The following is a 48,622-nucleotide window of genomic DNA, read 5'->3' as shown; positions in this document are numbered from 1 at the left end:
GCCAGCTTGACGGTCATGAACTTGAACACGCCGTCGGTGATGCGGATGATGCGTTCCAGTTCAGCCACGAGCTGAGAAGGAGCGGCGTATTCGAGGCGGACATAGAAGCCGCGCATCTGCTTACGGACAGGATAGGCCAGGTCGCGCATACCCCACTGATCCACGAGAAGCATTTTGCCGCCTTCGCGGGCAACCACTTCATCCATGGTCTTCAGGATGGTTTCGCGCTCTTCCACAGACAGCTCCGGAGAAAGGAGCAGCAGGGTTTCCATTTTGCGCATGTAAGATCTCCTTACGGTCAGAGGTCCGCCGCTTCCGGCTTCCTGCCGGAAAAACCATACGGCGAACAAGGTGAATCGTTGTACTTACTCGGGGAGGCCCTTTCTGTCAAGCCCCCATGCGGCGGGTTCCGGCGGAAAACATACGCCTTTCTGCGGGCGCGCTGCGGCATTCTCCCGCCCGGGTCTTTCTGAACAGACAAAAAGCGCCCGACGGATCTTTCCGCCGGGCGCAGCATACATTTTCACAAAATCTTACGGCAGATTACAGTTCCGTGAAGATCTGATTGGTGCTCAGCACGCCGAGCACGGGGGCAAGGAGCCTGTCGGGCACGTTCACGGTCTCACGAGGACGGGGATTGACGGGAGAGGTCACGCCTTCCAGCGTGAAGGCCTTCTGGGAACGCCCGATGAAGGCCGTCAGATCCTCCACGTTCATGGCAAGACCGGGGAGTACCTCGGGCGCAGGTTCACGGTATTCCACGATGAGCTTGCTGATGTCGGCTCCGCCCGTCCACTCATAGCGCGCCACAAGGGTGTCGCCCTGCCAGGCGGCCTTTCCGGCCTGAGCAAACAGAGGCGTCCACGGATCCATGGACGCGGGGCGCACATATACATGCACCGTGGCGTCGTTGGGCGACATGCCGTTGTGCTCATAGAACACCTTCAGCGTCTGAAAATCCACACCTACCGGGCGGACTTCCCATATATACTCATTGGGGCATTCCGCGAGCACGCTCACAAGCTGCGAACCTTCTCCGGCCTGGAGGGAGAACCAGGTATCGGCGGAAAGCGTGCGCAGCATGCTGTTTTCAAAGGGAACGCGGCAGAGCGTATAGCCGGAGAGCACCTGCTCATAGCCCTGAGCGGCCTTCACACTCACCACAGGGGAATAGGTGGAGACAAAGGCGCCGCTGGAAGCATCGACGCCGCGATAGAGGGACGTTCCGGCGCAGCCGCCGAGAAGCACCGCAGAAACCAGAAGTGCACAGGCAAGGATATGTTTCATGGAGAACACCTCGTTTTCAGCAATCATGCCAGTTTCTCCCGCTTTTTCAGGAGAATTTCATCATAAGACTATCAGGGCGCCTTGGCAACGGTACCTGAAGTGCGGAAAAACGGCCTTGCCCTCCGCACGGGCTGATGGCACACTCGGAGCATGAATATTACCGTAGCCATCAGCGGCGGCGCCGACAGCCTCTTCGCCCTGCTTTTCCTCAAGGAACAGGGCCACACGGTCACGGCCCTGCATGCCCGTTTTCTGCCCGCAACGCACGGTGAAGACCCCGTGCCCGCGCTGGAAGCCCTGTGCCGGGACATCGGTGTTCCCCTGCATGTGGCCGATCTTACCGAACCGTTCCGCCGCTTCGTGCAGGAACCCTTCGCTCTCGCCCATGCCGAGGCCCGCACGCCCAACCCCTGCGCGCTCTGCAACCGCGCCATGAAGTTCGGCCTGCTGCTCGATGAGGCCATGACATACGCAGATGTCTTCGCCACCGGGCACTATGCCTCCATGGAGGAACACCCCGTATACGGCCCCGCCCTCCGCGCAGGGCAGGACGGCGCAAAGGATCAGAGCTACTTTCTCGCCCTCGTTCCCGTCGCGCGCCTTCGCCGCTGCATCTTCCCCCTCGCAACGTGGAAAAAGCCCGACATCCGCGCCTGGCTTGCGGAGCACGGCCGGAAACCGCCCCTGCCTTCCGAAAGTCAGGAAATATGCTTCATTCCCGGCGACGATCACTACGCATGGCTGGAAGAGCGGAAAGCCGGAGGACTGAAGCTTCCCGGCCCCGGACCGGTGCTGCTTGCCGGAGAAAACAGGATCATTGCCGAGCACCGGGGGCTGTGGCAGTACACCGAAGGACAGAGAAAGGGGCTTCGCATCGCGTGGAAGGAACCTCTCTATGTGCTGAAGCGCCTGCGTGAGGAAAACACCCTTGTGGTGGGGCCGAAAAACCTTCTGCCCGTCACCTCCTGTTCCGCCGGGGAACTCAACCTCATGGTGGAGCCCCGTCTGTGGCCGGAGGAACTTTTCGTGCGCGTGCGCTACCATCAGGCTCCGGTACCGGCCCGCGTCACCGTCTCCGAAGGACGCCTGAACATGGTCTTCGCCTCGCCCCAGCAGCCTCCGGCTCCCGGTCAGGTGGCCGCCGTGTACGACGGCGACGGCTTCGTCCTTGCAGGCGGCATTCTGGACTAAGGGAAGAGCGCGTGTTAAGCTGCCTCCACCCTATCCGGAGGAGTGTTCCGGCAACAATCCGGCACCTGCATGGTTCCCTGCCGAAAAGGAGACCTCTTCCCGGCTCCTTTTTCCCGGTGCACGGTCATGCTCCTCTGCATCCGCCGGCCCTGTCCGGCGTGACCTTCGGCATCTCACAGAAAGATCATGCGAACAGAACAGCTCCATGCCCTGCTCAAAATCATCCAGTGCGGCTCCATCAACAAAGCCAGCGCGGAACTGTTCACTTCACGCCAGCAGCTGGCCGCAAGCGTGAAATCGCTGGAGCAGGAATTCGGCGTCGAAATTTTTTCAAGGAAAAACAAAGGGGTGGAACTTACACCGGAAGGTGAGAAAATCGTTCACGAACTTGCCCCCTTTCTGCACAGGATCGAAGGCCTGAAACAGGACTTCCGTACCCGCGGAGCTTCGAAGGAACCGGCCGGCACACTGCACATCTACCGTGAAGGAGAACTTTTTCTCGACAAGTGGCCTCAGTTCATCCCTTTCTTCAAGAAGAAGTTCCCGAATCTGCAGATCAGGGCCATGGAGCTGGACGCTCAGGACATCTATCCGCTGCTCCATCAGCCGGAGTGCCAGATAGGCATCAATTTCTTCTTTGAAGAGGCGCTGCCCCTCATCCCCGACTCACTGGAGTTCATTCCCACCTATACCCGGATCCCCGTGGTCTACGCCGCCAGACATTCCCCCTTTGCAAGGACCCACAAAACCACGTCCCTGGCCGCCATTTTGAAGGAACCTCTCATCGAGTTCACCCATTCCGGTTCGGACGATGTGTTTCTCACCACGCTCTTTCTGGGGACGGGCCGTCCGAACATCCAGATTTCCGTCAACAATTTCCAGATGTTTTACCAGCTGCTGCTGGAAGGCCGGTACCTTTGCGTCACTTCCAAGCCCGCCCGGTATGATGTCTCGCCTCCCGACATAAGCGCCATCCCCATACGCGACAAGCGCATCATCCATGCGGGCTTTCTCATCAACAAGGCCTTCCGGCACAATCCCATCATTCAGCTTTTCATTAAGGAATACATGGAGTTCTACAAACAGGCGCTTTAGTATGCTCCCCGTGTTCCGAAAAACGGACAGGACAGGAAGAAGGAAGGGCCGTTTTCCGCGGCCCTTCCGGTCATTCATGCCGGGGACGGATTCCGCCCCGCAATCATCCTCTGTCCGTCGCAGAGCGGCATCAGAAAAGCATGCCTCCCAGAGGATAGCCCACCAGCATGGTGCTTGCCCACACAAGAACCATGCTCACCGCCCCGTAGCCTATGGCCTCACGGGAGGAAATCCAGTCTTTGTTGCCGTGCAGGATGGCCGCCGTGGCACTGCCTGCCGGAGTCATCAGCGAACAGGTGGTGACCATGCACAGTATGGCGGTGAGCGTACCGCCGTTCAGCCCCGCCTTGACGGCAAAGGTATAGGCGATGGGCACGAACACCACGGCCATGACCGTATTGCTGGAGAAGTTGGTGAAAAAGGCGGGAAGCAGCGTTACGATGACAAGGAACATCATGGTGTTCTTCCCGCTGAGCAGAGGATCCATGATGGCGGTGATGAGCCCGGGAATGCCTGTGGAAGGATTGCCCAGAGGGTTCAGAATGGTCATGACGGACATGACCAGGAACACCACTCCCCAGTTGATGCCTTTGGTGAACATTTCCTGAATGGCAATGCCTTCTCTGAAGTTCAGAATGGCCAGCACCACGATGAGGACGGCGGGCGTGGCGGTGGTGCCCAGTGTACGGAACAGACCCGTCACAGGCCATGCGGAAGGCATGACGCTGGGCCAGAACAGAATGGCAAGCAGCACCACAAGCAGCACCATGACGAACTTCTGATAGCCCGTCACCTTTTCCACGCCTTCAATGCCGCCGAGTTTTGTTTCCGAAAGGTCGATGCGCAGCACATACTTGCCGAGCACAAGGTAAAGGACGAGGTAGACGATGTTCATGATGACGGCAAACGCCGTGTAGGCGCCGCTGTTCAGCTCCACCCCCGAAACGCTCTGATACGCGCCGAGAGGCATGGCCACAAAGGGGAGGAAAGGCAGAATCATGCAGCCCATATTGGCCGCGAAGGTGATGCCGAATATCATATACGTCGTGTATCTGCCCTTTTCGATATGGTAGGTCTCGCACATGTTGTAAAAAACGGACCATACAAAGAAAATGGCGACGAACACGTTGACGACCGCCCCGATGACCACGGCCGAAAGCATGAGCATGAAGGAAATAAGCCACGGCTTGCCCTGCGCGAATTTCATATTCACCATGCTGCAGGTGATGATCTTGATGATCCCGCCATGCTCAAGCGTGTACATGAAGGGAAAAATGAACAGCAGCGTAAGCACCACGTTATTGGAAAAACCGAACTGAAGCGCCTGCGTCACCGTCTGGAAGCCCGTAAAGCCGAGGGCAATGATCCCCAGTATGCTGGCCCATGTGGCACACCATGTCGACCAGCCCCACACCACGCCGAAAAATACACCGAGCACGGCCACTCCCACGGGAGTGACGGTACTGAACGGAGGACATACATGTTTGAACCCGAACATGAAAAACAAGACAACAGCCACATGAATGAAGCTTTTCGCACTGTTCTTCGTCCAGCCGATTTCCGTATCCATCATCTTTTCTGCTCCATGATCCGTTGAACGTGCGCTCTTCCGGCGGAAGGAGCCGTCGGCCCCTTCCGCCCGGGAAAACGCGGGCGGCAAGGCCCGCTCTCCGGTGTTCCGGCCCCTCCCCGGAAAAGGACCTCAGACTCTGCGGCCCGCCGGCAGGGGCTTCGGCCTCACGACATTGATGTGACATGCCCCGGAAGGACAGACCATGGCGCAGAGCGCGCAGCTCTGACAGCCCATGGGATCGCGCACATACACCTTGCCGCAGAACATTCCGAAAACATCGTCCGGGCAGATGTCGTAACACTTGCCGCAGTCCACGCACTTTTCATAATCAATTCCCTGAACCGCCATCTTCATTCTCCTTGAAACACCGTTCGCCTGTTGCCGAAGGCCGGAACGGCTCCGGCAAAAAGGCATGTTCACACGCGCGGCCTCGTCTGCAGCGTTATGGTTTTCGGAACATCGAAATAGGGAGTGGCTATATCTTCCGTGAAAAATTCCGGCCTGCCGTCCTTTTTGACAAAGCCTATCCACTTCAGCCAGTTCACGTTGTCCATCATGGGGTAATCCCTGCGATGGACGCCCACGCGGCTTTCCTTGCGGCGTATCTCGCTCTGCACGATCATGAGCGCCACCCACAGCATGCTCTTCGCCTCCACATACTCGCGCAGCTCGTGAAAATCGCGAACGCCGAGTTCGGGAAGCATCTCTTCCGCCACCTTTTCCAGCTTTGCGATACAGGCCTTCATGGCCTCTTCATCGCAGTGGTTCACGTTGTAGGGAATGAGCGTTTCCATGACCTTTTCCTTCAGTTCGTCAGGCGTGACCGGGCCGTGGGCATTCAGGGCCTGAATCAGTTCAAAAACCGCAGGTTCGGCCAGTTTCCGGCAGAGCTTCACATCGGAGGCCCCGTAGCGATCACAGGCCTGCACGGCATAACCACCGATACGGCCGCCGCTGAACATGGCCCAGCCTATTTCCACACCGGGGAAGGGATGCTGGGCGCAGGCCTTGGGCGCGGAGGCGTCTCCTGCCACGAAAAGCCCCCTGATATTGCTTTCCCCGTGAATGTCGATATCGATCCCGCCCATGCGGTTGCACACGTCGGGAACATAGGTCTGCTCAGTCTGTTCCCTGCGCATGGGAATCTTCTCTTCCATGGGGTCAAGGCCGTATTCCACCTGCACGCGCCTGCAGTTGGCCTTCTTCAGGCGGAAAAGGAGCTTCTTGCTTTCCGGAGAAAGGCAGGTGCAGTCTTCGTAGATGGGGCCTCTTCCCGCTGCAACTTCCCTGGTGATGGCGGCATCCACCCCCAGGCGTCCGGAATTCAGCTCTTCGGGCGTCATGAGTTCGGAAAGCTCCGTACCTTCGGCATTGACAAAACGCGCGCCCAGCCACTGGGGCAGACCCGCAAGAGGAACATTGTCCAGAACGCCTGCGCGCATGGCGTTTCTCGGCCGGACCAGCGCTCCGCCCCGGTCAAACGCCATCATCTTCGCCCCTGCCTCGTAGGCCATGGCAAAAGGCTCCCCGCAGTTGTCATAGGTATCCACCTTGAATGTGCAGCCACCCGCCGCCATGACCACCACAGGCACACAGAACAGCCAGCTCTCCCCGGTTCTGTAGCTGAAGCCGAACGCCCCCTTCACCTGCCCTTCCTCGGTGAGAAGATGGGTGATCATGACGCGCTCACAGCATACGGCGCCCCTCTGCCTCAGTTCCTTCTCAAAGGCCTCCAGAATTTCATACGGGCTGCAGAGCTGTGTTTTTACCGGATACTTCGGGTTGGAAAAACGCCAGTAGCCACCGGAAGCATCACGGGGAAAGCCCTCCAGTCCGTGCCTGCGGGTGATCTCGCTGATTTTCTCCATCTGGGCATAGCCGTTCTCTATATAATCACGCACCCATTCCTGATCGGCCGTATAATCCGAAACCTCCACAATGGCCTTCATCCACACGGCCTTGTCGTCTTCAGGAAACGGAATAGCCGTCGCCGCTCCACCCACGACTGCGGATGCACCCGACCAGCAGAGCTTGCCCTTGGTTGCCACGATGACCTTTTTCCCGGCGTCCAGACCACGAATGGCCGCCAGACCTCCCGCGAGCCCCGATCCCACGACCAGCATATCGCCTTCCACCACATGATCGAATCGCATATACCCTCCTTGGTTGAGACGCCGTTGCATGCTCATGCGCCGCACCTTGCTCCGGCGTGCATCATCATGGACTTTTCCTTCGTTATACGATCAAAGCGCAATGAGCGGGAAGAAGGAAAAATTTTGCCGTCTTTCCACGCCCCGCAAAAATAACCGGCAGGTGAAAGGACATTTTCAGGAATTATTCCTGATTTATGACCGGAATCACTTGATTCCGGCGGCCAGTGCGTCTATGATGCCTCCCATTCGGCCCCCGGCTGCCTGCGGCCGAGGCGCGGACGCCTGTTTTCCGCTTCGAGCTTTCCGCACAGGCGCGGTTTTTCTGTTGAATCTCCGCACAGAGCAACGGGCAGACACTGCGGCCCGGAAGCGGAAAAGGAGCTTCAGAGGCTCCCGGGAACCCCGCGCCCGGACAAAGCGCTGTTCCGGCGCATGCCGGCCCTGCACGCCCGCGGGGCCATGCCGTATCCGCAAGGGGCGGCACAACGCAACAAGGCCATATTCTTCCGCCTTCCCCGCACGGGGAAAGGCCCGGAACCTGTTACGGCGCGGCGGGGAAGCGGCGTTTCCCCCGCCCGCTCTCCATGACAACGCGCACCAGTGAGGATCGTACATGATTGGCATTTCCAAGCTTTACTGCGGGCAGGTGGAACCGTCCGACGCTCTGCGTTACGGCCGCCATTCCGGCAAGCTGCCTTCCCACCTTCTCCAGTTCTCCGCCGACAAGAAGCCCGTGGTGGTCTGGAACATGACGCGCCGCTGCAACCTTAAATGCGTGCACTGCTACGCTCAGGCGGAAACGGACAAGGGGGTGGACCCCATCTCCACGCAGCAGGCCAAGGTCATGATCGACGATCTCGCCGCCTACGGCGCGCCGGTCATGCTCTTTTCCGGCGGCGAACCCACCATCCGCAAGGACATGCCCGAGCTGGCAAGCTACGCCACGTCCAAGGGCATGCGCGCCGTCATCTCCACCAACGGCACGCTCATCGACCGGGCCATGGCCAGGGAACTCAAGGCCGTGGGGCTTTCGTATGTGGGCGTTTCCCTCGACGGCGGGGAAGAGGTGCACGACCACTTCCGCGGCGTGAAGGGAGCCTTCCGCCGTGCCCTGGAAGGACTGGACTACTGCCGCGAAGAAGGCATCAAGGTGGGGCTGCGCTTCACCATCAACAAGCGCAACGCCGTGGAAATTCCCAAGATCTTCGACATTCTGCGCGAACGCGACATTCCCCGCGTCTGCTTCTATCACCTGGTGTACTCGGGCCGCGGCACGGAACTCATCAATGAGGACCTGAACCATCAGGAAACCCGCGCCGTCGTGGACCTCATCATGGACAAGACCCGCGAATGCTTCGATGCGGGCACGCCCAAGGAAGTGCTCACCGTGGACAACCACGCCGACGGCCCCTATGTGTGGATGCGTCTTCTCAAGGAAGACCCGAAACGCGCCGAGGAAGTGTTCCAGCTTCTTCAGTTCAACGAGGGCAACAGCTCCGGCAGGGGCATAGGCTGCATTTCCTGGAACGGCGATGTCTCCGCCGACCAGTTCTGGCGTCACCATGTGTTCGGCAACGTGCTCGAACGCCCCTTCTCCGAAATATGGGACGACCCGAACATCGAACTGCTGCACAAGCTCAAGGACAAGAAGCCCCATGTGAAGGGCCGCTGCGCCAAGTGCCGCTTCCTCAACATCTGCGGCGGCAACTTCCGCTCCCGCGCCGAAGCCTACTACGGCGACGAATGGGCGGAAGATCCGGCCTGCTACCTCACCGATGAGGAAATCGGCATCAAGTAACCCCGACTTCAGAACGGGGAGGCTCCCGGGAGCCTCCCCGTTTTTACTGCATGCCGCCCGTGACGCCCCCGCACGATGGCTGCGCCGCGCCGCATCCTGCGCATGCCGCATCTGAGACAGGGGGCAGGCTCCTTTTCCGCAAAAACGGCTTTTCCAGGGCCGCCTTCCTTCATGCTGCTTCGGAAAACTCCCAGGAAATTTCTTCCATGACCATTTCCCTTCTTCTCGGCGAACAGATCGCGGCCATGCTGCTCATGGTGCTCATGGGCTATGCCGTGGTGCGGCTCGGCCTGCTCAGGGCCGAACAGAGCGCGCCCCTTGCGGCCGTGGCTCTGTACATCGTGGGGCCCTGCATGATGCTCGACGCCTTTCAGGTGGAGTTTTCCCAGGACAAGCTGCACGGGCTCTTCCTTTCCCTTGCGGCGGCCGCCCTTGCCCAGGGCCTCGCCATCTTTCTGAACATGCTCATACGCCGCCCCCTCAGGCTCGACCCCGTGGAGCAGGCCTCGGCCATCTATTCCAACGGCGGCAACCTCATCATTCCCATCGTCATCCATGTGCTCGGCCCCCAGTGGGTGCTGTACACCAGCGGTTTTCTCATCGGGCAGACGGCTCTGTTCTGGACGCACTGCTATACGCTTCTGAAAAAGAACGGACAGGTTCACCTGAAGAACATTCTGCTCAACGTGAACATCCTCGCCATGGCGGCGGGCGCGCTGCTCTTCGTCACGGGGCTGCATTTTCCCGAAATTCCCAGACTCGCCGTGCACGCCACAGGCGCCATGATCGGGCCTCTGTGCATGATCGTCACGGGCATGCTCATCGGATCCGTGAGCTTCCGCCGCATTCTGGCCTATAAGAAACTCCCGCTCATCGTGGTGCTGCGCCTTGTGGTCTTCCCCCTGGCCACGCTTCTTCTCTTCCGCATCAGCGGCCTTGCCGCATGGGTGAAGGACGGCAGCACCATACTGCTCATCAGCTTTCTTGCGGCCGCCGCGCCCTGCGCCTCCACCGTGACGCAGATGTCGCATCTCTACGGCCACAACGGCGAATACGCGAGCCTCATCAACGTGGTCTCCACCCTGCTTTGCGTGATCACCATGCCCTTCATGGTCTATCTCTTCCAGCTCTGAACCATGCGGCCCGGAAGAGGCTGTCCGGCCGCGGGTGACTGCGGCCCTTTTCAAAGCCGGGGGCCGGTGTTATCTTCTTTCACGTTTTCATTGACCGCCAACGCGCCGTACGGCGCAAAGGATACCTGTATGACCAATCTTTCCTTCCATCGCGGCCGCCGTCTGCGCCGCACTCCCGCACTCCGCGACATGGTGCGCGAGACCGCCCTTTCCGCCAATGACCTCATCATGCCCTATTTCGTGGTGGACACGCCCGACGAAAACTTCCGTCAGCCCATCGCCTCCATGCCCGGCCAGTACCAGCTTTCCCTTGCGGAACTGGAAAAGGAAATCGGAAAGGCCGTGGAAACGGGACTTCGCTCCGTACTGCTTTTCGGCATTCCCGCCGAAAAGGACCCCGTGGGCTCCGGCGCCTATGCCAAGGACGGCATCGTCCAGCGCGCCACGCGCATGATCAAGAAGAACTGGCCCGACCTTGTGGTGGTTACCGACCTGTGCCTTTGCGAATACACCTCCCACGGGCACTGCGGCATCATTGCCGACGGCGACAAGACGGGTCATGTGCTCAACGATCCCACCCTTGATCTGCTGGCCAGAACCGCCGTTTCCCAGGCCGAAGCCGGCGCCGACGTCATCGCTCCTTCCGACATGATGGACGGCCGCGTTCTCGCCATCCGCACCGCGCTGGATAAGGCAGGCTTTGAGGAAATCCCCGTCATGTCCTATGCGGTGAAGTACGCCTCCGCCTACTACGGCCCCTTCCGCGACGCGGCCGAATCCGCCCCTCATTTCGGCGACCGCCGCACCTATCAGATGGATCCGGGCAACGTGCAGGAAGCCGTGCGCGAAATGCAGGCCGACATTGAGGAAGGCGCGGACATGTTCATCGTCAAGCCCGCCGGCCCCTATCAGGACGTGATCCGTCTCATGCACGACAGCTTCGACGTGCCGCTCGTGTCCTATCAGGTGAGCGGTGAATACTCCCTCATCTGCGCCGCCGCCCAGAACGGCTGGATCGACCGCAAGGCCGTCATCATGGAATCGCTCATCGGGCTCAAGCGCGCCGGTTCCAAGATGATCATCACCTACTTCGCTGCGGAAGCCCTCCGCGAAGGCTGGATCCGCTGATGGCCGGTCACGACGCCGCCATGGGTTCCCTGGGCGCCTGCCATCCCGGCGGGCACCCCATGGGAGGCAAAGGACACGGCCCTTCGCGCCTGCTGCCCGACGGCTCTCCCAAGTGCCGCCTCATCGCATGGGAAGTGACGCGCTCCTGCAACCTGGCCTGCAAGCACTGCCGGGCAGAGGCTCATCCCGAACCCTATGAGGGGGAACTTTCCACCGCCGAGGCCAAGGCGCTCATCGACACCTTCCCGGAAGTGGGCGAACCCATCATCATCTTCACCGGGGGCGACCCCATGATGCGGCCCGACGTGTATGAGCTTGCCGCCTATGCCCGCGACAAGGGGCTCCGCTGCGTCATGTCGCCGAACGGCACGCTCATCACCAGAGAAAACGCCCGCAGAATAAAGGAAGCAGGCTTCCAGCGCTGCTCCATCTCCATCGACGGAGCGGACGCCGCAAGCCACGACGCCTTCCGGGGCGTGCCCGGCGCGTTCGACGCATCCATGCGCGGCATCGAATACCTCAAGGCCGAAGGCGTGGAGTTTCAGATCAACACCACGGTGACCAAGAGCAATCTCCATTCCTTCAAGGACATCTTCCACCTGTGCGAACGCATAGGGGCCGTGGCCTGGCACATCTTCCTGCTCGTGCCCATGGGCCGCGCGGCGGAAATTCAGGAAGAAGTCATCACCGCCGAGGAATATGAGGAAGTGCTGCACTGGTTCTACGATTTCCGCAAAACCACCTCCATGCACCTCAAGGCCACCTGCGCGCCGCACTACTACCGTATCATGCGTCAGCGCGCCCATGAGGAAGGCGTGAGCGTGACCATGGAAAACTTCGGCATGGACGCCATGACGCGCGGCTGTCTCGGCGGCACGGGCTTCTGCTTCATCAGCCATACCGGCCAGCTCCAGCCCTGCGGCTATCTCACCCTCGACTGCGGCAACGTGCGCGACACCCCCTTCCCCGAACTCTGGAAAAACACGCCGTGGTTCCTCAAATTCCGCGACCAGAGCGCCTACAAGGGCAAATGCGGGGTATGCGAATACCACAAGGTATGCGGCGGCTGCCGCGCCCGCGCCTACAGCATGACCGACGACCCCATGGCGCAGGAACCGCTGTGCCTGTATCAGCCCAGGGCCGCGAAATAACCCGGGGCCTTCCCTGCACGCCATCCCCGCCCGCCTCTTCCCTCAGGACAGAAGCGGGCGGCATTTTCCCAAGGCATCAAGGAGCCAAGCGATGACGCAAACCGAATCCATGGACATCATCGACAAAAAACTGCTGGACATCATCCAGACGGCCTTCCCGCTGGTGCCCCGCCCCTATGAGGAGCTGGGCAGACAACTCGGCATTTCCGAAGAGGAAGCGCTTGCCCGCGTGAAGTCCATGAAGGAACGAAAGATCATCCGCCGCCTGGGGGCCAACTTCCAGTCCGCGAAACTGGGCTTCCGCTCCACGCTCTGCGGCGCGCATGTGCCGGAAGACAGGCTCGACGCCTTCATCGCCGATGTGAACGCCCTGCCCGGCGTGACGCACAATTACCTGCGCAACCATCACTTCAACGTGTGGTTCACCCTCATCGGCCCTTCCTGGGACGATGTGTGCGCCACCATTGCGGGCATCGAGGAACGCACCGGAGTGCCGGTCATGAACCTGCCTGCCGAAAAGCTCTTCAAGATCCGGGTGGACTTCCAGATGGAGGAATAACCCGCCAGAGACTCCCTTCCGGGAGTCTTTTTTTTATCCGCACGGCGCTTCCCGCCTCTGCCGCCGGGAAAGGCGGCGCATCCCCGCTCTGTTGACAGGCACAGCCCGCACCGCTACGCTGAAAGAACGTACGCGGCACCCCGCGCTCATGCCCGCCGATACAGAAAAGGTCTGCCGAAGGCCGGAGTGTTCAGGCAACGCTCCGTACGGCGCGGGAGTCTTCTTCACCCGCACGTTCAGGAGGTCCCATGCTCAATAAGGCCTTTCAGGACATGTTCGACCTTCTCGGCTGCGAAGAGCCGCTGGGCATAGCCTATGCGGAACACGCGCCGGAACGCTCCCTCACCCCCGCTTCGGGGACGGGGCATGCCTGCCTCATCAACTATCTGCGCCTTGCACGGACGAAAAGAACCTGCGTCCATGTTTCCGCCTCCGTCACGGGCTGCATGGGCGGCTGGGTGTACCTCGGCTACACGCTCCCTGCGCCGGAGCGCATCGTGCATTTCGTTACCACGGGCTGGCAGGGTGGCGAAGGGGAACATTATCTGCCCTCCCCCGATTCCATGCGCCGCTTTCTGAAGGACATCGACATACAGCCTGCGCCCGCCCCCTTCTGCAAGGCGATGCCCCTGTCGCTCTGTGAAGAGGAGCCGCTGCTCGTCTCCTTCTCCTGCCGGGGCGAGGTACTCGGCGGCCTTTTCACGCTGGCCTGCTTTGCTCTGGACGATCACAACGCCGTGGCCATGCCCTTCGGTTCCGGCTGCGCCAACATTTTCGCCTGGCCGCTGCATTACCAGAGAAAGGGACAGAAAAAAGCCGTCATCGGCGGAGCCGATCCCTCCTGCCGCCCCTTCATGGGCATGGACGAACTTTCCCTGACCATGACCTTCGACGTGTTCACGGCCATGGCCGGGGCCGTGCCCCGCTCCTTCCTCACGGGAAAGACCTGGGCGGCGGTGCGCAGAAAGATGGAAAGCGGCAGAAAGGACAAAAAGGCCTGAAGCCATGCCGGGCCCTTGAAACGGGGCTTTCCGGGCGGCCTCTGCGCGGCGCGGAACGCGCCGGATGCCGCAGCGGCCCGCCACAGAATGACGAGGCCCGTCCCGTGCGCGGAGCATAAAAAAAGCGGGACCCGCAGAGGTCCCGCCGTGTTCCTTTTTTCCGCCCGGGAAAAATTTTTCGGAAGCGCGAATTATTACTTTCTTTCCCAAGGGGGATCAAGTATAAGGAACAAGAGCGCAATGCGTCAATGGGATGCCTTTCTGCCGAAAATATGGCAGAAGGTTCCTTTATTTTAATCTCCCAGACATTTTCCATAGAAGGGCTCTTTCATGAAAACCAAGTTCATTTTTGTTACCGGCGGCGTGCTTTCCTCTCTCGGAAAAGGCCTGGCCGCAGCTTCGCTGGGCGCGCTGCTGAAGGCCCGCGGGCTTTCCGTGACCATCCAGAAGCTCGACCCCTACATCAATGTCGACCCCGGCACCATGAACCCCTTCCAGCATGGTGAAGTGTACGTCACCGACGACGGCGCGGAAACCGACCTCGACCTCGGGCACTATGAGCGCTACCTCGACGTTTCCCTCTCCCAGAACAACAACACCACCTCCGGGCGCATTTACTACAACGTCATCAACAAGGAACGCCGCGGCGACTACCTCGGCGGCACCGTGCAGGTGATTCCGCACATCACCGATGAAATCAAGCGCACCATTCTGAGCCTTACCGAAGGCGACAACGCCCCCGACGTGGCCATCATCGAAATCGGCGGCACCGTGGGCGACATCGAAGGCCTGCCCTTCCTGGAAGCCATCCGTCAGCTGCGTTCCGACATCGGCCGCAACAACTGCCTGAACATTCACCTCACCCTCGTGCCCTACCTGCACGCCGCCGGGGAATACAAGACCAAGCCCACCCAGCACAGCGTGAAGGAACTGCTTTCCATCGGCATTCAGCCCGACATCATCCTCTGCCGCTGCGAACAGACCATTCCTGCGGACCTCAAGAAGAAAATCGCCCTGTTCTGCAACGTGGACGAAGACGCGGTGTTCACCTCCGTGGACGTGAAGAACGTGTACGGCGTGCCGCTCAAGTTCTATGAGGAAGGCTTCGACCAGAAGGTCGCCATCATGCTGCGCCTTCCCGCCCGCAATGCCGACCTTTCCGGCTGGCACAAGCTCATGCACGACTTCGACGAAGCCGCCAAGAGCAAGGTGACCATCGCCATCGTGGGCAAGTACGTCGACCTCAAGGAAGCCTACAAGAGCCTGCATGAAGCCCTTGTTCATGCCGGTGTGGCCAACCATGTTTCCGTGAACCTGAAGTACGTCAATTCCGAAGAGGTCACCGCGGACAACGCGGCCGAAACATTCAAGGGCTGCGACGGCATCCTCGTGCCCGGCGGCTTCGGCTATCGCGGCGTGGAAGGCAAGATCGAAGCCATCCGCTACGCCCGCGAAAACAAGGTGCCCTTCTTCGGCATCTGCCTCGGCATGCAGTGCGCCGTGATCGAATTCGCCCGCAACGTGGCCGGTCTCACCAAGGCCAATTCCGAGGAATTCGACCCGCTCACCGACGAAAAGGTCATTTACCTCATGACGGAATGGTACGACTTCCGCAAGAACTCCGTGGAAGTGCGCGACGAAGCCAGCAACAAGGGCGGCACCCTGCGCCTCGGTGCCTATCCCTGCACGCTTCTGCCCGGCACCAAGGCCGCGGAAGCCTACAAGCAGGAAAACATTTCCGAACGTCACCGCCACCGCTACGAGTTCAACAACGCCTTCCGCGAAACCCTCAGCCAGCACGGCATGGTGTTCAGCGGCACGTCTCCCGACGGCACGCTGGTGGAAATCATCGAACTGCCCGATCATCCCTGGTTCGTGGGCTGCCAGTTCCATCCGGAATTCAAGTCCCGTCCCATGCACGCCCACCCGCTGTTCCACGACTTCATCGCCGCTGCCGTGAAGCAGTCCAAGAAGCGCTGATCTGCCGCGGGGAAAACGTCCCCGCCTTTCTCCGACAAAAAAAGGGCGCCGCAACCATGCGGCGCCCTTTTGTATGAGCCTTGCCGGAACACATCCCCCGGAAGCTGCCGTGCAAATTTCTCTCAGGAGTTGCCTGAAAGCCTCGTGCCCGCCTCTTTCCATGCAGGCCGGGAGCAAGGGGCAACATACGGTCACAACCTCTCACCGTAAAACAGAAAAAAGGGCAAGGGGGCAATCTTCCCGCATAAGCGCACCCTGCACCCTTTGCCGCACGGGGCGCATCTACAGGGCGGAACTCACCGGTTCCACTCTTTTTTCCAGAAAGATCAGGTACTCGGCAATATGCCCTGCAAAAAGGGTCTCCGCCCTGCCCGCCAGACGAAAGCCCAGTGAACGGTAAAGCCTCGCGGCAGGTTCGTTGTGTTCCCAGGTATCCAGGCGCATCACCTCACAGCCCCGCCGGGCCGCCTCTTCCAGGGCAAAGCGCACCATGCGCGTTCCTGCGCCTCTGCCCGACTGTGAAGGCGGAACGCAGAGGGTATGAATCACCATCACCTTGTCCGGAAGGGCCGCATACTCCCACGAAATGGCGGCGTACACCTCAAGCTGCTCCTGATTGAGAAGCATGCTTGCGCAGATCTCCCCGTTCTCTTCCAGCACATACAGCGATCCGTCCGCCACCCCTTTTTCCGCCACGCGCCTTGTGGGGTACACGCCCGCCTTCCAGTTGGTCGTACTGCCGTGTTCCTGCTCAAAGGCGAGAAGCTCGGCATAGTGCCGTTCCACGGCATCGACATCGCGTTGCACCGCTCTGCGTATCATACGTCTCCTCCCCGGCAGAAAAGCCGTCTGTCTCCTCCATGACGCAGCGGCGCCTCCGTGGCGGCGTTCCCCGGAAGAGACAGAAATCCCCACGGAACCCAAAAGCTCCGTGGGGACATGTCAGTGTATTACAGGTTTCTGCCGCAGCATTTCTTGAACTTCTTGCCGCTGCCGCAGGGGCAGGGATCGTTGCGGCCCACCTTCACGCCGTTGTAGGTGTGGCGCTCTTCCTCCTGCGCCGGGGCAGGTCCGCCCATGGCGGCGGGATCCGTCTTGTGGCGCAGATTCAGGGCAGGTTCCGCCGCGGCTTCCGGCTCCTTTGCCGGGGCTTCGGGGGCGGGCTGCTCTTTTGCTTCCTCCTGCGCAGGTTCCTGCGCCTCTTCCGTGGAAGCAGGTTCCGCCGCGGCGCCTTCCGCACTTTCCGCGCCTTCCGCAGCTTCGCCGCCCTGGCCTTCCATTTCCTCAGGCTCCACGCGGCGCATGCGGACATGGGTCAGCGAGGTGAGGGCGCCCTCATGGATGCGGAAGAGCATTTCCTTGAACATGGAAAGGCCTTCGCTCTGGTATTCACGCTTGGGATCGCGCTGGGCGTAGCCGCGCAGGCCTATGCCTTCGCGCAGGTAATCCATGGCGCGCAGGTGATCCTTCCAGCAGCGGTCCAGGGCTTCGAGCAGGAAGTAACGCAGAATGTCGCCGTACACGGGGCCGGCTTCCTCGCGCAGTTCCTGGAAGATGCGGACCACGGCTTCCCGGGCCTGCGCCTTGCCGGGAATGGCGCTCATGGTCATCTCGGGCAGCGCGCGGGCAAGGTTGAACACTTCCAGCAGGCGGCCGTTGACCTCGGCGCACATTTCGGCGTCGGGAGCTTCCTTGATGGACTCCACAGGCTGGTAGATGTTGTCGAGCAGTTCATCCACAAAGTCGAACAGCACGCCTTCCACGTCGGGAAGCTGCATGAGGTCGCGGCGCAGGGTGTAGATCACCTCGCGCTGCTGGTTCATGACGTTGTCGTAATCGAGCAGCGTCTTGCGGATTTCAAAGTTATGGCCTTCCACGCGCTTCTGGGCGTTTTCAATGGCCTTGGAAACCATGCGGTTTTCAATGGGTTCGCCTTCCTTCATGCCCAGCTTTTCCATGAGGCCGGAAATGCGTTCCGAACCGAAGATGCGCATGAGGTTGTCTTCCAGGGAAAGGTAGAAGCGGGAAGAACCGGGGTCGCCCTGACGGCCGGAACGGCCGCGGAGCTGGTTGTCGATGCGCCGGCTTTCATGGCGTTCCGTGCCCAGAATATGCAGGCCGCCGAGTTCCTTCACGCCTTCGCCGAGCACGATGTCGGTGCCGCGGCCGGCCATGTTGGTGGCGATGGTCACATGGCCCTTCTGCCCGGCCTGCGCCACGATGGCGGCTTCCTCGGCGTGATGCTTGGCGTTCAGCACGCTGTGCGGCACGCCTTCCTTTTTAAGCATGGAGGACAGAAGTTCCGAAGTCTCGATGGAAATGGTGCCCACCAGCACGGGCTGACCCGTCTTGTACAGCTCCTTGATGGACTCGATGATGGCCTGATACTTTTCCCGCTGGGTGCGGAAAATAAGATCGGGCATATCCTTCCTGATCATGGGCTTGTTGGTGGGAATGGTGATGGTTTCCAAGTGATAGATCTGGTCGAATTCCACGGCTTCCGTCTGGGCCGTACCGGTCATGCCGGCCAGCTTGTCGTACATGCGGAAGTAGTTCTGGAAGGTGATGCTGGCCAGCGTCTGGTTCTCGGCCTCGACCTTCACCTGTTCCTTGGCTTCGAGGGCCTGATGCAGACCGTCGCTGAAACGGCGGCCGGGCATGAGGCGGCCCGTGAATTCATCGACGATGACCACCTTGCCTTCGTCGCTCACAATGTAATCCACATCACGCTTGAAGCAGTGATGAGCCTTGAGGGACTGCAGAATGTGATGCTGATAGGAAATGCTCGCCGGGTCGAACAGGTTGTCAATGCCGAGCATCTTTTCGCACTTGGCCACACCGGCGTCGGTGAGCATGGCCGTCTTGGCCTTCTCGTCCACGGTATAGTCTTCTTCCGCGGAAAGGTGACGGACCACGGCGTCCATGGCCTGATAAAGCTCCGTGGATTCGTCGCTTGCGCCGGAGATGATGAGCGGGGTGCGGGCTTCGTCGATGAGGATGGAGTCCACTTCGTCCACGATGGCGTAGCTGTGGCCGCGCTGCACCAGCTGTTCGGCATAGAACTTCATGTTGTCGCGCAGATAGTCGAAACCGAACTCATTGTTGGTGCCGTAGGTGATGTCGCAGGCATAGGCGGCCTTGCGCTCCTCGTCGGAAAGGCCCTGCACGATGACGCCCACGGAAAGACCGAGGAATTTGTACAGGCGGCCCATCCATTCCGCGTCGCGGCGGGCGAGGTAATCGTTCACCGTGACCACATGCACGCCCTTGCCGGAAAGGGCGTTGAGCACCACGGGAAGCGTGGCCACCAGCGTCTTGCCTTCACCGGTCTTCATTTCCGCGATCTTGCCCGCGTGCAGCACCATGCCGCCCACCAGCTGCACGTCGTAATGACGCATGCCCATGACGCGGCTGGAGGCTTCGCGCACCAGGGCGAACACTTCGGGCAGGACATCATCCAGCGTACGGGCGCCGCTCTGCACCGCCTCGCGGTATTCCGCGAGTCTGGCGGGAATCTCCTCGTCGGTGAGGGCCTTCATCTGAGGTTCAAGTGCGTTGCACTTCTTGAGTTTGGGGCGCAGAGAACGAAGATAGCGTTCATTTCGGGTGCCGAATATTTTGCCGATCAGGAACTTGATCATGGGAATCTCCAGAAAAGGACGTTGAAACAAGGCAGAAGATAAGTCATGCCTCCCGGTTTGGCAAATGTTCCCGGGGGAGTTTTCCGCCATATTTTTCTTCCGGGGCCGCTTTCCTTCCGGAAAGGCCCGTTTTCCCCGGTACTTTCCCGGGGAAAAACGCCCCTTTCCGGCGCGGCAGCAGAGACTGCGCTCCATGCACTGGACAAAAAAGCGCACCTGTTTCATGATGACCATAGTTACCCGCATTCCCGGAGCATGCCGCGCCGGGGGCGGCCCATTCACATCTTATCCTTAAAAAAGCCATGCCCCCCATCTCCCGAATCCTTCCCGCTCTTCTCTGTCTTCTTGTCGTGGCGCTTGCATGCGGGTGCTCCTCCAAGAACACCGGCTATCAGAACGGGCGCTACCGGGGTACCAGTCCCTACACGGTGCGCGGCAAGACCTATTATCCGCTCAAATCCGCCCACAACTTCGTGGAAACAGGCGTGGCCTCCTGGTACGGCCCCGGCTTCCACGGCAAAAGGACCTCCAATGGGGAACGCTACAACCAGAACGACATGACGGCGGCCCACAAGCTCCTGCCCTTCGGTACCCGGCTTCGTGTGACCAATCTGGAAAACGGCAGGGTGACGGAAGTGCGCGTCAACGACAGAGGCCCCTTCGTGGGCAGCCGCGTCATCGATCTTTCCCGCGCCGCCGCAAGGGATCTCGGCATGCTCGGCAAGGGTACGGCACGAGTGCGCATCGTTGCTCTGGAAAATGGAAAAGAACCTGCCCTGCTCACCCCCGAAGGCGACATGCTGGGGCTTTTCTATGTGCAGATAGGTTCCTTCCGGGAACGCCCCCGCGCCCTGAACCTCGCGGACTTCATGCGCACGCAGGGCTACGGCTGCCGCATTGCAAGGCACGACGGCAACGACCTCAACTTCGTGCAGCTCGGCCCCTACCATTCCCGCTCCACTGCGGAAAAGGCGGCCCGTTCCCTGAGCCTCACCTATCGCGGACTCTTCGTCATCGCGGAATAGCTTCTGCCGTTTTTCTGGAGACTCCATGTCCTTACCAACCGAAGGCCCGCGCATGAAAGCCGGAGAACATGCCGGCTGCGGCCTTGATCTCAACGACGATGAACTCGCGCTCTGCGCGAAATCCTGCGTGCTTTTAAACCGTCAGATAGGCATAGGCTCCGCGCTCACCTATCTTTTCGGCATTCTGAGCGAGCACTTCCCCCTCACACGCATTTTCTGCGGCTTCCGCCGCTACAAGACCTCCATTTTCACGCCCCTTGCCGACACGCTGTCGGACACGCACAACCGCGTGCGCACGCTGGCCACCACGAACTTCTCGCAGGATCAGATCAATCTGCTCATGGGCTCGGATTCCCTGCGCCCCTACACCATCAACAACGCCTCCATGCTCAAGAACATTCAGACGAGCCTGCGTGAGGAGGATCTTGCCTCCTATCTGCGCATTCCGCTCTTCACCGTGGGCGAGGCGACCTTTCAGCTGATCTTCTGTTCCAACATCGCCAACACCTTTTCGCAGAAACTTGTGGACAAGCTGCTTCTGCTCACCACCCCCCTCGGGGAGAGCCTGCGGGAAGACTTCATGAACAACGGCGATCTGCGCCCTGCGGAACGGATAAGCAACCCCGGGGGAAGCGCCTCCAACCGCCTGCGCGCCATGAAGGGCATGCACGATCTTTACACGCAGATGGCCCAGGCCGCCTCCACCGACTGCACCGTGCTCATCCTCGGGGAAACGGGCACCGGCAAGGAACTGGTGGCCAGCGCGGTGCAGGAACTTTCGCTGCGCTCAAGCCGCCCCTTCGTCAAGGTGAACTGCGGGGCCATCAACGAACAGCTGGTGGACAGCGAACTGTTCGGACACGAACGGGGCGCCTTCACCGGGGCCTACGGCGCCCATACCGGCTATTTCGAGGCGGCCAACGGCGGCACCATCTTTCTGGACGAAATAGGCGACCTGCCCCTGTCTCTGCAGGCCCGCCTGCTGCGTGTGCTGGATCAGCGGGAAATCCGCAAGGTGGGCGGCGCCCATGCCGTGCCCCTGGATATCCGCGTCATTGCCGCCACACACCGCAATCTCATGGATATGGTCCGTCAGGGCAAGTTCCGGGAAGACCTGTGGTACCGGCTCAATGTCTGCGTGCTCCATGTACCTCCCCTGCGAGCCCACCGCAGCGACATTCCCGCCCTCGCCAGACTCTTTCTCATCGAAAAATCCAAGATCATCGGCGTGAACTTCCCCAGCCTCACGCCGGAACAGCTGGAAAAGCTCTGTCAGCACAACTGGCCCGGCAACGTGCGCGAACTTGAGCACCTCATGGAAAGAATTCTGGTGCGGCTCAAGGGCGGCCAGTTCAAGCTCGACGATGTTCTGGACAGCGAACTCGCCCACATACACCGGCTCGACAAAACACTCGCCGCGCCTTCGCCCGTGCAAAGCTGCGGGGAACGCTTCGTCTGCCCCCTGGCGGCAGGCGCCGCCCGCCCCGCTCCCCAGCCTGAGGCCGCGGGAGAAGAACAGTGGGACGGCCCCGTCGCCCTGCGGAACCTCCTCCGCTCCACCCCGTGGCCTTCCCTGAAGGATCTTACGGAAAGCTACATCGACGACGCCCTGCGCCACAGCGGCGGGCGCATCGGCGGCGACGACGGAGCCGCCGCCCTGCTCAACGTGCACCCCAACACGCTCCGGGTGCGCCGCCAGAAGAAAAAGCAGTCCGACGGCATGTAGGCCACAGACTGACGCCTATTAAAAGGAAAGACCCGCGCTGCACAATGCAGCGCGGGCCTTGTTGGTTCAGGCGGTCAGACCGCTTCTTTCATCAGTACAGGCCGAGCACGCCGCCGCCGATGAGAAGCACGCTTGCCACACACAGGGGAATCCAGATGAAGGAGATGGTCACACCGGCCTTCAGCCAGTCTCTCATGGAGTAGTAGCCGTACTGGTAGGTGACGAGCTGCACGGCGTCGATGACGAGCACCAGCGAGGCGGAGGCCAGGAAGCCCAGAGGCAGAGCCAGCACCACGGGGTTGAGGCCCTTGCTCTGCGCAAGAGCGATGATCATGGGCATGAACACGGCGATGATGGCCGTGGAGTTGGTGACCAGAAGGTGAATCCACATGGCGAAGAAGCCGATGATGAGCATGAGCAGCCAGGTAGGCAGTTCCAGCAGGCCGCCCAGGAGGGTGTTGCCCATCCACGCAGCCGCGCCGCTTTCCCACAGGGACATGCTGAGCGAGCAGGCGCCGCCGATGAGCATGAGGATGCTCCAGCCCATGCGGGGACCGGCATACTTCCAGTCGATGAGGTCGACGCCGGGCACGAAGAGCACCGCACCGCCGAGCACGGCAAGAATGGGCAGAGGAATGTGATGGATGCTGTCGGTGCACCACAGAACGATGTTCACCAGCATGAAGATGGCGAACTTCTTTTCATCGCGGCTCATGGGGCCGAGTTCCTTCCAGGCGTCCTCGAAGCATTCCGTGCCTTCGAGATAGTCGAGTTCCAGCGGGAACAGCTTGAGAAGGATGAACCAGACCACGGGGATGAGCACGATGACGACCGGCATGCCGATGGCGGCCCACTGGAGGAAGGACATGTCCACGCCCGCCATGTCGCGCAGGAACTGCATGGTCAGGATGTTCATGGAAGCGCCGGTGGGGGTGGCTATGCCGCCCATGAGCACGCCGATGGGCAGACCGATCATGATGGCGCGGGCAAAGTTGCTGCCGTTGGCCTGGCAGCGGTTCTGTTCAACGATCTTCAGGGCAATGGGGGCCAGCATGACCACCACGGGCACGTCGGCCATGAAGGCGGAAAGAATGGTGCCGCCCGCGATGAAGCACAGAAGCAGACGGGCGGGATTACCGCCGGCGAGGCGGGAAATCCAGAGCGCCACACGTTCGGAGAAGCCGGAACGGGTGAAGGCGAACGTGACGCAGAACATGCCGAAGCAGAAGAACACGATGGGGTTTGCGAAGTTGGCAAGGGCCTTGTTGAACGGCGCCGCCCCGGAAAGGGGCTGAAGCATGGTCATGAGAATGGCGGCGACGGCAAGGGGCAGCGCGTCGGTCACCCAGATGATGACGGCCGCCACCATGAGCGCGATGGAGCACTGACCCTGATGGGAAAGCCCTTCCACAGGACCGAAGCCGTAGGCAATGCCGAAGTAGGCCACAATGGCCACAAGGAGTTTCAGGGCTCTCTGCGGGGAAAAGGGTATGGCGGTGATGATTTCTTCTTTCTCAGACATGAATGTTTCTCCGATCTGAAATTTCTCGTCAGAATCCCGCTGGGCGGGGAAGGTTCCGTCCGGTCCCCGCACCGCCGACACTCCTTCCGAGGCCTTCGGCGCAGGGTCTGGCCGGATCAGTGAATGCTCCAGCCTTCGTCCACAAAGAGCGCCTGGCCCGTGATCATGGCCGCCTCATCGGACGCGAGGAAGGCCACGGCGGCCCCGATTTCCTCAGGCTGCACCAGGCGGCCGAGCAGCATCTTGGGATGCACGGAGGAACTCGATCCCATGGCTTTGGTCATTTCCGTGGCCACGATGGCCGGGCCCACGGCGTTGACCGTGATGCCGAGGGAAGCCCATTCCAGGGCCAGAGCGCGGGTAAGCACGTTGATGCCGCCCTTGCTCGTCTGATAGGGAACGCGCTTGTCCAGCACGTTGGTGGAAAGGCTGGAGGTGATGTTGATGATGCGTCCGCCGTGCACCATGTGCTTCACCGCAGCCTGCGCCATGAAGAAGGGAGCCTTCAGGTTGACGCTTAAAATGGTGTCCCAGCACTCTTCCGTCACTTCCAGAGCGGGAACGGGGCGGTTGACGCCCGCATTGTTCACCAGAATATCCAGTCCGCCGAGTTCGGCGGCGCTCTCGTTCACAGCGGAGGGAATTTCCGACGTCCGCGTGATGTCCATGACGCGGACGACGGCCTTGCGGCCCTGTTCCTGAATGAGGCGGGCCGTTTCCGTCAGCCCTTCGCCGTTGATGTCCCAGCAGGCCACATCAGCCCCGCGGGAAGCCAGCGTCACGGCTATGGCCCTGCCCAGGCCCCTGCCGGCTCCGGTCACAAGTGCCTTCTTTCCCTGCAATCCTTGTCCGTTCATAACCTATCTCCTTCGCTTCTTTCGCGCGTAACCACGCGAAAAAGACAGTATTTCCCGTTGCCGAAAATCAATACACGGCCCTAAGCATTTTTCATGCCAATTTGTGAAAAACTGAAAAATCAATAGGTTGGAAAAGTCCTCCAACCAAAACTGCTACCATTTTTTGGTATTTCTTCTTATAAAAAAAAGAGTTTTTACCCCTGTTTTTAGCAGGCGGCAAAAACTCTCAAAAATTCTTCCGGAGAATAAATTCCATTTTTATCAAGTTTCCGTCACACTCAAGAAATGTAACAAAAACTGGTGACAAACACACTATTTTTTGTTATATCCTTCCATAAAAGCTTACGTCGTTTTTCTGAAAATTTTTCATAATTATGTATTTTTATTTATTTTTTAATTATGGCACACATTTTGCTTCATAGGGAGGCATGTCACCCCGGCTGCCCTCGCGGGAGGAGCCAAAAAATCTTTCAAGGAGCGCATCATGGCCATACACGGCATTCCCACCGGTGTTCATCGCTACGACAAGGAACTTGTTTGCGAAGGTTATAACTTGTTCAGCCCCTATTTCAGGAACGAGACGCACCTCATCAATATGGAAGGCGAGATCGTCCACACCTGGAAGACCGACTACTTCCCCGGCCTGTTCGCGCACCTCATGCCCAACGGCGACCTCGTGCGCGGCATCCGCGTTCCGAATCAGGCCGTGCTCTTTGCCGGCACCACGGGCGGCTTTGAACGTTACGACTGGGACGGGAACCTGCTCCAGCGCTACATCAAGAACGACCATGAAACCCAGCAGGTGCTTTCCCACGCCTTCTGCCCCATGCCCAACGGCAACACCATCGTCATCTGCCTGGAAAAGAAGAGCAACGAGGAAGCCTACGCCAGAGGCCGCATCCCCGGAACCCTTCCTGAAGACGGCGAATGGTTCGAAGGCAAGCAGCACAAGGGTCTGTTCCTCGACTATCTGATGGAAATCGACAAGGACAACAACGTTGTCTGGGAATGGCACCTGTGGGACCATGTGGGCGACGCCCCCGACGAATTCAACCTGAACTACATCCTGCCCCCGGCGGCCCACTACTTCTCCACCGTGGACTGGGTGCACTTCAACGCCGTGGACTACGACCCCATCCATGACCGCGTGTGCATGACCTGCCGCAACTTCGGCGAATTCGTCATCGTGGACCGCAAGACCGGCAAGCTCATCTACCGCTGGGGCAACCCCTCCACCCATCTGCGCGGCCGCAAGCCCGGCTGGCTGGACGACGGCGATCAGCAGCTCTTCGGCCCCCACTGCGGCACCTTCATCAACGAAGGCAAGCACATCCTCATCCACGACAACGGCTGGTTCCGTCCCAAGGGCAACCGTTCCCGCGCCCTGGAAGTGGATATTGAAACCGGAAAGATCGTGTGGTCCTACGAGTCCCACAACCCGCAGAACTTCACCTCTCCCTACCAGAGCTCCGTGCAGCGTCTGCCCAACGGCAACACCCTCATCTGCTCCACGGGTTCCGGCCAGGTCTTTGAAGTCACGCCCGGCCCGCAGCCCCGCGTGGTGTGGGAATTCGTCTGCCCCTGGCTGCAGGACGGCCGCACCGTCAACTACCTTGACGATACCGACGTGCTCTACAGCACCACGTCCCACATCATCAAGGAAGGCCACATGAAGAACATGATCCACCGCGTCTACCGCTACGCCAAGGATTACCCCGCCTTCCAGGGCAAGGACCTCTCCCACGGCGTGCCGATTGATCCTTCCATCGTCCGCCTCTGGGAAATGGAACCCTTCAAGTCCGGCTATGCCCGCGCCAAGGAAAACCCCTGGCCTCAGCCCATCGCCTACCGCGAAAACCCTGAAGTCAAGTAATGCTTCCGGGGCCGCCTTTTCGGCGGCCCCGGCCCCTGTCCCCTGCCTGCGGGGCGTGCTTTCCCGCCCGCCGGGCACCGGTTCCGCTCTTCCTTCCGACTCACAAGACGGAAACGTCCCGGCTCCCCCGACTCCTTCCGGAAAAAAAGAAACGCCCTGCCCCGCCGCAGCCCGCCATGGAATCCCTGCCATGGCGGGCCTCTTTTTTTTCCTGAAGCACCGCCGGATTTCTCCGCGCCCCGAAGGCCCGGAGGCGGGCGGCATCAGATTTCCGGCACGGCCTCAGCGTCTTTCCCGTATTCTGTGCGCTTCCGCCCGCTCGGCCTGTATGGCCTCCGCCTCATGATCGCCGCTTCCGCCTTCAAAGAGCCTGCCGCGCACCACTGCCTTTGTGCCGTAGCGGGAACGCAGCGCATCCACGGCCATATTCAGCTTGTCGCGCTTCTTCTCCTCCTCTCCGGCGGCGGCTTTCTCCGGCATGAGGGAAAGCTGCGCGGGTGCGCCCGCCTCAAAGCCGGAAACGCCCACGCCCACGAGGCGCACCCTGCCGGCAAGCTCCAGTCTGTCGAGAATGGCGCAGGCCGTTTCATAAATGCTTTCCGTGCTGCACACGCGCCGATCCAGCGTGACCTGTCGCGTGATCTGACGAAAGTCGGCGTACTTGATCTTCAAAGTCACCGTGCGCCCGGCAAGCCCCTGCCGCCTGAGGGATGCCCCCACCCTTTCGGCATGGCGCAGAAGCCAGGTGCGCAGAAGTTCCCTGTCCAGCGTATCCTCATCCAGCGTCACTTCCGCGCTTTCCGACTTGGGGGGCGACCACGGCACCACCTCCCGCGGGTCCTCGCCATGGGCGCGGGCCCACAGCACAGCCCCCGCCTTGCCGTAGCGTCTCTGCCAGAAATCCGCCCCGTAACGGGATACGTCGGCACAGTTCTTCACGCCCATGGAGGCAAGCTCTGCGGCGAAATGCCGCCCCACTCCGGGAACGGCGGTGACGGGGAGCGCGGCCAGAAAGGCGGGCACGGCCTCGGGCGCAAGCAGAAAAAGCCCGTCGGGCTTGCGCTGTTCGGAAGCGATCTTGGCCAGAAACTTCACCGGCGCTATGCCCACGGAACAGGTCAGACCGCCCGTGGCCGTCTTCACCGCCTCCTTGAGACTATACCCCATGGCTTCCACCGGGCCGAACAGGCGCTCAAGACCCGTGGCATCGAGATAGGCCTCATCCACCGAGGCCATTTCCACCCTGGGGGAAAAACGGGCGATGGTCTCGCGCACCAGGGCGGACATTTCCGCATAGCGCTGCATTCTCGGCCGTATGTAGACGGCGTGCGGACAGCGCCTTCTGGCCTCGGCCACAGGCATGGCGGAACGGATGCCGAAGCGGCGCGCCTCGTAGGAGCAGGTACTCACCACGCCCCTGTGTTCCCCGCCCACCACCACGGGACGGCCCCGCAGCTGCGGATTGTCCAGCTGCTCTATGGAAGCGAAAAAGGCATCCATATCCATATGCATGATCCAGCGGCCGGGGCGAAACAAGGTGAAGACCTCCTGAAAAGCCTGTTGCTCAGGGAAAGAGAAGCTCCGGACACGCCCTTCTGATGCATCGGAAGGCATGCTCCGGCGCCTTTGCCGGACCCATGCCGCCTCAGGCCCCCGGCAGACGGAAAAAAGACCGGAAATATGACAATATCGTTACAGACCGCCGTCTTCCGAGGATTGTCCTTGACAAGGGGGGGTGCACTCTCTAAGGATGAATTACCCGTCTCTCATCATGCCCCTGCACGGGAAAAAGGGCAACCCGGAGTCATTGCCGCTCCCTCTATTTTCTTTTCCATAAGGAGTCAGGATCGTTGGCCAAAAAGAAATCTATGCAGAAGTGGACCGTGGAGGATTCCGTCGATCTGTACGGTATCCGCAACTGGAGTTCCGGGTATTTCGACATTTCCCCGAAAGGTGAAGTGGTCATCCGCCCCTTCGGGCGCGAAGGAGGCCCGGAAGTCAGCGTACTGGAAATCATCCGCGAGCTCAAAGCACGCGGCTATGATCTGCCCGTACTGCTCCGCATCGAGAATATTCTTGATTCTCAGATTTCCCTTCTGCATCAGACCTTCCGCGCCGCCATCAGCGAACTCGGCTACAAAGGCGACTACCGCGGCGTGTTTCCCATCAAGGTGAATCAGCAGCAGCAGGTGGTGGAAAAAATCGCCCAGTACGGCGCCGCCTACCATCACGGCCTCGAAGTGGGTTCCAAGGCGGAACTCATCGCGGCCATCAGCCAGCTTAAAAGCCGCGAGGCCTGCCTCATCTGCAACGGCTACAAGGACGAGGAATTCATTGATCTCGGCCTGCACGCCCTCAGCATGGGCTTCAACGTCATTTTCGTGCTGGAAATGCCCGGCGAACTCGACGTCATTCTCGATGAAGCCAGGCGCATGGGCATACGCCCGCAGATAGGCGTGCGCGTCAAGCTCACCACCAAGGCCAGCGGCCACTGGTCGGAATCGGGCGGCGAACGTTCCGCCTTCGGTCTCACTTCCGCGCAGATCGTGGATGTCGTGGACATTCTCAAGGAACACGACATGCTCGATACCCTGAAGCTCATGCACTATCACCTGGGTTCCCAGGTGCCGAACATCCGCGACATCCGCGCGGCCGTCATGGAAGCGACGCGCATTTATGCAAGCCTCGTGCAGGAAGGGGCGGCCATGGGCTACCTCGACCTCGGCGGCGGCCTTGCCGTGGACTACGACGGTTCGCACACCAACTACGTCAGTTCCCGCAACTATACCATGATGGAATACTGCACCGACGTGGTGGAAGCCGTCATGACCATTCTCGACGCGCAGGACATCCCGCATCCGCACATCGTCACGGAATCGGGGCGCGCCACGGTGGCCTATTACTCCATCCTGCTTTTCAACGTGCTCGACGTGAGCCTCATCGAGGTGGGGAGCCTGCCCGAGGAACTGCCGGAAGACGCCCCCGAGCCCGTGCGCAACCTGAAGGAAACGCTGCAGAACATCAATCCGCGCAACCTTCAGGAAGCCTACAACGACGCCATCTATTATTATGATGAAATGCGCCAGCTCTTCATCACCGGCCGCGTCACCCTCCGCCAGAGGACCCTTGCCGAACGCTTCTTCTGGGCCATCATGCGGGTGCTTTCCGAAGAAAAGAACCGCGTGAAGTACATCCCCAAGGAGCTGCATGAAATCGACTCCATGCTGGCCGACATCTATTACTGCAACTTCAGCGTGTTCCAGTCGCTTCCGGACAGCTGGGCCATCGACCAGCTCTTCCCGGTCATGCCCATACACAGGCTGGAGGAATTCCCCGAACGGCAGGGCATTCTTTCCGACCTCACCTGCGACAGCGACGGCCGCATCTCCCACTTCATCGATCCGCAGGGCCTCAAGACCACGCTGGAACTGCATCCGCTGAAGGAAGGCGAGGAATACTACCTGGGCACCTTCCTCGTGGGCGCCTATCAGGAAACGCTGGGCGACCTGCACAACCTCCTGGGCGACACCAACGTGGTTTCCGTGCGCATTCAGGAAGACGGCAGCTACGACTTCGTGCGTGAAATCGACGGCGACTCCGTTTCCGACATTCTCGCCTATGTGGAATACGATCCGCACCGCGTGCTGGTGGGCATACGCAAATCCGCCGAAAGGGCCGTGCGCGAAAACCGCATCACCCCGGCCCAGCGCTACCAGCTCATGCAGGCCTTTGAAGACGGCCTGCGCGGCTACACCTATTTTGAACGCTAATCCTCCGGCCCTTCCGCCGGAACAGGGAAATCGCGGGCCGGACATCTTCCGGCCCTTCCCCCTACCACCCCAGGCCGAGAACCCCGTTCTCCCCTTTTTCAATAAGGCCACGGCGGGCATGCCCGCCCCCCGGCCTTCATGCTGCAAGGAGCAAGAACATGGCAAAGGTGCTGATTATCGGTGCGGGCGGCGTCAGTTCCGTCGCTACGCACAAGTGCGCTCAGGCCGCTGAAGTATTTACCGACATCGTGCTGGCCAGCCGCACGAAATCCAGATGTGACGCCATCGCCGCAAGCGTGAAGGAACGCTACGGCCGGGATATGGAAACCGCGCAGGTGGACGCCGACAACGTGCCGGAACTTGTGGCGCTCATCCGCCGTGTGCAGCCCGACCTCGTCATGAACATCGCCCTGCCCTATCAGGACCTGCACATCATGGACGCCTGCCTTGAAGCGGGCGTGAACTACCTCGACACCGCCAACTACGAACCGCCGAACGACGCGCATTTCGAATACAAGTGGCAGTGGGCCTATCAGCAGAAGTTCAAGGACGCGGGCCTCTGCGCCCTGCTCGGTTCCGGCTTCGATCCCGGCGTGACCAACGTGTTCTGCGCCTATGCCCAGAAGCACCTGCTGGACGAAATCCATGTGCTGGACATCATCGACGCCAACGCGGGCGATCACGGCCTTCCCTTCGCCACCAACTTCAACCCGGAAATCAACCTTCGCGAAGTGTCCGCCAAGGGCCGCTACTGGGAACGCGGGGAATGGGTGGAAACCGATCCCCTTTCCTGGAAGATGAACTTCGACTTCCCCGAAGGCATAGGCCGCCGCAACTGCTACCTCATGTATCATGAGGAACTGGAATCGCTGGTGCAGAACCTCAACGGCATACGCCGCGCCCGCTTCTGGATGACCTTCGGCGACGCGTATCTGAACCACCTGCAGGTGTTCAAGAACGTGGGCCTCATCGGCATCGAGCCGGTGAAGTTCCAGGGTCACGACATCGTGCCCCTCCAGTTCCTGGCAAAGCTTCTGCCCGACCCGGCCTCCCTCGGCCCGCGCACCGTGGGCAAGACGTGCATCGGCTGCCTCATGCGCGGCGTGAAGGACGGCAAGGAACACACCTATTACATCTACAACATCTGCGATCATCAGGAATGCTACCGGGAACTCGGTTCCCAGGCCATTTCCTACACCACGGGCGTGCCCGCCATGGTGGGCGCCATGATGATGGTCACCGGGAAGTGGAACAAGCCCGGCGTGTGGAACATGGAGCAGATGGACCCCGATCCCTTCCTGGAAGCCCTCGGCAAGTACGGCCTGCCCTGGAAGGTGACGGAACCTGTTCTGTAATCACTGCCGGACGCGGACGCGCGGCCGGAAGGCTCAGACAACGGGCCTTCTGCGCCGTGTCCGCGTCCGGTTTCTTTTTTGCGACATCCCTGCCGGATGCGGGAAGCGCCCCTTCCGCCGGATCCGGCCCGTCACGGACATGCGAACGCTTCAGGAGGCGGCATGACAGCCGAAGAACAGATCGCCAGGCTGGAAGAGCTGGCCTATTTTCAGGAAAAGCTGCTCTCACAGCTCAATGAGGCCCTCACCGGCCAGCAGCGACAGCTGGACGATCTGGAGACACGCCTCGCCCGACTGGAAGAAAACGTGACCACCCTGATCGACTCCCTCGGACAGGATGCGCCCGCGAACACGCTCCCCCCGCATTACATGCCGGAGCGCTACTGATTCTCCCTTCAGCCCTCAACCCCCGCCGCCATGAACGAATATCTTGCCAAACTCCGCCCCGAATCCTGGCCTTCCCCCTGCTTCGTCACCGACCTTGCGCTGCTGAAGAAAAACGCCGCCGTGCTCGATGACGTGCAGAAGCGCACCGGCGCAAAAATCATGCTTGCGCTCAAGTGCTTCTCCCAGTGGATGACCTTTCCCGTGCTTTCCCGCGCCATGCGCGGCCCGCTTTACGGCTGCTGCGCGAGTTCTCCCGATGAGGCGCGGCTTGCCCGCGAGGAATTCTGCGGAGAAGTGCACGCCTTTGCCGCGGCATGGAGCGAGGAGGAACTTGCGGAAACCCTGCGCTATGCCGACCATATCGTGTTCAACTCCTTCGCCCAGTGGAAGAAGTTCCGGCCCATGGTGGAAAACGCAGCCAGAGAACGCGGCGTGGAGATAGAATGCGGTCTCCGCCTCAACCCGGAACACTCCGAAGGGGCCGTGCCCATCTACGATCCCTGCTCCCCCGGTTCCCGCCTCGGCATACGCCCCGCCGCCTTCCATGCGGAACTGGAAAACGATCCGCACGCCCTGGACGGCATAAGCGGGCTGCACTTCCATACCCTGTGCGAACAGAACGCCGACAGTCTGGAACGCACGCTCAAAGCCGTGGAAAAGCATTTCGGCAGATATTTTTCCGCCATGAAGTGGATCAACTTCGGCGGCGGGCACCATATTACCCGCGACGACTACGACATCGACCTGCTGTGCCGCTGCATCGAGCATGTACGCGATACCTACAACGTACAGGTCTACCTGGAACCCGGCGAAGCCGTGGCCCTCAATGCGGGCGTGCTCATCGCAACAGTGCTCGACGTGGTGCAGGCCGACATGCCCGTCGCCATTCTCGATGCCTCCGCCGCCTGCCACATGCCCGACGTGCTGGAAATGCCCTACCGCCCCCACATCATAGGCGCAGGAGCCCCCGGAGAAAAAAACTTTACCTGCCGCCTTGCGGGCAAATCCTGCCTCGCGGGGGATGTCATCGGCGAATACTCCTTTGATGCGGCCCTTCAGCCCGGCGACAGACTCGTGTTTCTGGACATGGCCATCTACAGCATGGTGAAGACCAATACCTTCAACGGTCTCCGCCTGCCTTCCATCGCCATCTGGGATTCGGAAACCGACCAGCGCCGCGTCACGCGCACCTTCGGTTACGAGGATTTCCGCTCAAGGCTGTAAAGGCTCCGGCACAAGCCTCATCTCAGGCTGCATGAAAGCTCCTTCAGGCCCTCCCCTTTCCGGGAGGGCTTTTTTTGTGCCTTCAGCGCCGTATCCGGCCCCTTATTCCCCCGCCGGAACATCATCATAACACCATGAATTTCCTTCATTATCATTTTATATATGCTTTTATAATATAATACTGAAAAACATTATTCCGAAAATATCTATAATGCAAATAAAACATCACTGTATAATAACGTGCAAAAAACTGAATATTCTAATCATTATCATATTGTTCTTGTCATAAAAAAGAAACTATACCTTACTCATGCCTTCACAAAAAGGCAGAACACCCTGAATCCTTAATGTATATGGTGCATGAATAAAAGGTTTTCATGCAAAAGGATATCGGGAAAACAAGGGAAGGTATGATATGAAAAAACTTCTTACCCTCATGCTTGCGGCCGGTATGACTCTTGCCGCCACCAGCGGCGCTTCCGCCGTGGATGTCAAGTTCAGCGGAACGTATGATTTCTCCTTCAGCGGTTCCAACAACCTCAACGGCACCAACTCCTTCATGGATGCCTCCGACTACCGCCACAACACCGGCCGGGAACTGAATCAGCGTCATTTCGATGCCTATCAGCGTCTGCGCCTCGGCATGGAATTCACCATGTCGGAACAGCTTTCCGCCTTTTATCAGGCCCAGGTAGGCATCTTTACCTGGGGCGGCCCCTACAAGGGCGCCGGCAAGCTTGAAAACGACGGCGGCGCTCTGGGCACCCGTGCGGCCAACATCACCACCCGCCTCGCCTACCTGGACTGGATGATTCCCCAGACCAGCATTCAGGTCCGCATGGGCCAGCAGGAATTTCTGCTGCCCAACTATGTGGCCGGCAGCCCCGTCATGGACGACCCCGCCACCGGCGTGATGATTTCCGCGCCCGTCACCGACAACTTCCATGCCAGCGGCTTCTGGATGCGCGCCGTGTCCGATCCGCTGAAAAACGCCTACGGTGAATACGACTACGACGATGCGGATGTGGATCTCTTCGGCCTCATCGGCGATCTGAAGTACGATTACTTCCGCCTCACACCCTGGGCCATGATCGGCCATGCGGGCAAGAACTTCAGCGAAGTCTCCAACACCGGCCCCACCGCTTCCGGCCTGCTGCCCTTCAACGGCATGAACCGCCTCTCCTGGGATAACGGCACCCTGGTGGCCACGCCCGACGGCTCCGACTCCACCGTATGGTTCGCAGGCCTCGGCGGCGAAGTCACCATGTTTGACCCGCTGCGCCTTGCCATGGACTTCTATTACAGCGGCACGGACAACGGTTCCTCTTCTCTGGAACGTCAGGGCTGGTATCTGGCCGCCCTTGCCGAATACAAGCTGCCCTGGTTCGTCCCCACCCTCAAGGGCTGGTATGCCTCCGGTGACGACAGCAAGGTGACCAACGGTTCCGAACAGCCGCTCTTCCTTTCCGGCGGCTTCAAGCCCGGCGCGAGCTCCTACTTCAAGGGCCGTTTCAACATCGCCAACACCATTGATAACGGCAGTGCCGGCGGCACCTGGGGTATCAGCGCACAGCTCAACAAGATAAGCTTCCTTGACGATCTTTCCCACGATCTGCGCGTGACCTACTTCCGGGGCACCAACAGCAGCAACATGCCCAACATCATCAACAACGTCTACGGCGGTTCCGTCTCCCCCGCCGACTACCTCACCACCAAGGATCATGTGGTGGAAGTGGACTTCGACACCACCTACCAGATCTACAAGAACTTCGTTTCCGTGCTGGAACTGAGCTACGCCTTCCAGGACTTCGACGGCAACGTGTGGAGAAACGCCGCCGGTGAAAGCGGCGACTTCTCCAACGCCTGGCGCGCCGCTCTGAACTTCCGGTATAAGTTCTGATGTTTGATCCTTCGCCGCAGACCTTCTTCTTCGTCATTCCGGAAGAAGGTCTCCCCCTCCGGTGAAAGGATGTGCAAAGGCCGGCTTTGAAGCCGGCCTTTTTCTTTGCCCGGAAAGCCTTCCGGGCAGCCATGCAGAGAAGATGCCCTATTTTCTCACCACTCCCGCACCGAAGAACAGGGCCGCGCACAGAAGCACCACCACGCCCATGGCCGTCTGCAGGCCCACCGCCGCACCCAGCATGCCGATGAGCGGAGGAATGAAGAGCTGACCGCTTGCGGCCAGCATGGAAAGAAAGGCCGTCACCGTCCCCGTGGGCAGATCGCGCCTCCTGCCTGCCGCGCTGAAGAGCACGGGCACCGTGACGGAAAGCCCCAGGCCCATGAAGGCGTAGCCCGCAAGACAGAGCACGGGCCAGGGAGAAAGAAGCGCCGTAAGCATGCCGCCGAGGGCACAGCCTGAACATACGCGCATGAGCAGGGAATCGCCGAAATGTTCGCGCAGTCTGTCGCCGAAAAAGCGCATGACCACCATGGCGATGGAAAACGTGGCATAGGCCAGGGCTGCCGTCTGTTCCGAAGCGCCCTTCACCTCGTGCAGGAGCAGAACGCCCCATTCCCCCACCGAACCTTCGGAAGAATAGGAACAGAGCAGAAGCAGGCCGAACACCAGCACCCACAGGGGCGGACGATGCATGCGCCCGCCCTTTTCCCCGGCGCGCGGCGTATCACGCAGAAGACTGCGGGCAAAAAACGGCAGAAGGCACAAAAGCACAAGAGCCACGGCAAGAAAATTTCCCAGCGGAGGCACGCTCAAGGCCGCCATGCAGGAACCGAACAGCGCACCCAGAAGGCCGCCGGAGCTGTAGAGCGCGTGCATGGAGGAAATGACGGGTCTGCGCATGGCGCTTTCCACAAGAATGGACCCGGCGTTGATGCCCACGTCGTTCACACCGATGGCAAAGCCCAGAAGCGCAAACAGCGCCGCTGCGGAATAAAGACCGGAAACAAGCCCCATGCAGGGAAAAAGCACGATGAGAAAGGCGGAAGCCAGGGTGAGCACGGTGCGGCAGCTCGTGCGGGAAATGGCCCAGCCCGCCAGAGGGAACGAACAAAGGCCGCCCAGCCCCATGCACAGAAGCACCATGCCCACATCGGCATCACTCAGGAGGGCCTGAGCCTTAAGCGCAGGCATGCGCGACATCACGCTTCCGTATGCCAGCCCCGTGACGGCGAAAAAAAACGAACAGGCCCAGCGCGGGCCCACGGTCAGACTCTTCATGGTCATGCTCCGCCGCCGAAGCGGCCTTTACAGGGACGAAAAGCGACTCTTTCCGCAGGCCGTGATGCCGTGCAGAAGCGCCGCTCTTTCCGGAAAACCCGGAATATCAGGCGCCCTCCGCGCCCGGGGCAAGCTCTAGGCCGGAGCGGTCGCCGTTGTCAAGCCGCCCTGTACTTCGCCCAGGAAACAGGCTACGGTCCCGTAAGGAGGAAAGCCATGGAAAACGCCTGCGCATGGTGCCTGTCGCATGAGCTGCTGCGCCGCTATCATGATACGGAATGGGGCGTGCCCGTGCATGACGATCAGCAGCTCTTTGAACATCTCATGCTGGAAGTCATGCAGTGCGGCCTGAACTGGCTGCTCATGCTGAAAAAACGGGACAGCTTCCGCCTTGCTCTTGCAGATTTTCAGGTGCGTGATCTCGCCGCCTTCACGGAACGCGACATCGAGTCCGCCCTGCTTGTGCCCGGCATGATCCGCTCGCGGCGCAAGGTGGAATCCGTGGTGGCCGACGCGCGGGCGTATCTTGCCATGCAGAAGGAATTCGGTTCCTTCCATCAGTGGCTCTGGAACTTTACCGACGGGCACATGCTCGTCTATGCCGGACATGACCGGATCATTCCCCCCAAAAACGCCCTTTCCGACCGCATCAGCGCAGAACTGAAGGCGCGCGGTTTCCGTCATCTGGGCAGCATCACCGTGTATTCCATGCTGCAGGCCTGCGGCATCATCAATGACCATGAACGTTCCTGTCCCCGCTTCCACGCCGTGATGCAGGGCGTGAAGGTCGCTTATGTCAGCGACTGACTCCGCCTGCAGAAGCATCATGAACTGAACCGTCAAGGAGATATCCATGAAACTTGCCTCCCTCGCCCTGACCGCATGCCTGCTTCTGCCCGCCGCGGCGGGCATGGCCGCAGAAACGGCCCTCTCCGAATATACGGAACACTCCGCCACGGCCGACATCAAGGTTTCCTGGCAGCGCTCCGGCCTGGAGAAGCCCGACGCCGTTTCCGATGACATGGTGGCCCGGAAAGTGCGTGAATTCCGGGCCACGGCCAGGGAGGAACATGCCTCCCTCAAAGAAATCCGCGGAGAAGACACGCCCCCGCTGGAAATGAACCTGAAAGGCACCCTTTCCGGCAACGGACGGACCGTCACCATGCTGTGGGAAGACTACATGTACCTCGGCGGAGCCCACGGCGGCCTTGTCCTCTCTTCACAGACCTACGCCCTGCCGGACGGAAGGCCCGTCGGCCTCAACGACCTTTTTCCGAACACCGGGAAGGCTCTGCACCTCATCAGCGTGCTTTCCCGCAAGGATCTTCTTGCCCGCGGCCTGCCTCAGGACATGGTGATGGCGGGCACCATGCCCGAAGAGGACAATTTCAGCACCTTCCTTCTGGAAAAGGACGGCATCACCTTCTATTTCAGTCCCTATCAGGTGGCAAGCTGGGCGGACGGCGTCATTACCGTCACCCTGAAGCTCAAAGACCTTGCAGGCGCGGCCCCGCACAGGCAGTACTGGAAATAAACGCCGTGCCGGCGCATGTTCCTGCGCCGCCGCATCCGGACCTTTAAAAGACATCCGCCGGAGGGAAAGCCCCCCGGCGGATGTTCTGTTTCCAAGCGTGTCCAGCCTACAGGCCGCCCGCAAGCTTCGCCTTCATGGTTTCTATGCGCCGCCACGAGGCTTCCAGGCGTTCACGGCTCACTTCTCCGCTCCGCACAAGGTCGAGAACGGCCTGAAACACCTTCTCATGAAGCATGGGGTCGGGTTTCAGATAATTGCCGAAAAGAAGAATGTCGTTGCCTGCAAGGATGGCAAGGCGCACCCGCTCTTCCAGCGAACGCCCCTTGTACACGGCCCCCATCTGAAGATCATCGCTGATGACCACGCCGTCCCATCCCAGTTCCCGGCGGAGCAGCCCATCGATGACGGCGGGCGAAAGGGAGGACGGCAGCCGTTCATCCATGCCTCTGTGATGGATATGGGCCACGAGCACCATGCCCGGCCAGCCTGTGCGGAACGCCTCCCTGTAGGGCAGAAGTTCCTTTTCACTCCAGCTTGCCGTGACATCCGGCAGATCGTGATGGGAATCCTTGCCCGCACTGCCGAGACCCGGAAAATGCTTGAGCGCAGGCAGAACGCCCGCCCGATACAGCCCCTCGCCGAAGGCGAGAGCCTGCCGTGTCACAAGCGCCGGGTCGGATCCGAAGAGGCGTCCCGCATCGCCGAGGCCCGGACTTTCCGGAGAAATCCGCAGATCCACCACAGGGGCAAGATCCACGTTGATGCCGAGAGCGGCCATCTCCCGCCCGGCACGGAAGCCGAGATCGCGCACCTCAGCCTCTTTCATGCGTCCCATGGTCTCGGCGGAAGGCAGGGCGAAGAAGCCGCGTTCCGCCTTCAGACGGCGCACCCTGCCGCCTTCCTGATCCACGGCCACCAGAAGCGTGCGCGGTGCAGCATGCTGAAGCGACGATACCAGCGCCCTGAGCTGTGCGGGCGATTCGATGTTGTAGCTTTCCCCCGCCTTTTTCCCCTTGTCGAAAAGGATGATGCCGCCGATGCGCCCCCGGGCCACGGCCTCCAGCACGGAAGGCGGAGCACTCGTGCCCTGAAAGCCCGTCATGATCATGGCACCGGCCATTTCCTCTAAAGAAGGCGCATCCTTCTTCTGCCGGGCAAAGGAGCAGGAACAGCACAGAACAAAACACAGAACAAAAAGAAAAACAAAGCGCTTACGCATGCTCTTCCTCCTGCGCAGGCATGACGGGCGGGAGCTCTCCCCGGGCATAAAGCCCGGAAAATTCACGAAGCGCCGCAAAAAGCAGAATTTTAAAATGACGGTTCACATCTTCCTTGCGGTGGGTGAACACCGTACTCAGCGTACGGGCCATGTCCCGCTGCACGCAGAGCATGAGCAGATACGGAGCCATGACCGTGATGATGCAGCTCTGCAGGGCCGGATCGTCTCTGGGGATACCCGTGAGTTCCGAAAGCAGGGCACCTATGCTCCGCTCCTTGGAAAGGGTGCCCGCAAGAAAGGCCAGACCACCCAGCGGCGAGGGGCTGATGAGTTCATGGGCCCATATCCTCGCATACCAGCTCTGCCCGTCGAAAACGGTGTCGATATAGGCGTCGAGCACTCTTTCCAGCTTTTTTTCCACGGGCAGATCGGCCGAAGTGATGACGGCCATTTCCCTTTCATTCACGATATGTTCATGCACCTCATTCAGCACGGCGCGGTACAGATCGTCACGACTGCCGAAATAATAGTTCACGGCGGCGATGTTGACGCCCGCCTCCCGGCAGATCATCTTGCTTGTGGTGTCGGTATAGCCGTGTTCGGCAAAAAGGCGCACGGCCGTACCGAGAATCTGGCGGCGCGTGGCTTCGCCGTCTTCACGGGAATGTTTCTTACGGGAAAAAAACAGCATGGACGGGAACCTCTCATAGGGCATTTCCCGCAGGAAATGCGTGAAGCCGGGGCGGATTCCCCGCCCGGCGGAAGAACGCAGAAAAACGGCCGGAATACCCGCTCCTTCCGTTCTGCGGCGGGAAGTCATTGTTCAGCATACGGCAAGAAGAAGCGACCCGCAACGGCCCTTCTCCCCGGACAGCATGGGTCCGGCACCGCATCTTCCGCACCTTCGCCGGACATGCGCCGCGGAACATCCATGCCGGGCGCGCTGCCCGAATCGGCCTTCTGCAGGCATGGCTTCCGGGCGCGCATCCGCACTTTTCCGGAAGATCCGGCCGGATACCGGAAGGAGGCAGAGATACACCGCATGAGAGAGGCTCCGGCTGTGCCTGCGGCCTGCCGTCCCCGGCGGATATGCATGGGAAAGGTCCCTCTGCACAGGGGCAACGGCCTTCTGCGGCAGAAACAGAGCCCCCCGCAGCTTCGGCAGGCGGGAAAAAAGACGACATGCACCGGAAGACGGATATGTCCGCATGGAGCACGCGGAAAACGGCGCGCCTCAGAGCCATGCGGACACAGAAGAAAAAGAAACTGGGGCATCGTGGACGGCCATGCCCCAGAACCTTACACAACCGCACGGGGTGGCAACGTCACGCGTATCTCTTCATGACGTCTCGCCGTCCTTCCCCGCAAAGCGGTTTGCGCACCCGGGAATGGAGAGGGCTATCCCGGGCGCGCCACGAGCGAAATTTCTCCCGACAAGCGGGAACCTGCCGCCGGATGCAGCGGCAAATAAAATCTAAATTTGAATTTGAACTACTATCCCTCTTCTGTCAAGGCAAAAAGTGCCTTTTCTGCTTCCATTCCGCCTTTTTTCCTGGGCAAACACCCTGTCCTCCTTGACAAAATATGCAGACATGGCACAAGTGCAGCCGCGTGCGCGCGATGAAAAAATGCCGGAGAATACGGCTGCTTTTCCGGGTATCCGGCAGAGCGTCATGCCGGGCTGATCCCTGCCTTTTCCGTGCGCCCCGCGCCTTCCCGGATCAGGGGACGGCGAACGTGCCGCCCGTGCCGGACACACGCTCCAGCAAGGAGTTTTCCATGCCCTTCCTCCCCTCTGCAAGTCACAAGGCCACGCTTCTCGGTCTCACCGCCCCCATCTGCTGGGGCATGTCCGTGGGACTGGTACGGAGCATTACGGAACAGTTCGGCCTTGCCGCCGGGCTGAGCATACTCTATATCGCCACCTGCGCCTTCCTGGTATTTTTCCTCGGTGTGCCCAAGCTCTCGAACTATCCGAAAAAATACCTTTTTCTGGGTATTCCCCTGGCCAATGTCTGTTCCATCTGCTTTTCCCTCTCCCTCTATCTGTCCGACGGGGGACAGCAGACCGTGGAAGTGGGCATGGTCAACTACCTGTGGCCCTGCCTCGTGGTGCTCTTTGCCGTGCTCTTCAACGGACAGAAGGCGCGCTGGTGGATTGTTCCCGGCGTCATCATCAGCTTTCTCGGCGTGATGCTCGTACTCGGAGGAGAAAGGGGCATACAGCCCGGGGAAATCTGGATGCACGTACAGCAGAATCCGTGGAGCTATGTGCTAGCCTTCTGCGGTGCGGTGGCATGGGCCGCCTATTCCAACTTCACCCGGGCCTGGTCCAACGGGCAGAACCCCACGCTCATCGTGTTCGCCATCGACACCGTGCTTTTCTCCTGCCTGTGGGCGGCAGGCTACGGCGACCTTTCCCACGGTTCCCTCATGGGCTGGATCAGCGTGGTGGTGGGGGCCGTGGCCATGGGCGGTTCCTACGCGGCGTGGAGCTACGGCGTGACCCGGGGCAACATCACCGTGCTGGCCATTGCCTCCTACTTCACGCCCGTGCTTTCCTGCCTCTTTGCCACCGTGTGGATAGGAGCCAGTCTGGACGGAGCCTTCTGGAAGGGCGTGGCCGTCATCGTGTTCGGTTCGCTCCTCTGCTGGAGCTCCACCGTCATGCGGAAGTAACGTTTCCGCCTCCCGGGGCCTGTGCCGCCCCGTTCACGGACAAGGCCTTCCCTGCGCTTCAGGCGGAACGGAGAGGTCCCTCCCCGTCACAGGCCTTTGCCGCATCGTGGGCGGCGCGGAGCTGACCGCAGGCGGCCTCGATGTCCTGCCCCTTGCTCTTGCGCACGATGGCGGTGATGTCCTTGGCCCAGAGAGCTTTTTCAAAACGCAGAAGTTCTTCCGGCGAGGGGGCCTGATACGGCGTGCCCGGAGTGGGATTGTAGGGAATGAGGTTCAGCTTCGCCTTGAGGCGCGCACAGATGCGCGCAAGCTGGCGCACATGCTCGCTCTGGTCGTTCACCCCGGCAATGACGAGATATTCCAGCGTGATGCGTTCCCTGGTCTTTAAAGGGTACTTCTCCAGCGCGGCGACAAGATCATCCAGATGCCAGTGCGCGGCGCGCGGCATGAGCTGTTCCCTGAGCTGCTGATTGGGCGCATGGAGGGACACGGCGAGAAACGCCAGTCCGCTGTCGCCAAACTCCCGCATGCCCGCCTCTATGCCGCAGGTGGAAACCGTGATGCGCCTGGGGGAAAAGGCCAGTCCGCGGGGATGTTCCAGCGTGCGCAGAGAATCCATGACGTTCTTCAGATTGAGCAGCGGCTCGCCCATGCCCATGTACACGATATTGCGTATGATGGGCCTCTCCGGCTGCGTGTCGTGCACATAGGCGCGGGCCACCTGAATCTGCCCCAGAATCTCGCCCATGGTCATGTTGCGGGTAAAGCCCAGCTTGCCCGTGCTGCAGAAGGAACAGGCCATGGCGCAGCCGACCTGCGTGGAGACGCACTGCGTCATGCGTACCGAAAGATCATTGGGGCGCTTGGGCGCCTCGCTGGGAATGAGCACCGTTTCCACCAGTTCCCCGTCGGCAAGCTCCAGCAGGAACTTGGTCGTGCCGTCGGAACTGACGCGCACGTCGGCGATGGAGGGCCAGCGGATTTCGGCAAGAAGCGCAAGCTTTTCCCTGTCGCCCTGGGAAATATCGGTCATCACGTCGAAACCGGCCGCGTTTTTCACCCATATCCACTGCCACAGCTGTGCGGCGCGAAACTTTTTCGCCCCCAGTTCCTCCACGACGAAGCGTTCGAGGTCGGGATAGGGAAGATCGCAGAGATTGACTTTGCTTGAGGTGGACATGGCATATCCTCAGGCCGCGGGGCGGTCAGTTGCTTGTGTCGCTGAAATGACGTTCCAGTATGGCGTCCAGTTCATCCCAGCCCGTACAGGATACGATTTGCTGGCGCAGCGCCCTTGCCCCGTCGAGATTCTTCACATAGCGGGGCACGAAGGTACGCATTTTCAAAAGGGCAAGATGCGGCGAATAATGCCGCGCAAGAAAGGCGTGACGGCGTATGACAAGGGCCAGTTCCGCCCTGTCTGCGGGCACATGGTCAAGGGCCTCGAAGGCCTGCTGCACGCCTATATTCCGCCCGTCGTCCTCCCGGGCCGCGGGCTCCTCCGGGGGAAGCTCCCCTTCCAGCGCGCCCTGAGCCACAAGTTCCCGGTGACGGGCAAAAATGGCGGGATTCTTCAGCGCACCCCGCGCGTACATGACGGCCGACGCCCCCGTTTCCCGCAGCACGCGTATGCCGTCCTGCGCGGTGAACAGGTCGCCGCTCGCCACCACGGGCACGGGAAGCGCAGAGGCAAGTTCCCGGATGGCGGAAAAACGCGGACGCCCGGAAAAGCCCTGCACCGCATGACGGGGGTGCAGCGTCACCCAGCCCGCCCCCATGTCCGCAAGGCGGCGGGCAAGATCGGCATAGACCTCGTGTTCGCCGTCCCAGCCGAGGCGTATCTTGAACCCCACCCGGCCTTCTCCCGCCGCACGGATGACGGCCTCGGCCACGCGCAGGGCGTTGGGAACATCGCGCAGCATGGCTGCGCCCGCCCCGGTCTTCGTCACCTTGGGCACGGAACAGCCCATGTTCACGTCAAACCAGGAAAAGCCCCGCTGCTGAAGCAGTCGGACGGCCTTTTCCATGAACTCGGCCTCCGCACCGAAAATCTGCACCACAAGGGGGCTGTCGCAGACAAGGGAGCCGTCGCCGAGCCTGTCCCCTTCCGGGGCCGTGCAGGCAAGAAGCTCCTCGGTATTGCGTCCCCCGTACACCAGCCCCTTGGCGCTCACCATTTCCGTGCAGCACACGGCGGCCCCCATCTCCCGGCAGAGCAGACGGAAGGACAGATCGGACCAGCCGGCCAGAGGAGCCAGCCACGGGGTATCGGGGCGAAGGGGAAGCGAAGTCATGAACCATCCTTGGGAACAGGCTGACAGAAGAGGGAAAAAGGCGCGGAGCGGACATTGCCGCGGCAGAACAGCGGATCGTTGCCGGAAAAACGGCATATTCCGGCGTTATCCATAACAGGCGGAAAAGCTTATGGCAAGGCTGGCCCGCCGCCCTGTCCGTGGCGGGAGGAACGGGCCACCACGGCCGCATCCACACGAAAGGCGCCTGCGGCAAGGAGGCATTCCACGGCTCTCTGCATCGTGGCTCTCGTGGTGCACACGTCGTCGATGAGCAGGATATGCAGCCCGTCCACACGGCGCACGGCCTCAAAGGGCTGAGCAAGCTTCCGGCGCTCTTCCCTGCCCAGCATGGCCTGAGGCGTGCGGGAAACCCGCTTCACCAGCACGTCGGTGCACAAGGGCACGCCGAGGGCCTTCACCACCGGGCGGGCCAGTTCCAGGCACTGGTTGAAGCCCCTTTCCCTGAGCCGCGCATTGTGCAGCGGCATGGGTATCACCACGGAAGGCGCAGGCGCGGCCTCATAATGCCCGGCGCATACCCCTGCCAGAAGCAGACCCAGCATATCAAGGGCGGCAAGGCTTCCGCCGAACTTGGCACGCAGCACAAGGTCGCGCAGAAGTCCCTCGTACACGCCGAAAAACAGAAAATCGTTCCACGGCGGCAGGTGCATCATGCAGTCCGAACAGCTCGTACAGGGCGCATCTTCCAGCGCCGAAGGCTCGCCGCAGTACGGGCAGAAACCGGCCTCTCTGCGCCTGATCTGCGTTCTGCACCCGGGGCAGAGAAAAAAGGCGGCCGTCTCCTCCGGGGAAGGCACGGCATGTCGCGGCAGCGCATCCGGTTCAAAAGGCTCACGGCAGGCCACACAGCGCCTTTCCCTGAACCCCAGAGCGGAAAAAAGCCTGCCCGCGCCCTCTCTCCACCCTGCCGGAAACGACCATGCCCCCTTCACGCAGGCTCTCCGCCGAAGCCTTTTGCGTATTCCAGAATGCGCTCCCGGGCCTCAGCGCTTTTCTCCAGCGCGTCCGGCCCGTCCAGCCCGTAGAGACGCAAAGGCTCCTGCCAGCTCATGCCCAGGGCAAGGGCCATGTAGCGGAGCGTTCTTTCCGCGCCTTCAAAAAGCTTTTCTCCCCGCGGGCGCGCCCCGAAAAGCACGGCCGAAAGGATACGCCCGTGCGCAGGCTTCTCTCCGCAGGCCCAGAAACGCTGGGTTCTGTCCACCCAGGCCTTGGCCTGCGCCGGAAGGTGATAGAAGTAGACGGGGGAAATCACAAGGCAGAATCGCGCGCGCTGCATGTCTTCAAACAGCGCCTTTGCGCCGTCTTCCGGGGTATCGAGAGAGCAGAAGCCGGGGTGAAGCGCACAGAAGCCGCAGGAAATACAGGGCCGCACACCAAGATCGGCCACTCTGCGCACAAGGCTCCGCCCGGGCAGGGCCTCCTGCAGCAGATGTGCGGCAAAATCGCTGTTGCCCCCGCGGCGTGGACTGCACGCGGCAAGAAGAATGTCCTCCGCCATGGCTCCTCCGAAGCGCATATGCCGGAAAGAAGCCTTTCCGGCAGAAACTCACGCGCGGCAGTAACAGTTGTGCACGGCTTCGTAACCGATGCTGGTTTCAGGGCCGTGGCCGGGGTAGACCACCACGTTGCCGGGCAGCGTGTAGATGCTCTCGCGCAGGGAGCGGATCAGGTCCTCGTTGTTGCCGCCGGGCAGATCGCAGCGCCCCACGGAACGATAGAAGAGAAGGTCGCCGGTGACGATGAGACCGAGATCCGCGAAATAGTAGCAGAGACTGCCGGCGGAATGGCCGGGAGTATGGATGACGCGGCAGTGCAGCGTGCCCCAGTCCACCTCGCCCGGAGCGAGAATTTCCGCTTCAAAGGGCTTCAGGTTCATGCCGAAGCACATGCCCTTGCACAGAAGCATGGCGCGATCCACCCAGTCTTCCATACCCACCAGCACCGTAAGCCCCGTGGCCCTCGTCATGTCGGCGCAGCCCAGGCAGTGGTCGCTGTGCAGATGGGTCAGCGCCACGGCGCGCAGGGTGAGGTTGTTTTCCGAAATCTTTTTCAGCACGAGGTCGGTTTCATCGGAAGGATCGAAGACGACGGCATCCCTGCCGTTGTGCACGATATGACAGTTGGCTTCCAGCGGACCGAAGGGAAGGGTGATGACGGGCATGGCGGCTCCTGAATAAGTATGTTCGTTCCCATGGCTCTACCTTTTTTACGCGCGCGGCGCAATGCGGCCGCCCGGGAAAACGGCGTTCCGCCTACGCGCCTCCCCCTTCCATGATGTCGCGCAGAGGCGGCCTGCCGAAAAGGCGCTTGTATTCCCGGGTGAACTGCGGCCTGCTCTCATAGCCCACGGCAAAGCAGGCGTCGGCGGCGCTGCACCGCTCAAGCGTCATGAGCCTGCGCGCCTCGTAGAGCTTGAGGCGTTTATGAAACTGCAGAGGACTCAGGGAGGTGACCCTGCGGAAATTTCTGCTGAAGGTGGATTCGGCCATGTTGGCCATGCGGGCCAGAACTTCCATGCGCAGCCTCTCCCGGCAGCGGGCGCGCATGTATCCTATGGCCTGCGCAATCTGGGCGGCGGGAGTGCCCGGCGTATAAAAATTCCTGAGGCAGGCGCCGAAAGGCCCGGTGAGCAGATAGAAATGGATTTCCCTCACGATCATGGGCGCAAGCACCTTCGCCCTGATTTCGTCCTTTGCCGCCTCGGCAAGGCGCACAAAGGCGTACAGCAGCTCGGGCGTCATCTTCGCCGTGCGCAGGGCGCTTTCGGAAGGCGGGGAGGCGGCCCCGGTATCGCAGGGCACTTCGGCCATGAGCTGGAAAAGAAGCGGCGCCCGCAGCTCCAGCGCCATGGAAAAAAAGGGCTTCTCCCGGCAGGCCTCCCGTACCAGAAAGGAACAGGGCATGCCCACGCAGTTCAGCAGGCAGTCCCCCGTGCCGCAGGCATGGTTTTCCACCCCCATCACCGCTTCCTGAAAGCCCTGCACGGTCACGCCCACCGAAGGCGGACAGAAGGCGCTTTCCAGCCGCACGGATTCCTCCCCGCGAAAAAGCGTCACGCCCTCCACGCGCGGCGCATACCTCCCCTGCCGGGGCATAAGCCCCTCAAGGCGCTTCTTCAGCAGGGCATACCCGTATTCCAGCTCCGAAAAGGCTCCTTCCATGCAATCTCCCTCTCCCGGCACAGCACGCGCCGGGCGCTTCAACATCGGAAGGCGCACCCTTCCCTGCATTCTGGAAAAATCCTTTCACAGGGAAAGCACCTTGTCAAATTTCCGCAGAACAGCCTGAAAACAGCCTGAAAACGCCGCGCCTCACCTCATGACGGAGCAGGAAAGGACGGCATTGACGTATGTATGTGAGCCGTTATGATGGGGCATCTTTTTCCAGGGAGAATGTATGATTACTGCAATGCTTCTTTACTGCGCCCTCGGCGCGGTGGCCGGGCTTCTGGCCGGGCTTCTCGGTATCGGCGGGGGCGCCGTGGTGGTGCCCATGCTGGTGTTCGCCTTCCAGTGGCTGAACATCTCGCCGGATGTGGCCATGCACATGGCCGTGGGCACTTCACTGGGCAGCATCATGTTCACCGCCGTTTCCAGCGCCATGGCGCATCACCGGCACGGCGGCGTGGACTGGAACGTGTTCCGTTCCATCGCCATAGGCATTCTGGCAGGCACCTACGGCGGTTCCTTCATCGCGGCGCGCATCCCGGGCCGCTATCTTCAGCTCTTCTTCGTGGTGTTTCTCTACTATGTGGCCACCAACATGCTCCTGAACAAAAAGCCCAGCGCCAGCCGCACCCTGCCGGGCTTTGCGGGCATGACGGGAGCGGGCGTGTTCATCGGCGCCATATCCAGCCTTGTGGGCATAGGCGGCGGCACGCTCTCCGTCCCCTTCCTCGTGTGGCATAACGTGGATATGCGCCGGGCCGTGGGCACCTCCGCCGCCATCGGCTTCCCCATCGCTTTTGCAGGGTGCCTCGGCTTCATCACCAACGGCTGGAACACTCCGGGACTTCCCGAATACGCGCTGGGCTATGTGTATCTGCCCGCCCTTGCAGGCATCGTTGCCGTGAGCATGCTTACCGCCCCCATAGGCGCGGGTATCGCCCACAAGCTCCCCGTACCCAAGCTCAAGAAGTTCTTTGCCTGTTTCCTCTACATCATCGCCACAAAGATGCTTCTGGACGCCATCTAGGTTCAGGACTCATTAAATATAAAAGATGACAATGGCAGCGAGACAAATGGCCGAAAAGAACGTGTGTGCAC

At 60.6% G+C, this 48,622-nt stretch carries 40 protein-coding genes; 21 read left to right on the top strand and 19 right to left on the bottom strand.

From position 1 onward, the window contains the following. Both rpsF and Q0K07_RS06490 read right to left on the bottom strand, forming a co-directional pair. Positions 1 to 281: 30S ribosomal protein S6 (gene rpsF / locus Q0K07_RS06495; protein WP_294557857.1), on the bottom strand; the 281-nt coding region annotated here is incomplete at its 3' end. A gap of 262 nt (positions 282 to 543) precedes the next feature. Beyond that, positions 544 to 1,314, bottom strand: coding sequence for a DUF4851 domain-containing protein (locus Q0K07_RS06490; protein ID WP_294557855.1), 771 nt, complete (start codon positions 1,312 to 1,314; stop codon positions 544 to 546). A 123-nt stretch (positions 1,315 to 1,437) separates the two neighbouring features. Here Q0K07_RS06490 and Q0K07_RS06485 point away from each other — a divergent pair, with 123 nt between their 5' ends. Next, complete coding sequence (locus Q0K07_RS06485) at positions 1,438 to 2,478, top strand: tRNA-specific 2-thiouridylase (RefSeq protein WP_294557854.1); 1,041 nt, start codon at positions 1,438 to 1,440, stop codon at positions 2,476 to 2,478. Between the two features lie 186 nt (positions 2,479 to 2,664). Beyond that, positions 2,665 to 3,573, top strand: coding sequence for a LysR family transcriptional regulator (locus Q0K07_RS06480; protein WP_294557853.1), 909 nt, complete (start codon positions 2,665 to 2,667; stop codon positions 3,571 to 3,573). A 130-nt stretch (positions 3,574 to 3,703) separates the two neighbouring features. Here Q0K07_RS06480 and Q0K07_RS06475 read toward each other — a convergent pair whose 3' ends face one another. The 3 genes from Q0K07_RS06475 to Q0K07_RS06465 all read right to left on the bottom strand — a co-directional run bounded on the left by Q0K07_RS06475 (position 3,704) and on the right by Q0K07_RS06465 (position 7,299). Further along, positions 3,704 to 5,146, bottom strand: coding sequence for an SLC13 family permease (locus Q0K07_RS06475; RefSeq protein ID WP_294557852.1), 1,443 nt, complete (start codon positions 5,144 to 5,146; stop codon positions 3,704 to 3,706). 129 nt (positions 5,147 to 5,275) lie between these two features. Beyond that, positions 5,276 to 5,494 carry an ATP-binding protein gene (locus Q0K07_RS06470; protein WP_294557850.1) on the bottom strand — a complete coding sequence of 73 codons (219 nt, stop codon included), beginning with the start codon at positions 5,492 to 5,494 and terminating at the stop codon, positions 5,276 to 5,278. Between the two features lie 68 nt (positions 5,495 to 5,562). Continuing rightward, complete coding sequence (locus Q0K07_RS06465) at positions 5,563 to 7,299, bottom strand: FAD-binding protein (RefSeq protein ID WP_294557849.1); 1,737 nt, start codon at positions 7,297 to 7,299, stop codon at positions 5,563 to 5,565. 613 nt (positions 7,300 to 7,912) lie between these two features. Here Q0K07_RS06465 and ahbC point away from each other — a divergent pair. The 7 genes from ahbC to Q0K07_RS06430 all read left to right on the top strand — a co-directional run bounded on the left by ahbC (position 7,913) and on the right by Q0K07_RS06430 (position 16,049). Next, positions 7,913 to 9,097 (top strand): 12,18-didecarboxysiroheme deacetylase, encoded by a 1,185-nt coding sequence (gene ahbC / locus Q0K07_RS06460; RefSeq protein WP_294557848.1) that lies wholly within the window; start codon positions 7,913 to 7,915, stop codon positions 9,095 to 9,097. Positions 9,098 to 9,303: 206 nt separating this feature from the next. Further along, on the top strand, positions 9,304 to 10,230 hold the full coding sequence (locus Q0K07_RS06455) for an AEC family transporter (RefSeq protein WP_294557847.1): 927 nt from the start codon (positions 9,304 to 9,306) through the stop codon (positions 10,228 to 10,230). A gap of 129 nt (positions 10,231 to 10,359) precedes the next feature. Further along, entirely contained in the window at positions 10,360 to 11,358 is a 999-nt protein-coding gene (gene hemB, locus Q0K07_RS06450) for a porphobilinogen synthase (protein WP_294557846.1), read from the top strand. Between the two features lie 59 nt (positions 11,359 to 11,417). Beyond that, entirely contained in the window at positions 11,418 to 12,509 is a 1,092-nt protein-coding gene (ahbD, locus tag Q0K07_RS06445; RefSeq protein WP_294557860.1) for a heme b synthase, read from the top strand. A 91-nt stretch (positions 12,510 to 12,600) separates the two neighbouring features. Next, positions 12,601 to 13,068 (top strand): AsnC family transcriptional regulator, encoded by a 468-nt coding sequence (locus Q0K07_RS06440; protein ID WP_294557845.1) that lies wholly within the window; start codon positions 12,601 to 12,603, stop codon positions 13,066 to 13,068. Positions 13,069 to 13,316: 248 nt separating this feature from the next. Beyond that, on the top strand, positions 13,317 to 14,069 hold the full coding sequence (locus Q0K07_RS06435; RefSeq protein ID WP_294557844.1) for a DUF169 domain-containing protein: 753 nt from the start codon (positions 13,317 to 13,319) through the stop codon (positions 14,067 to 14,069). A 330-nt stretch (positions 14,070 to 14,399) separates the two neighbouring features. Next, positions 14,400 to 16,049 (top strand): CTP synthase, encoded by a 1,650-nt coding sequence (locus Q0K07_RS06430; protein ID WP_294557841.1) that lies wholly within the window; start codon positions 14,400 to 14,402, stop codon positions 16,047 to 16,049. Between the two features lie 282 nt (positions 16,050 to 16,331). Here Q0K07_RS06430 and Q0K07_RS06425 read toward each other — a convergent pair whose 3' ends face one another. Continuing rightward, positions 16,332 to 16,871, bottom strand: coding sequence for a GNAT family N-acetyltransferase (locus tag Q0K07_RS06425; protein ID WP_294557840.1), 540 nt, complete (start codon positions 16,869 to 16,871; stop codon positions 16,332 to 16,334). A gap of 128 nt (positions 16,872 to 16,999) precedes the next feature. Continuing rightward, positions 17,000 to 19,690, bottom strand: a complete 2,691-nt coding sequence (gene secA / locus Q0K07_RS06420; RefSeq protein WP_294557839.1) for a preprotein translocase subunit SecA — start codon at positions 19,688 to 19,690, stop codon at positions 17,000 to 17,002. 302 nt (positions 19,691 to 19,992) lie between these two features. Between secA and Q0K07_RS06415 the strand changes: the two genes are divergently transcribed. Next, positions 19,993 to 20,715, top strand: coding sequence for a septal ring lytic transglycosylase RlpA family protein (locus Q0K07_RS06415; protein WP_294557838.1), 723 nt, complete (start codon positions 19,993 to 19,995; stop codon positions 20,713 to 20,715). Positions 20,716 to 20,740: 25 nt separating this feature from the next. After that, a complete protein-coding gene (locus tag Q0K07_RS06410) occupies positions 20,741 to 22,441 on the top strand; it encodes a sigma-54-dependent Fis family transcriptional regulator (protein ID WP_294557837.1) in 1,701 nt (566 codons plus the stop codon). Between the two features lie 91 nt (positions 22,442 to 22,532). Here the strand turns inward: Q0K07_RS06410 and Q0K07_RS06405 are convergent, their stop codons facing one another. Together Q0K07_RS06405 and Q0K07_RS06400 are read right to left on the bottom strand one after the other, a co-directional pair. Then, positions 22,533 to 23,963, bottom strand: a complete 1,431-nt coding sequence (locus Q0K07_RS06405) for a DASS family sodium-coupled anion symporter (protein ID WP_294557836.1) — start codon at positions 23,961 to 23,963, stop codon at positions 22,533 to 22,535. Between the two features lie 116 nt (positions 23,964 to 24,079). Then, complete coding sequence (locus Q0K07_RS06400; RefSeq protein WP_294557834.1) at positions 24,080 to 24,820, bottom strand: SDR family oxidoreductase; 741 nt, start codon at positions 24,818 to 24,820, stop codon at positions 24,080 to 24,082. 484 nt (positions 24,821 to 25,304) lie between these two features. Here Q0K07_RS06400 and Q0K07_RS06395 point away from each other — a divergent pair, with 484 nt between their 5' ends. Continuing rightward, a complete protein-coding gene (locus Q0K07_RS06395; protein ID WP_294557833.1) occupies positions 25,305 to 26,693 on the top strand; it encodes an aryl-sulfate sulfotransferase in 1,389 nt (462 codons plus the stop codon). Between the two features lie 282 nt (positions 26,694 to 26,975). Here Q0K07_RS06395 and dinB read toward each other — a convergent pair whose 3' ends face one another. Next, positions 26,976 to 28,205, bottom strand: a complete 1,230-nt coding sequence (dinB, locus tag Q0K07_RS06390; RefSeq protein ID WP_294557858.1) for a DNA polymerase IV — start codon at positions 28,203 to 28,205, stop codon at positions 26,976 to 26,978. 338 nt (positions 28,206 to 28,543) lie between these two features. Between dinB and speA the strand changes: the two genes are divergently transcribed. The 5 genes from speA (at position 28,544) to Q0K07_RS06365 (ending at position 35,329) form a co-directional block, all read left to right on the top strand. Then, positions 28,544 to 30,463 (top strand): biosynthetic arginine decarboxylase, encoded by a 1,920-nt coding sequence (gene speA / locus Q0K07_RS06385; RefSeq protein WP_294557831.1) that lies wholly within the window; start codon positions 28,544 to 28,546, stop codon positions 30,461 to 30,463. Between the two features lie 158 nt (positions 30,464 to 30,621). Next, on the top strand, positions 30,622 to 31,818 hold the full coding sequence (locus Q0K07_RS06380) for a saccharopine dehydrogenase family protein (RefSeq protein WP_294557830.1): 1,197 nt from the start codon (positions 30,622 to 30,624) through the stop codon (positions 31,816 to 31,818). Between the two features lie 162 nt (positions 31,819 to 31,980). Continuing rightward, positions 31,981 to 32,205, top strand: coding sequence for a SlyX family protein (locus Q0K07_RS06375; RefSeq protein WP_294557829.1), 225 nt, complete (start codon positions 31,981 to 31,983; stop codon positions 32,203 to 32,205). Positions 32,206 to 32,235: 30 nt separating this feature from the next. Next, complete coding sequence (gene nspC / locus Q0K07_RS06370; protein ID WP_294557828.1) at positions 32,236 to 33,429, top strand: carboxynorspermidine decarboxylase; 1,194 nt, start codon at positions 32,236 to 32,238, stop codon at positions 33,427 to 33,429. Positions 33,430 to 33,844: 415 nt separating this feature from the next. Continuing rightward, complete coding sequence (locus Q0K07_RS06365; protein ID WP_294557827.1) at positions 33,845 to 35,329, top strand: outer membrane homotrimeric porin; 1,485 nt, start codon at positions 33,845 to 33,847, stop codon at positions 35,327 to 35,329. Between the two features lie 147 nt (positions 35,330 to 35,476). Here the strand turns inward: Q0K07_RS06365 and Q0K07_RS06360 are convergent, their stop codons facing one another. After that, positions 35,477 to 36,610 (bottom strand): MFS transporter, encoded by a 1,134-nt coding sequence (locus Q0K07_RS06360; protein WP_294557825.1) that lies wholly within the window; start codon positions 36,608 to 36,610, stop codon positions 35,477 to 35,479. 216 nt (positions 36,611 to 36,826) lie between these two features. On the opposite strand from Q0K07_RS06360, the gene Q0K07_RS06355 reads away from it, so the two are divergent. Together Q0K07_RS06355 and Q0K07_RS06350 are read left to right on the top strand one after the other, a co-directional pair. Beyond that, the gene (locus Q0K07_RS06355) at positions 36,827 to 37,417 is read left to right on the top strand and encodes a DNA-3-methyladenine glycosylase I (protein ID WP_294557823.1); all 591 of its coding nucleotides are present in this window, start codon (positions 36,827 to 36,829) and stop codon (positions 37,415 to 37,417) included. Positions 37,418 to 37,463: 46 nt separating this feature from the next. Then, positions 37,464 to 38,144: an RsiV family protein gene (locus Q0K07_RS06350; protein WP_294557821.1), complete on the top strand. Its 681-nt coding sequence runs from the start codon at positions 37,464 to 37,466 to the stop codon at positions 38,142 to 38,144. A gap of 106 nt (positions 38,145 to 38,250) precedes the next feature. On the opposite strand, the gene Q0K07_RS06345 is transcribed toward Q0K07_RS06350, so the two are convergent. Further along, the gene (locus tag Q0K07_RS06345) at positions 38,251 to 39,363 is read right to left on the bottom strand and encodes a glycoside hydrolase family 3 N-terminal domain-containing protein (protein WP_294557820.1); all 1,113 of its coding nucleotides are present in this window, start codon (positions 39,361 to 39,363) and stop codon (positions 38,251 to 38,253) included. Next, complete coding sequence (locus Q0K07_RS06340; protein WP_294557818.1) at positions 39,356 to 40,054, bottom strand: TetR/AcrR family transcriptional regulator; 699 nt, start codon at positions 40,052 to 40,054, stop codon at positions 39,356 to 39,358. Before Q0K07_RS06340 ends, Q0K07_RS06345 begins: the two co-directional genes overlap by 8 nt. A gap of 1,088 nt (positions 40,055 to 41,142) precedes the next feature. Here Q0K07_RS06340 and yddG point away from each other — a divergent pair. Further along, positions 41,143 to 42,042: an aromatic amino acid DMT transporter YddG gene (yddG, locus tag Q0K07_RS06335; RefSeq protein ID WP_294557817.1), complete on the top strand. Its 900-nt coding sequence runs from the start codon at positions 41,143 to 41,145 to the stop codon at positions 42,040 to 42,042. A 58-nt stretch (positions 42,043 to 42,100) separates the two neighbouring features. Here the strand turns inward: yddG and rlmN are convergent, their stop codons facing one another. From rlmN to Q0K07_RS06305, 6 genes are all read right to left on the bottom strand, one after another. Next, complete coding sequence (gene rlmN, locus Q0K07_RS06330) at positions 42,101 to 43,222, bottom strand: 23S rRNA (adenine(2503)-C(2))-methyltransferase RlmN (RefSeq protein WP_294557814.1); 1,122 nt, start codon at positions 43,220 to 43,222, stop codon at positions 42,101 to 42,103. 25 nt (positions 43,223 to 43,247) lie between these two features. After that, the gene (locus tag Q0K07_RS06325) at positions 43,248 to 44,336 is read right to left on the bottom strand and encodes a tRNA-dihydrouridine synthase family protein (RefSeq protein ID WP_294557812.1); all 1,089 of its coding nucleotides are present in this window, start codon (positions 44,334 to 44,336) and stop codon (positions 43,248 to 43,250) included. Between the two features lie 128 nt (positions 44,337 to 44,464). Further along, positions 44,465 to 45,202, bottom strand: a complete 738-nt coding sequence (locus tag Q0K07_RS06320) for a ComF family protein (protein WP_294557810.1) — start codon at positions 45,200 to 45,202, stop codon at positions 44,465 to 44,467. Positions 45,203 to 45,285: 83 nt separating this feature from the next. Further along, positions 45,286 to 45,855: a flavodoxin family protein gene (locus Q0K07_RS06315; protein ID WP_294557808.1), complete on the bottom strand. Its 570-nt coding sequence runs from the start codon at positions 45,853 to 45,855 to the stop codon at positions 45,286 to 45,288. A 48-nt stretch (positions 45,856 to 45,903) separates the two neighbouring features. Next, positions 45,904 to 46,518 (bottom strand): MBL fold metallo-hydrolase, encoded by a 615-nt coding sequence (locus Q0K07_RS06310; protein WP_294557806.1) that lies wholly within the window; start codon positions 46,516 to 46,518, stop codon positions 45,904 to 45,906. Positions 46,519 to 46,609: 91 nt separating this feature from the next. Continuing rightward, positions 46,610 to 47,518: an AraC family transcriptional regulator gene (locus Q0K07_RS06305; RefSeq protein ID WP_294557804.1), complete on the bottom strand. Its 909-nt coding sequence runs from the start codon at positions 47,516 to 47,518 to the stop codon at positions 46,610 to 46,612. Positions 47,519 to 47,753: 235 nt separating this feature from the next. Here Q0K07_RS06305 and Q0K07_RS06300 point away from each other — a divergent pair, with 235 nt between their 5' ends. Next, positions 47,754 to 48,551 (top strand): sulfite exporter TauE/SafE family protein, encoded by a 798-nt coding sequence (locus tag Q0K07_RS06300; protein ID WP_294557802.1) that lies wholly within the window; start codon positions 47,754 to 47,756, stop codon positions 48,549 to 48,551. Positions 48,552 to 48,622 lie beyond the last annotated feature (71 nt).

It is taken from the genome of uncultured Mailhella sp. (assembly GCF_944324615.1).
Lineage (GTDB): Bacteria > Desulfobacterota > Desulfovibrionia > Desulfovibrionales > Desulfovibrionaceae > Mailhella.
This window is presented reverse-complemented; position numbering and strand designations above follow the sequence as displayed.

Bases quoted from the DNA above. Each gene is read 5' to 3' on its own strand.
- secA (WP_294557839.1), bottom strand. From the start codon at position 19,690: ATGATCAAGTTCCTGATCGGCAAAATATTCGGCACCCGAAATGAACGC.
- Q0K07_RS06425 (WP_294557840.1), bottom strand. From the start codon at position 16,871: ATGATACGCAGAGCGGTGCAACGCGATGTCGATGCCGTGGAACGGCAC.
- Q0K07_RS06430 (WP_294557841.1), top strand. From the start codon at position 14,400: ATGAAAACCAAGTTCATTTTTGTTACCGGCGGCGTGCTTTCCTCTCTC.
- Q0K07_RS06440 (WP_294557845.1), top strand. From the start codon at position 12,601: ATGACGCAAACCGAATCCATGGACATCATCGACAAAAAACTGCTGGAC.
- Q0K07_RS06435 (WP_294557844.1), top strand. From the start codon at position 13,317: ATGCTCAATAAGGCCTTTCAGGACATGTTCGACCTTCTCGGCTGCGAA.
- Q0K07_RS06395 (WP_294557833.1), top strand. From the start codon at position 25,305: ATGGCCATACACGGCATTCCCACCGGTGTTCATCGCTACGACAAGGAA.
- hemB (WP_294557846.1), top strand. From the start codon at position 10,360: ATGACCAATCTTTCCTTCCATCGCGGCCGCCGTCTGCGCCGCACTCCC.
- Q0K07_RS06345 (WP_294557820.1), bottom strand. From the start codon at position 39,363: ATGCGTAAGCGCTTTGTTTTTCTTTTTGTTCTGTGTTTTGTTCTGTGC.
- Q0K07_RS06355 (WP_294557823.1), top strand. From the start codon at position 36,827: ATGGAAAACGCCTGCGCATGGTGCCTGTCGCATGAGCTGCTGCGCCGC.
- ahbD (WP_294557860.1), top strand. From the start codon at position 11,418: ATGGGAGGCAAAGGACACGGCCCTTCGCGCCTGCTGCCCGACGGCTCT.
- nspC (WP_294557828.1), top strand. From the start codon at position 32,236: ATGAACGAATATCTTGCCAAACTCCGCCCCGAATCCTGGCCTTCCCCC.
- Q0K07_RS06465 (WP_294557849.1), bottom strand. From the start codon at position 7,299: ATGCGATTCGATCATGTGGTGGAAGGCGATATGCTGGTCGTGGGATCG.
- Q0K07_RS06455 (WP_294557847.1), top strand. From the start codon at position 9,304: ATGACCATTTCCCTTCTTCTCGGCGAACAGATCGCGGCCATGCTGCTC.
- Q0K07_RS06315 (WP_294557808.1), bottom strand. From the start codon at position 45,855: ATGGCGGAGGACATTCTTCTTGCCGCGTGCAGTCCACGCCGCGGGGGC.
- Q0K07_RS06415 (WP_294557838.1), top strand. From the start codon at position 19,993: ATGCCCCCCATCTCCCGAATCCTTCCCGCTCTTCTCTGTCTTCTTGTC.
- dinB (WP_294557858.1), bottom strand. From the start codon at position 28,205: ATGCATATGGATATGGATGCCTTTTTCGCTTCCATAGAGCAGCTGGAC.
- Q0K07_RS06490 (WP_294557855.1), bottom strand. From the start codon at position 1,314: ATGATTGCTGAAAACGAGGTGTTCTCCATGAAACATATCCTTGCCTGT.
- Q0K07_RS06405 (WP_294557836.1), bottom strand. From the start codon at position 23,963: ATGTCTGAGAAAGAAGAAATCATCACCGCCATACCCTTTTCCCCGCAG.
- yddG (WP_294557817.1), top strand. From the start codon at position 41,143: ATGCCCTTCCTCCCCTCTGCAAGTCACAAGGCCACGCTTCTCGGTCTC.
- Q0K07_RS06380 (WP_294557830.1), top strand. From the start codon at position 30,622: ATGGCAAAGGTGCTGATTATCGGTGCGGGCGGCGTCAGTTCCGTCGCT.
- Q0K07_RS06410 (WP_294557837.1), top strand. From the start codon at position 20,741: ATGTCCTTACCAACCGAAGGCCCGCGCATGAAAGCCGGAGAACATGCC.
- Q0K07_RS06480 (WP_294557853.1), top strand. From the start codon at position 2,665: ATGCGAACAGAACAGCTCCATGCCCTGCTCAAAATCATCCAGTGCGGC.
- Q0K07_RS06365 (WP_294557827.1), top strand. From the start codon at position 33,845: ATGAAAAAACTTCTTACCCTCATGCTTGCGGCCGGTATGACTCTTGCC.
- rlmN (WP_294557814.1), bottom strand. From the start codon at position 43,222: ATGTCCACCTCAAGCAAAGTCAATCTCTGCGATCTTCCCTATCCCGAC.
- Q0K07_RS06375 (WP_294557829.1), top strand. From the start codon at position 31,981: ATGACAGCCGAAGAACAGATCGCCAGGCTGGAAGAGCTGGCCTATTTT.
- Q0K07_RS06485 (WP_294557854.1), top strand. From the start codon at position 1,438: ATGAATATTACCGTAGCCATCAGCGGCGGCGCCGACAGCCTCTTCGCC.
- Q0K07_RS06350 (WP_294557821.1), top strand. From the start codon at position 37,464: ATGAAACTTGCCTCCCTCGCCCTGACCGCATGCCTGCTTCTGCCCGCC.
- ahbC (WP_294557848.1), top strand. From the start codon at position 7,913: ATGATTGGCATTTCCAAGCTTTACTGCGGGCAGGTGGAACCGTCCGAC.
- Q0K07_RS06340 (WP_294557818.1), bottom strand. From the start codon at position 40,054: ATGCTGTTTTTTTCCCGTAAGAAACATTCCCGTGAAGACGGCGAAGCC.
- Q0K07_RS06360 (WP_294557825.1), bottom strand. From the start codon at position 36,610: ATGAAGAGTCTGACCGTGGGCCCGCGCTGGGCCTGTTCGTTTTTTTTC.
- Q0K07_RS06325 (WP_294557812.1), bottom strand. From the start codon at position 44,336: ATGACTTCGCTTCCCCTTCGCCCCGATACCCCGTGGCTGGCTCCTCTG.
- Q0K07_RS06400 (WP_294557834.1), bottom strand. From the start codon at position 24,820: ATGAACGGACAAGGATTGCAGGGAAAGAAGGCACTTGTGACCGGAGCC.
- Q0K07_RS06310 (WP_294557806.1), bottom strand. From the start codon at position 46,518: ATGCCCGTCATCACCCTTCCCTTCGGTCCGCTGGAAGCCAACTGTCAT.
- Q0K07_RS06475 (WP_294557852.1), bottom strand. From the start codon at position 5,146: ATGATGGATACGGAAATCGGCTGGACGAAGAACAGTGCGAAAAGCTTC.
- Q0K07_RS06470 (WP_294557850.1), bottom strand. From the start codon at position 5,494: ATGGCGGTTCAGGGAATTGATTATGAAAAGTGCGTGGACTGCGGCAAG.
- Q0K07_RS06305 (WP_294557804.1), bottom strand. From the start codon at position 47,518: ATGGAAGGAGCCTTTTCGGAGCTGGAATACGGGTATGCCCTGCTGAAG.
- Q0K07_RS06300 (WP_294557802.1), top strand. From the start codon at position 47,754: ATGATTACTGCAATGCTTCTTTACTGCGCCCTCGGCGCGGTGGCCGGG.